Below are 56,087 nucleotides of genomic sequence, written 5' to 3' on the forward strand. Positions count from 1 at the left end.
GTCAAGGAGGCCATCACCGTCGGCATTCCGGTCATCGCGATGTGTGACTCGAACAACACGACGTCGAACGTCGATCTCGTCGTGCCGACGAACAACAAGGGCCGGAAGGCGCTGAGCGTCGTCTACTGGTTGCTCGCCAACGAGACCCTCGATCGCCGCGGCGCGGAGCCGACCTACGCGCTCGAGGACTTCGAAACCGAGCCCTGATTCGGTTCGAGATTTCGATACTCCGTTCGTGTCGGCCCTCACGCTAACAGCGGATGCTCCGCGAGTTCCTCGTACAGTAGCTCTTCGGGCGGCTCGTCGGTCCACCGTACCGAAGCGACGTCCGGTCCCGGCCGTACCGTCCCGGATTCGTACGTGCCCCGAAAGGAGACGTACGGGTTCGGGATCGGATCACGGCCGGTCGGATCGTCGATAAGGAGGAGGTGTATCTGCGCGATGTCGGTGATCGCCGCCTCGATACCCGTCGCTTCTCTGACTCCCCGTCTCGCACACTCCGTGTAGGACTCTCCGGGACGGCGGCTGTCGCCGGGATCGATCCAGCCATCGGCGGCCTCGTAGCTGACCAACAGGACCTTTTCGCCTTCTGTCACGCGTATTCCGGCCCCGCCGACGACGCCAAACGTCTCGAAGGTCTCGGATAGCCGCTCGTGGGTTTCGGCCGAACAGTCGATCCGGCGGCCGATCAGATCGATCTCCCCGTACTCGGCCGCGAAATCCGAGACCAGTCCGCTGACGTGTCGGCGCAGTTCGACGGACACACCGGACGTGGGTGTCCCAGCCGCTTGGGTATTACTGTGCCGTCCGGGCCGTTCGGTTCGGATATCCTTTTTATCCGGCCGCCCGACTCCCGGGTATGGCCACTTCGAGTGCGCCGGCGAAGGTGTATCTCTTCGGCGAGCACGCCGTCGTCTACGGCGAGCCGGCGGTCCCGTGTGCGATCGAACGCCGGGCGACCGTCACCGTCGAACAGCGTGCTGACACCCAGATCTGTGTGCAGGCAAACGATCTAACGCTCGATGGCTTTACCGTCAGGTGGGGCGGTCGAACCGATAGCCGCCCGGACGTAAACGTCCCAACGCCGCTCGTCGAGGCGGCGATGGGATACATCGATGGCGCGATCGAACAGGCGCTCGAGGCCGCCGGCGAGTCGGGGGTCGGGTTCGATGTCACTGTCGAAAGCGACATTCCGCTCGGGGCGGGGCTCGGTTCCTCGGCGGCGGTCGTCGTCGCCTGTATCGACGCGGCAACCCGCGAACTGGGGGCCGACCTCGCTCCGGAAACCGTCGCCGACCGTGCCTACCGGGTCGAACACGAGGTACAGGACGGCGAGGCGTCCCGAGCCGATACGTTCTGTTCGGCGATGGGCGGGGCCGTCAGAGTGCAGGGCGAGGACTGTCGGCGTCTGCCCGACGCCCCCGAACTTCCCGTCGTCATCGGCTACGACGGCGACGCCGGCGATACGGGCGAGCTGGTGGCCGGCGTCAGGGCACTCAAAGAGGAGTACGGGTTCGCCGCCGAAACCGTCGAATCCATCGGCGATATCGTCCGCTCGGGCGAGCGGGCGCTGGAAGACGACGACGTCGAAGAGATCGGCCGATTGATGGATTTCAACCACGGACTGCTTTCGGCGCTCGGCGTTTCGGCTCGCACTCTGGACTCGATGGTCTGGGCGGCACGGGAGGCGGGGGCCGCGGGCGCGAAGCTGACCGGCGCCGGCGGCGGCGGCTGTATCGTCGCGCTCGATCGGTCCGAGCGGACGCGGACCGCCCTCGAATACACACCCGGCTGTGAGACGGCCTTCCGGGCCGAGCTCGACACGAAAGGCGTCCGGAGGGAAACATGACGACAGTCCTCAAACTCGGCGGCAGCGTCATCACCGAAAAGGAGACGCCGGAGACCGTCGACGACGCGGCGCTACAACGGGCTTCCGCTGCGCTCGGGGGATCGTCCGGCCGCCTCGCGGTCGTCCACGGCGGCGGCAGTTTCGGCCACCACTACGCGGCCAGTCACGGCGTTTCGACGACGGCTGGAACGCGCGACGACGTCGCAATCAGGGAGATACACGGCGCGATGAAACGGCTCAACGCGGCGGTGATCGACGCGCTCGTCGAAACCGGCGTCCCGGCGGTGCCGGTCCATCCGTTCTCCGGCGCATACAGACGGAGTGACGGAACGTTACGGTTCCCGGAGGGGGCCGTCGCGACGACCCTCGAGGAGGGGTTCGTGCCGGTGCTTCACGGCGATGTTGTCGCCCACGCGACGGAGGGGGCGACGATCCTCTCGGGTGACGAACTCGTGGTCGCGCTGGCGGAGGCGCTGTCGGCCGACCGCGTCGGCGTCTGCTCGGCCGTTTCGGGCGTATACGACGCCGACGGCGAGGTGATCGCCCACATCGATTCCTTCGACGACGTTGCGGCGGCTGTCGGAGCAAGCGACGAAACGGACGTTACGGGCGGGATGGCCGGGAAAGTTCGGACACTGCTGTCGCTCGATGCCCCGGCGTCTGTCTTCGGAGTCGACGGGCTCGGTGCGTTTCTCGACGGGGACGATCCCGGAACACGGATCGGTTGATCCATACTGCCGGATATAATTCCGGAGAGATTTCGCGAAGGACGGGAATATCTCGAAATCGCGATATTCCGGAGTATTAGCGCGCTCGGCTCGTTCCGTACTGGACCGCCCGCCCTGACCAGCGACTGCAACCCACGTGCTTTTTAAACCGTGAGGTTTAATCAGTCTGTAACCGAGCTACGGTCGCCCCGGACTCGAAAGGGCGACCGGCAGTCGCCGGCGGGAGACGGTCGGCGGGGCAGCGCCGTGGTGGTCGTATCACCGCGGCTGCCTCGCCGGTACCGACCGCGGGCCCACCGACGCAGTCGGTGTCGCGTCCGTCACAGACGGCCGTGTACATGGCCGGTCGCCCAGCCTTCCGTCCGGCTGGCGGTCTCTCGGAGGTAAACTATGGAAATCGAAATCGCAACAATCGGTGGCTACGAGGAAGTCGGCCGGCAGATGACCGCCGTCCGCGCCGGAGACAACGTTGTCATCTTCGATATGGGGCTGAACCTGTCGAAGGTCCTCATTCACGACAACGTCGAGACGGAACGGATGCACAGTTTGGATCTGATCGATATGGGTGCGATCCCGGACGACCGCGTCATGTCCGACATCGAGGGAGACGTCCAGGCGATCGTGCCGACACACGGTCACCTCGATCACATCGGCGCCATCTCGAAGCTCGCACACCGGTACAACGCGCCGATCGTCGCGACGCCGTTTACGATCGAGTTGGTCAAACAGGAGATCGAGAGCGAAGAGAAGTTCGGCGTCGAGAACGATCTGGTCAAGATGGATCCGGGCGGGACGATGGCCATCGGCGATGACTGTGAACTCGAGTTCGTCAACGTCACTCACTCGGTCATCGACGCGATCAACCCCGTTTTGCACACGCCCGAAGGTGCCGTCGTCTACGGACTCGACAAGCGGATGGACCACAACCCGGTCATCGGCGACCCGATCGACATGGATCGGTTCCGCGAGATCGGACGCGATGGAGTCCTCTGTTACATCGAGGACTGTACCAACGCCGGTCGGAAGGGGAAGACGCCCTCGGAATCCGTCGCCCGGTCACAGCTGAAGGACGTAATGTACTCGCTGGAGGACTACGACGGCGGCATCGTCGCTACGACGTTCTCGAGTCACATCGCCCGCGTGAAATCGCTCGTCGAATTCGCCGACGACATCGGCCGCCAGCCGGTGCTACTCGGACGGTCGATGGAGAAGTACTCCGGAACCGCCGAGCGACTCGATTTCATCGATTTCCCCAGCGATCTGGGGATGTACGGCCACCGCAAATCCGTCGACCGGACGTTCAAACGGATCATGAACGAGGGCAAGGAGGATTATCTGCCCGTCGTCACCGGCCATCAGGGCGAGCCGCGCGCGATGTTGACGAGGATGGCCCGCGGCGAGACGCCGTACGAACTCGATCAGGGTGACAAGGTCATTTTCTCGGCGCGGGTCATCCCCGAACCGACCAACGAGGGACAGCGATACCAGGCCGAGAAACTGCTCGGCATGCAGGGCGCCCGGATCTACGACGACATCCACGTCTCCGGGCACCTCAGCACCGAAGGTCACTACCAGATGCTCGAAGCACTCCAGCCGGAGAACGTTATTCCGGCCCACCAGAGCATGGAGGGGTACTCCCCGTACGTCGATTTGGTGACAGGCGAGGGCTACCGGCTCGGGGACGACCTCCACGTGACACAGAACGGGAACATCATCCAGCTCACGGAATGACAACCCCAGAACGTGTAGAATCGGCCATCGCGGAGCGACGAGCGATCGTCAACGACGCGGTCGAAGAGCAACTGCCGATCAAAAAACCCGAACGGCTCTACTCGGCGTCGCGGTATCTGCTCGATGCAGGGGGCAAGCGGCTGCGCCCGACCGTTCTGCTCTTGATAGCCGAGGCAGTCTCCGATGTCGACCCGCTCTCTGCCGACTACCGGACCTTCCCGGCACCGGACGGCGAAGAGATCGACCTCCTCTCGGCGGCCGTCTCGATCGAGGTAATCCAGTCGTTTACCCTGATCCACGACGATATCATGGACGACGACGACCTCCGCCGCGGCGTCCCGTCTGTCCACCGAGAGTACGACACCGAAACCGCTATTCTGGCGGGCGATACGCTCTACTCGAAGGCCTTCGAGTACATGCTCGAGACGGGCGCGCCGGCGGGTAGGAGCGTCGAGGCGATCGGGGAACTCGCGACGACCTGTACGGAGATCTGTGAAGGACAGGCCCTCGACATCGACTTCGAGGGACGATCCGAGGTCACAACTGAAGAGTACCTCGAGATGATCGAGTTCAAGACAGCCGTCCTCTATGCGGCGGCCGCGTCGATCCCCGCGATGCTTCTGGGCTGTGATAGAGAGACCATCGACTCGCTGCACGGCTACGGGCTCGATATCGGCCGTGCCTTCCAGATACAGGACGACCTCCTCGATTTGACCGTCCCGAGCGACGAACTCGGAAAACAGCGCGGCTCCGATCTCGTCGAAGGCAAACGGACAGTTATCACGCTCCACGCCAGAAATCAGGGGATCGATGTCGACGATCTCGTCTCCGATTCCCCGACCGACGCCGAGATTGAGGCCGCCGTCGACCGTCTTCGGACTGCCGGAAGCATCGATTTCGCCCGGGAGATGGCAAACGAACTCGTCGGAAGCGGAAAGGATCGGCTGGAGGTACTCCCGGAGGGCGAACCGCGGGCGCTACTCGAAGGGATCGCCGATTACCTCGTCGAACGCAAGTACTGAAACCGTCCCGTCGATCCCGATACTTTATATACCGGCGGGCGACCAGACGCCCCGTGAGCTAACTACCGGCCGACAGTCGGTCGAGGCGGAGGCGCGGATAGCCGCTGTCGGTACAGTACACATCCGCCTGTTCGCTACCGTCGCAGTTCACGACGAATCCGTGGGGTTTTGCCACTGCCCCCAGTAGTCGTCGCTAATGGACGAGGACCTCCGGGCGCGGATCGAACGCGAGGCCGAAGTGGCCGCGCTGTTCAACGCGCTCAAACACGATAGCGACGCACAGGTCGGCGCGATTATGGGGCCGCTGATGGGTGAAAATCCCGATTTCAGGCCGTATGGCGACGATATTCCCGATATCGTCGCGCCCGTGATTGCGGACGTAAACGACCGCTCGACCGCCGAAAAGCGCGAACGACTCGAAGAGCTGGCCCCGAAACGCCTCGAAGAACTCGACGCCGAGGACGAATCGGACGACCGGGCGCTTCCGGAGTTGCCGAACGTCGAGGAATACGAGGAGATCCGGATGCGGGTCGCGCCGAACCCGAACGGGCCCTGGCACATCGGACACGTTCGCATGCCGGCCGTCATCGGGGAGTACAAACAGCGACACCACGGGTGGATGCTGTGTCGCTTCGACGATACCGATCCCGAAACGAAGCGGCCGGACCTCGACGCCTACGAGGAGATACTCGATTCGATCGCGTATCTCGGGTTCGATCCGGACGAGGTCGTCAGAGCCTCTGACCGCCTCGAGACGTACTACGAGCACGCCCGGGAGCTCATCGAGTTGGGCGGCGCCTACACCTGCAGTTGTAACGGCGAGACGTTCTCCGGGCTGAAAAACGACGGCGAGGCCTGCCCCCACCGCGAGAAGGACACAGAAACGACGCTCTCGGAGTTCGAAGCGATGGTCGACGGCGAGTATAACTCCGGAGAGATGGTACTCCGGATCCGGACGGACATCGAGCACAAGAACCCTGCGCTGCGCGACTGGGTCGCCTTCAGGATGGTCGATACGCCCCACCCGCGCCCCGAGGCCGCCGGGTACCGGTGCTGGCCGATGCTCGATTTCCAGTCGGGCATCGACGACCACGCCTTCGGGATTACGCATATCGTCCGCGGGATCGACCTGCAGGACTCGGCGAAACGACAGGCGTTCGTCTACGAGTACTTCGGTTGGGAGTATCCCGAGATCGTCCACTGGGGGCACGTCCAGATCGACGCCTACGACGTTGCGATGTCGACCTCGACGATCAAGGAACTCATCGCCGAGGGCGAACTCGACGGCTGGGACGATCCGCGGGCGCCGACGATCGCGAGCCTCCGGCGACGAGGGATCCGGGGCGAGGCGATCGTCGACGCGATGGTCGAGTTGGGGACCTCGACGTCGAACGTCGAACTGGCGATGTCGTCGGTATACGCGAAGAACCGGGATCTGATCGACGACGAAGCCGACAGACTGTTCTTCGTCCGCGACGGCGTCGAAAAGCCGCTTATCGGCGGTCCCGATGCCGCCGAGCCGCCGGTCCATCCCGATCACGAGAACCGGGGGACCCGTGATATCCCGGTCGGCGGCGCGATACTCGTCGAACCCGACGACGTTCCGCCGAACGGTAAGCGGATCTGGCTGAAGGGCTACGGTCCGGTTCGCCACACCCGAGACGCACTCGAATTCACGGGCGAGGGTATCGATATCGTCCGGAACGGGGACGTCGACGTCGTCCACTGGGTTCCCGCCGACGAGAGCGTTCCGGTTCGACTTCGGACGATGGACGGCGATCTAAAGGGCCATGCCGAACCCGGTATCGCCGGGTATAACACCGACGATGTCGTCCAGTTCGAACGTATCGGGTTCGCCCGGATAGACAGACACGGAGCCGAGGAAACCGTCGCGTATTTCGCTCATCCCTGAGTATCGGCCAGGGCCCGCGGCGAACGTTTAACACTCAGGGAACACGTTACTAACTATTAATGGCTATCGATCCGCAATTCGAGCAAAACCGCGAGCTAGAGGGACAGGAACACGGGGTCGACGTGTGGGGACCGACCGACCCGCCCGAAGAACTCGGCATCCGCGGCACCCACGTCGCCGTCGATTTCGATATCTGTATCGCCGACGGCGCGTGTCTCGAGGACTGTCCCGTAGACGTGTTCGAGTGGGTCGACACGCCCGACCACCCCGAAAGCGAGATCAAGGTGAACCCGACCAACGAGGACCAGTGTATCGACTGTATGCTCTGTGTCGACGTCTGTCCGGTCGATGCGATCGACGTCGACCCCGGCCGGGCCGGTCGTACGTGAATCGCTCGCGTCTCCGGGATCTCCGATCTTCCGGGAACGGACTCCCGTGTCGTGCCTTTCTTCGGGCGTATGCTTTTGTGTGGCTTTTCTGCGTTCGCCGTCCGTTCCAGTAACCCCATTCCGTAGGAAAGATTATTAATAAGTGGGCAGATCCATACGGTGAGAGGTTAGTTACCGATGAACACGATCGTACTGACCAAGGGTGTCCCCGATTTCAGGGAGGGTCAGGTCTCCTTCGACGAGGACGGACACCTCGAACGGGGAAAGACACCGACGGTGATGAATCCCAACGACAAACACGCGCTCCGTGCGGCGCTACAGACGAAGGTCCGCCACGGCGGGACCGTTTCGCTGATGAGCATGGGCCCGCCGGGGTACGCGGAGATCCTCCGGGAGGGCATGGAGGACGTCTACGCGGAGGAGCTCTACCTGCTTTCGGACCGCGAGATGGGCGCGGCCGATACGTGGGCCACCTCGATGACGATCTCGACAGGTATCGAGCACCTCGAAGAGCCGCCCGACCTGATTTTCGCGGGATTCAAGACGGCCGATGGAGAGACGGGCCACACCGGTCCACAGACGGAGTGGTGTCTGAGCATCAGCGATTCGCTTCCGGACTATCCACTCATCAGCCACGTCGTCGCGATCGATATCGACGAGGACGAGCGCGTCGTCAGAACAAAGCGTCTCGTCGAGGGTGACGTCTCCGAAATCGAGACCGTCGAGACGGAGCTACCGGCCTTCATCGTGGCGGACCCCGAGTTCGAACCGACCTATCGAAGAGCCGAGTACCGGCTCCGTCACAAGGAGCTCCGGGAGGAAACCCGAACCAGGGCCGCGGAGTTCGGCGAGTACCTCGACGACGACACCGACAGCGATCCCACCGATTGGGAGAATTTCCACATGTGGGGCCACGAGTATCTGAACCTGGATCCCGATTTCATCGGGCTCGACGGCTCACCGACCATCGTTGCTGGCGTCGATCCCATCCCGAAGGCCCCGTCTGAACGGGAGGCCACGGTCGTCGAAGCCGACGACGGAGAAGGCATGGAGAACGTGTTCGAGGAACTCGCGCCCTATGCGGGGGGTGATTAGATGCCAGAGATGGATCCGACCGATCACGATATCGCCGAACTCGGTCCGAAAATAAAGGACATCGACGACGAGGCGGAACTCGAGGAAATGCTGGCCCTGGAGGAAGGCGGCGAGGGTCGCGACCCGGTCGTGACGCTCATCGAGGACCGGCTACAGAAGGTAAGCGGTGACGACGAAGGATCCGACCCCGCCAGCATCGACCTGACGGAGTCGACCATCGCGGACATCGCCAACATGATCCGCGGTATCGACGACGTCGAAGTGCTCCAGGACGTCCTCGAACGTGAAAAAGAGGGGAAAAACCGGAAGGGCGCCAAATCACGGATAGAGAAGAAAATAGACGACCTCCAGGAAAACGACGAGGAGGCCGAAATCGAGTACGCTCCGCCCGAAGAGAGGTATCCGGAGCTGGATCACCCCACCAACGACAAACAGTACGTCGAGGGAACGGTCGACGGCGAGTACCGTGACATGTGGGTCTACTGTGAGACCCAGCAGGGAGCGCTCATCGACGTCTCCCGGGAGATGCTCGGCAAAGCCCGCGAGCTGATGGACGGGTACAACGAAGCATACGACGAATCGGAGACGGTCGTCGCGGTTCTCGTCGGGGACGAAGTGGCCGATCTGGCCGAAGAGTGTCTCGCTTACGGCGCCGACCGCGTCGTCTACCACGAGGACGAACGGTTGGATCGGTTCCGACACAAACCGTACACAGAGATCTTCTGTCATATGTGCCGGGACTGGGGACCCGGGTGGCGCGACTACCACGAGCCCCGTTATACGCTGTTCCCGGCCACGAACAACGGTCGGGACCTCTCGGCGCTCGTTCAGGGCGAACTCGACTCGGGACTGGCTTCGGACTGTTCGGGACTATATATCGAGGCTGCGGACATCTCGAACCCGGCGAAGACGGGCACGCCGGGCGAGTCAAGGACATTCGAGAGGGTCCTTCACATGAAACGGCCCGATTTTTCAGGGTTCGAGTACTCGACGATCCTCTGTATCGACAAACCCCACCGGGACTTCCATCCGCAGGGCGCTTCGGTCATCCCGGGCAGTTTCGAGATACCGGAAGCCGACGCCGAAGCCGAGGGTGAAGTCTTCGAGCACGATACCGACCTGCCGGAGGAGTGGTTCCACATCGAGGTGACCGACTACGACCAACTCGAGGACGGCGTCGACCTCGCCGGAAACGAGGTCGTCGTCGCGCTCGGTCGGGGGATCGGCGAACAGCCGACGAAGGGGATGGAACTCGGCCTCGAACTCGTCGACGTCTTCGAGGAGGCCGATCTCGGCCTCTCGAGGGGGGTCATCACTGCCTCCTACGAATTCGACACTCACGTCGAAGAGTACGTCACGGAGGAGCGTCAGGTCGGCGAGTCGGGACAGGTCGTAGAGCCGGAACTATACATCGCGGCCGGTATCTCCGGCGCTATCCAGCACAAGGTCGGCATGGACGAATCGGACACGATCGTCGCGATCAACACCGATCCGGACGCCGAAATCAGGGACTTCTCGGATTACTACATCGAGGGCGACCTCTTCGAGGTGCTGCCCCGGCTGACGGAGGCGCTAAAGGAGGGCGAACTCTCCCGTGTGGTCGCGGGGGTGGACGATGACTGACGAGTACGAACACTTCGAGGCGGTCGTGGTCGGTGCCGGTCCAGGCGGAGCCGCGGCGGCGGCGACGCTGGCCGAACAGGGCGTCGAAACGCTCGTGTTGGAACGCGGCGTCGATGCCGGCTCGAAGAACGTTTCCGGCGGCCTGATCTACGCCGAGAAATCCGCATCCTACACGATCGACAGCGTCTTCGATGGGTTCCGCGAGGAAGCGTCCGAACGCCCCGTCTCGGAGTACTACATCCACAATCTCGCCGGCGGTAAGGTCAAAACGCTCGATCTTTCGACGATTCATCACCACGACACGGAGTGGTGTGACGCGGTGCTTCGTCGGAAAATGGACTCGTGGCTTGCCGAGCGCGTCCACGAGAAGTGCAGCGAGACGGGCGGCGGCCTGTTGACGGACGTCCGCGTCAACGGCCTCCTACGGGAGGACGGGGATATCGTCGGCGTCACCTGCGACGAGATCGATCCAATCCGGGCCGACGTGATCCTCGCGGCTGACGGCGTCAACTCCGAGCTGGCCCGCGAGGCCGGTTTGATGGACTGGGACGACCCCGACGAGTGGTTTCAGGGCGTCAAGGCGGTCGTCGATATGGACCCGGACGCGATCGACGAGCGGTTCGGCGTCGACCCGGACGACGGCGTCGCCCACCTGTTTTCAGGGGATCTCTTCGAGGGGGTCCGCGGCGGCGGGTTCCTCTATACAAACGAGGACTCGCTGTCAATCGGGACCGTCTTCCATCTGGATTCCCTGGCCGAACGGCGCGCCGAGCCCCACGAACTGCTCGATGCCTTGCTCACCCATCCGTTGTTGGATCGATGGCTCGACGGCGAATACGAGGAACGGGAGTACGCCGCGAAGTTGGTGCCGGACTCGAAGAAAGCGGCCAACCCTTCGCCACATCGGGGTCGGCTGTTGCTCGTCGGTGACGCTGCCGGTCAGATGCAGGCCCAGGGGCCGATCATCAAGGGAATGAACCACGCGGTCACCGCCGGCGGGCTGGCGGCGGAAGCGTTCATCGAAGCCAGAACGCGCGGTGACACCGACGTAGCCGGCGATCTCTACGAGCGGAAACTCGTCGACGAGGGCGTCATGGCCAAACTCCGGCCCCGCCGCTATCGGATGACCCGGCGGCTCTCCGAGAACCGGCTGGCAACGAAGGTCGCCGGCTGCCTCGTCGATTCACTCCTCGGCCGCACCGGGATGAAACTGCTCGACGGCGTCGTAGAACGCGCCTTCAACTCGCCGTTCCTCCTCGGGATGGTCCCGGACACCCGGACGTCGTACGTGACTGTCCCGCGAGTCCTCGGGGAGACTCTGGGCGAACGTATCGAAGCCGAAAACGACATCGAGCCGCCGGATCTCGCCGACCGAATCGGCGGGCTCACCTACGATGTGGGCGATCCCCACATCGAGTTGCTGGATGAAAGCCACGAGGCCAGCGGAACCGCCGTTACCGCCTGTCCGGTCAGTGCGGAGGACTTCGGCGGCGGCTGTTACCGAAGCGAGACCGTCGAGCGAAACGGCGACACCCGGCAGGTGGTGAGCCTCGATACCCAACCCTGCGTCGAGTGTGGTACCTGTGCCGTTGTCGCCGATACCCACTGGGAGCACCCCGCCGGCGGGAACGGCGTCGAGTTCCGGGACGGATAGCGTATGCCCGACGTCTCCGAACGTATCGCAGGGCTGTCGGAACGCGCCCGCCGCGACTACGAGGAGTTCGAGCCGCCACCAGACCCACCGGACGAAGAGCGGGCCATGGAATACCTCGTCGAGGGGGTCGGGGATGCCGTCTCGCTGTACATCGAGGTCCGGACCGGAGAGGGGATCCGGCTCGACGACGCCGAATTCGCCCTCCTGGAACGGGCGTTCAACGACTGGCTCGAACTGTACGCCGCCTGTTACGGTGTCGACCTCGAAGGATCATTTACAGTCCGTGAGGCGGCTGAACTCGTCGTCGAGACACACAGCATCCGGGAAGCCGCGTTGCTATTGACTCATGTCCCCGACCGGGACCGTGGCCGACAGCGATCGGTACTCGATTGATATTATTTAACCCGTCCGTATCGGCAACAAATTTATATACTGATTAATAATATGAATTATCATGCAATTTTCTGACGAGCTCGAGTTCAGCCACCGGGGGCGGAAGGACATCTACGACCACATCGAGCAGCACGGGACCGTCGACTACGAGGACGCACGCCGGGCGTTGAACATGAGTTCCGAGCAGTTCGGCCACCACGTTTCGGTTTTACGGCGTGACGGGATCGTCTCCCAGACGGACGAGGAGCTCCGGATCATCTTCGAGGACGAACGCAGCGAGACGTACGTAGAGGAGGGGCTGGAAGTAACGATACGGCAGGCCAGGGAGGACGACTTGACGGGGCTTGTCGGTGCGATCCGGGAGGCGCTGTCCGACAGGACGTACATCGAAGGCGAGACGCTCGCGGACGTCGTCGAAAGCGAGAACGTCCTGTTGCGGCACAACGAACTGATGAAGCGGGTCTTTTTCGTCGCGACAATCCACGGCGACGTGGTCGGATGGGTCCACATCAACGCTCCTGAGCTCAAAAAGCTCGAACACACCGCCGAGTTGACCCTCGGTGTCATCGACGAGTACCGGGGCCACGGTATCGGATCGAAACTGCTTGATCACGGCGTCGACTGGGCGCTCGATCACGACTTCGAGAAGCTCTACAACAGCGTCCCGGCGACGAACGATCGGGCCATCGAATTCCTGGAGTCGCGCGGGTGGGAGACCGAAGCCGTCCGGGAAGACCACTACCGGATCGACGACGAGTACGTCGACGAGGTGATGATGGCCAAACGGTTAGATTAGGGCCACTCCGAGTCGGCGTCCTCGAGCGGTCTCGGAACGATCCCGTCCGTCTGTGCCAGTCCCCTGGCGTGAGCCGTACAGACGTCCCTGTTTTCGTCCCACGGGATACACAGCCGGACGGCCGCCGGCCTCTCACAGCCCGGCTCGGAACACTCCATACAGACCCTACGGACGTACGCGTATCAGATCTTGGGGTCGGCCGGTCCGGCGGGCACACGTCCTACCGATCGACGTTACTCGCCCGCGTAGCCGACCGTTATCTCGCCGGCGTCGAGTCCGGACTCGACCTCGCGGGCAGCCTGCACCATGTTCTCCATCTTCCGATAGGCGGCATCGCGGGGCAGAAGCTTCAGCCCACAGTCCGGGGAGACGGTGAGACGCTCCGGCGGCACGACCTCGAATCCTCTCTCGATGTTCGCTTTGATCTCCTCGACCGTCTCGACCTCGGCGGTATGGACGTCGACGACGCCCAACGCCAGGTCCTTGTCGAACTCCGGTTCGGTGAATACTTCGAGCTGTTCGTAGCCATCGTTCGCGAGTTCGAGATCGTACTCGTGGACGGGCATATCGAGAATTTCCGGATAGATCCGCGAGTAGTCGCCGTAACAGACGTGCAGTCCGAGCCGGACGTCCTCGGGGATCCCCTCGGCGATGTGTTCGAGACACTCCCCGACGATCGCGTGGTCGTCCGGCGTCGTCGCCAGCGCCGGTTCGTCGATCTGGATGTACCTCGCCCCGGATTCGACGAGGGCATCGATCTCGGTGTTAACGAGATCAGCCAGTTCGTAGGCGAGTTCCGCCTCGCTGTCGTAGTGCTCGTTGAACGACCACGACGCCAGCGTGTAGGGGCCGGTGATCGGCACCTTCACCGGACGGTCGGTGACGCCCGTGGTGAACTCGAACTCGTCGACGAGCCAGGGCTCGTCGTAGCCGACCTCGTCGGCGACGGAGGGCTTATCGAAGTAGTTGTGCCCCCAGACCTTGACGGGGCCGTTGAACTCGTAGCCCTCGATGCGGTCGGCGAAGTATTCGACCATCTCGTTGCGCCGCATCTCCCCGTCGACGACCGCGTCGATCCCTGCCCGGACGTGTTCGTCCGTGATGAGACGGGCGGCGTCGTCGAGCGCCTCGTTTAGATTCTCCTCGTCGAAGGCCCTCTCTTCGTCCTCGGCGAGTTCCTTCGCGCGGTTGAGCCACTTCGGCTTCGGGTACGAGCCGACCACGGTCGTCAGAAGGAAGTGATCGGTCGGGTGGTCCCCGGGACGGAACTGCGAACGGGTATCGGCGTAGCCGTCGGAACTCATAGCGACACCTCCTCGGCGCCTTCCGCGAGCGCACCGAGTTTCGTTCGGGCCTTGTTCGCCGGCAGGTAGAACAGTTCGGTGTTGGAACTCACGTACACCGTATCGAAGGACTCGACGGGGACCTGATCTCGGACCCACTCGACGCGGTCGGCGATCTCACCGGGCGTCTCGACGAGCGTGTTCTGTCCGTCGACGACGCCGAGTGCGATGTCGTCTTTCGTTCCGTACTCCTGAATGTTGTAGACGCTCCCCTCGTGGTCCGTTACGAAATCGAAGCCGATCGCGTCCACGTCGGCGTCCATCAGGTGGGCGTACGGTTTCTCCGGGATCGATCCCCAGTAAGTGTGGACGACTACCTCGGCATCGGTCGCGGCGGCGACCGTATCGATCGCCTCGCTCGCCCGTTCGTCCTCGCCGTCGCCGGGCGCGTCGGTGACGAGCGACGGTTCCAGAAGAAAGAGCGTCTCGACGGGGGGGAACGAATCGACCGCCGCCGCGAGGAACTCCGTGATCGCCTCGAGAAACGCCGCGTCGTCGCCGTAGTGTTCGTCAGTCGCGAGTTCGGAAAGCGAGTACGGCCCCGGGAGGATCGCCTGTGTCGCGTCGGAGGCCGAGAGCTCTGTTGCAACGTCGCCGTTCGGCGACAGCTCTCCCCGGACAACCGGCTCCCGGTAGAAATTGTTGTTGTCGTAGTACCGCACGATCCCCCGAGTTTCGACGTTCTCGTGGACGGAAAGCGGGTGAGCCAGCATGTCGTCCCACCGGGCCTGTCCTTCGACGATCCGATCGAGACCGGCCTCGATTTGCCAGTCGACGAGTTCGTCCCGGACGCGGTCGTACGTCCCGGTTATCTCCGCCGACTCGTCGCCGGAGATCAGGTCGTCCTTCTGGTGGCCTTTGAGTTCCGCCAGCTCCTCTTTCGCCCAGTCGGGCAACGGATACAGACCGGGTGTCGTCGCGAGTACCTCTGTCATTAGGCGCGGCTACGAGATGACGGTGTTTAATATTTCCTACTCAGGAATTCTTGTGAGTAATTTTTAGGACGACGAGACGCTCGAAGGGGAACCGCTCGGCGGCGATCTCCCGCGCTGTAAGCCCGGCATCGGCAGCGAGTCCGGCGACCGCATCGATATCGGTCAGCGACGACACGAGCAGATAGCTCCGGCCGTCCGGCTTCAGGACGCGGCCGACGTCGGCGACGAACGGGCGGACGACGCGCCGTCCGTCCGGCCCCCCCGACAGCGCGTACTCGAGAGGGTCGTCCCACTCCGCGTCCGGTGGGGTCGGCAGGTACGGCGGGTTGAAAACGACGACGTCGAAGCTATCGGCGCGAAACGGTCGGGTCAGGTCTCCCCGTATCGTTTCGATCCCCTCTGCGCGTGCCCGCGCACACGCTTCGGGGCTGATATCGGAGCCGACGACGGTCGCGTTCGTCTCGGTTGCGATACGGCTCGCAACGTAGCCGGATCCGACCCCGACTTCGAGGGCGTACCCGCCGTCGATACGCTCGATCGCCGTCTCCGCGAGGAGGTGAGAATCCTCCGCCGGTTCGTACACCGTCGGGACGTCCCGCTGTTCGGTGAGCTTCATTATTTCGCGTCCTCGTCGGCGGGCGGGTCGGTAACCGAACCGGTGGCGGGCGTCGAGACGCTTCCGTTCTCCGATCCCGTCCCGGCCGGGTCGGCCGAGTCACGGTCAAGCCGCTTCGAGCGGTCCGTCTCCTCGGCCCGTCCGGTGAGTTCGCGTTGCGGGAACGGGATCTTGATCCCGTTGGCCTCGAACTCCGCTTTGACCGACTCGATCACGGCGTTTTGTGCGCGCCACTTCTCTTGGACCCGCGGCGTCGTGATCCAGTACCGGAGCCGGAGGATCACCGCGGAGTCGGCGAACTCGTGTCTGATGACGTCCGGCGGCGGCTGTTCGGCGACCGCCTCGACGCGCTCCATCGCCTCGACGGCGATCCGGGCGGCCGTGCCGATGTCCGTCTCGTAATCGATACCGACGTCCGTCTCCAGTCTAAGCCGGTCGGTTTTGGAGTAGTTGACGATCTCGTTTTCGGTCACTGCGTCGTTCGGTACCAGGACGTGTTCCTCGTTGAACGTCCGTATCTGGGTGTTGTACACGGTAATGTCCGTGACGATCCCCTCCCGGTCGGCGACGCGGATCCAGTCGCCGACCTCGAAGGGCCGGGCAAAGAGGATCACGAACCCCGAGAGGATCCCGGATAAGGTCTTCCGGGCGGCAAAGCCGAAGACGATGCCGAGCACACCGGCCCCGAGAAAGAGGTTGGTGACCGGGATGCCCCAAAGCGCCACGACGAACGCCACGAACGGGATGAAGACGACGATCTGGATGGCGTGGTGGGCCACCGCACGCTGGTGTGGCGTGATGGCGACTCGTCCGGCACCGTACTTGATCGAGCGTTTTGTCAGCCGCGTGACTGTAACGCCCCCTGCGAAGACGATGAACGTCACGAGCGCTTTGACGCCCTGCTCCGGCGATATCGACAGGAACTCGAGAGCGTTGAGCACGTCGTCGGGGATCCGCCAGACCGCGACCAGGAATCCGGTTAGCAGTACCGCCGTCGTCGTCACGAGAAGCGACTGGACGACCTCGACGGTGTCGGCGTCGTGTCTGTCCTTCAGACGGGAGCCGAGGTAGTACAGGACCGCGACGACGAGAGCGAACACGACCGCCGAGGCCGCCGTCGCGGCGTACCTGGTCGCCACGGTATCGAACGTCCCCTGGATGCGATAGATCGCCTGCCAGTACCACTGCGACGAGAGGGGAAGCGACATACGCTCAGATCACCCCCGAACCGGGTCCCGGCTCATTCGGTTCCCACCTCCGCGGCGATCCGGGCCAGTCTGGCGAACGACTCCGGAGACACGTTCCCGGCCCGCTTGCGGGCCAGCTCCTCGCCGGCCGCCTCGATCACCGCTTCGGGATCGTCGATCCCCGAGATGTGTGTCGTGTTCCGGATCGCGTTCCGCATCGTCTTCCGGCGCTGGGTGAACACCGCCCGCACGATCGCCATGAACGTCTCGTCGTCCGGCACGGCGTATTCGGGCTCTTTCGGCGTCGCACGTACGACGGCACTTTCGACGGCCGGCGGCGGCGAAAACGCTTCCCTCGGGACCGTCTCGACGATCTCGATGTCGGCGTAGTGGCCCGCCGTCACCGACAGCCGTCCGTACTCGTCGCTCCCCGGCTCGGCGACCATCCGCTCGGCGAACTCCCGCTGGAAGGTCAACACGAGCGGCCGCCCCGCCGGCAACAGCCGGAAGGCGATCTCCGAGGAGATCCCGTACGGGAGGTTTGAAACCGAGGCGGTAAAGGCCGGCAGATCGATCTCGAGTGCGTCACCCCCGATGACCTCCAGCCGGCCAGCCTCGATCGCGTCCGCGAACTCCTCGGTGAGAAACGCCGCGAGCGTTTGGTCGCGTTCGACGACCGTAACGCGGTCGGCAGTACCGAGCAGGCGGTCGGTGAGCGCGCCAGTACCGCCGCCGATCTCCAGAACGTGGGTCCTATCGGCCCTGTCCGGGAGATGTCCCGGGAGCCGATCGAGGACCCGATCGTCGACGAGAAAGTGCTGGTCGCGCTCTGGATCGCCGCGGACGCCGGCGCGGGCGATGAGCGCGTCGGGATCGCGCATATCTGGCCGGTAATGGGCGGCGTCGTATAGCCTTCGCGCTTTCGAGGCCGACAGCGAGGATATCAGGAATCCTCGTGACGCGCGAAGATCCGGTACTTGAGGTCCTCCTCGCGGAGTTCTTCGAGGATCCGCTCTATGAGCACGTCCTTCGGGTTGTGGAGCCCGGAAACGCGGCTCTCGATGTCTTCGAAGCTCTCGAAGGTCTTTCGTTTCCGGGTGTCGAGGACATTGTTTCGGAGCTTCTTCCCGATCCCCGGCAGGAGGTTCAACACGTGCAGCCGGGTCGTGATCGGCTGGGCGTCGTTGTAGAACTCGACGAACCGCTGTTCGTCGCTATCGATGATCTCCTCGACGGCGTACTCGAGTTCCGATTCGGCCGTACTCGAGAGGTCGGCGTACTCGACCGTCCGGAGCGTTTTGGCGTTCTCGCCCGGCGGCTCGATCTCGATCCGGTCGCCGATGTTGATCCCGGCGTCGTCGGTCAGGGCGACCTCGACGAGCCTGAAATCGGTCTCTCCGACGGCGAAAGCGACCGGCGACCGTTCGTACTGTGGCCGGTCGTCGTTCGGGCTCCCCCGTGGCAGGAAATCCAGCACAACCGCGGTCCGTGGTGTATCCTCGTCACCGTCGTCGGTCATACTCCCGTCTACGGGGAGACGATATTTAAAATAGGGGCAGAGTTCCTATCGCGGATCGCGGCCGTTCTACGGACGAATCAGGCCGAGGCAGTTCACGCGTACTGCGCGACGATATCGAGAACGTCGTCGAGTTCCTCACCCGAGAGGGTGTACCGACCCTGCGCGAAGAGCGTCCGGAGTTCGTCCCGATCCTCCGGAAGGACGTCGGTGATCTTGTAGGCGGTCGCTTCGTCGACCTTCTCCAACTCGAGCAGTTCCCCGACCAGCTCGCGGGATTCCTCGCTCTCGAGGACGGCGAACCTGTTCACGTGTTCGATGGCGCGAGCCAGTTCGTACCGCATCTCGCGGTCCTCATCGAGGGCGCGTTCGGTCTCGACCTCTTCGAGGAGTTCCTTCGCTTCGGGAGTCGTGATATACTCCTCGTCGAGTACCTCCTTGAATATCGTCATGCCTGCTGGAGCCGGAGGTGGGCGGGGGCCGCGATGAGCGTCTTCGTGACGCTGCCGTCCTCGATTTCGACCTTGAAAGCGCTTCCCTGTTCGCCGACGACCGTTCCGGTCCGGCCGTTAAAACGCGGGTGGAACTGTCCTTTCGGCACGGAGGGATCCAGTTTGAGGTGGACCTTCTCGCCTTCGTCGAACTGCTGGACGGCACGTTGCGGCGGCGACGTGCCGCGGGATCGGGCGTCGTTCTTCAGTTTGTTGCGGGTTCCTTCCCGCGGACCGTTAGAGCTAGGCATTCCTGTCGCGGTCTAAACGGGTCCGACACATAAAACGTGCGTTCCGGCGTCGTCGCGGCTGTTTATATGCGGCCGACCTCGTCGACCGAGACGCTCTCGACGCCGTCGACGTCGGCGAAGGCGTCCTCGACGGCGTCGGTGCCGCCGGCCTCGTCGGGGATGAGGACGGTCGGGAACAACGCGATGAGGCCGAACGCGACGTCCTCGCGGTCGACGCGGCTGATCTTCGCGCCCTCGGGCAGGGCGTTCTCCAGCCGTTCCTGGAGGTCGTCGAGGTCGATTTCGGGGCTCTGCGGCATGACTTTCATTTTGGCGGCTACCTTCCCCATGGTTACGGCCCCATGAACCCACAGTCGGGGCACTCATAGAGGTTGCTCTGTTTGCGACACTTCGCACAGCGGTAGATCAGGGCGCCACACTCCGGGCAGTCGAACTTCGCCGCGCTCGTCCCTGAGATGTTGATCCCACAGGAGATACACGTGTGTTCCCTGCGTTCGTCGCTTGCGGAACTCATATCGAAAAGTCGGTCGGCGTGCCATTTAACCCTTGTCAACCGCCGCGAACGCCCCGCTTCGGCGCCGGTCGTTACGCTCTGTCGACACGAACGAGCTGTTTGCCGATGTTCGTCCCCTCGAAGAGCCCGAAGAACGCCTCGGGCGCGTTCTTGAGTCCCTCGACGACGTTTTCTTCGTACTCGAGATCGCCGCTCTCGATCCACCCGGAGAGCCGATCGAGCGCCTCGTCCCACCTGGATTCGTAGTCCCTGACGAGGAACCCCTCGACGCGCGCGCGGCTCTGGATGAGCTGCATCAGCTTCCGCGGGCCGGTCGGCGTCTCCGTCGCGTTGTACGTCGAGATCTGTCCACAGACCGCAACGCGGGAACGGACGTTCAAAAGCGGCCAGACCGCGTCGGTTATCGGCCCGCCGACGTTGTCGAAGTACACGTCGACGCCGTCAGGACAGGTCTCACGGAGCCGTTCGCGGACGTCGGCCGTCTCGTAGTTGATCCCCGCGTCGAAGCCGATCGATTCGATCCACTCGATCTTTTCGTCGGCACCCGCGATCCCGACGACCCGGCAACCCGACAGCGCCGCGATCTGACCGACGACGCTCCCGACGGCGCCCCCGGCGGCGCTCACCACCACCGTATCGCCGGCCGTCGGCTCGGCGACGTCGGTCGTACCGAAATACGCTGTCACGCCCGGCATGCCGAGGACGCCCAACGCAGTCGAGATCGGCCCACGGTCGGGGTCGACCGGCCTCAGATCGTCCCCGTCGGCGACGGCGTAGTCAGCCCAAAGCAAGTTCCCGGTGACGGTGTCACCGGCCTCGAAATCGGGGTGTTCGGACTCGACGACGGACCCGACGACGCCGGCTTTCATCGGATCGCCGACCGCCCACGGCTCGGCGTAGGATTCGGCGTCACGCATCCGCCCTCGCATGTACGGATCGACCGACAGGTACTCGGTTCGGACGAGTACCTCGCGGGTGCCGGCCGTCGGCGCGTCGGTCTCGACCAGTTCGAAGTTTTCGGCGGTCGGTTCGCCGGTCGGTCGGCTCGAAAGCAGCCACTGACGGTTCTTTGCCATATCCACCCCTCACCGGACCCGAATAAAACGTTCGGCCAACCGGTGGAGCCTTCCGGTTTCATCGCGAACGCCCGGTATGGATCCCGACCGGCGTTCGGAAACCGTTCGGGGAACGGTCCGACGGCTCCGAGCGGAGGCGAAGGCGACGAACGAGCGGCGGCTCCTCGTCCTCAGCGGCGCGAGCGAGCGCTGCCGGCGCGCCGCACGGACCGCCGTCGAAGCCGGCGGGCTCGACGGATCGATCGTCTCCGTCTCCGATCGGGAGCTCGTCGGCGAGCGTCTCGGGCCGCGATCGACCGGCGAACTCCTCGGGGAGACACACGACTGTCTCGTCGTCGATTGCCACGACGCCTGTCTCCCGAACACGCTCGGGCAGGCCGTCGGCGCAGTCGACGGCGGCGGGCTGGTGATCCTGCTTGCCCCCCCGCTGGAGACGTGGCCCGACACCGCCTGCGATCTCGAAGCGATCCTCGCCGCCCCGCCGTTTTCGCCCGACGACGTCGGCGATCGGTTCAAACGACGACTGGTCCGGACGCTTCGCGCCCACCGGGGTATCGCGATCGTCGACGTCGATTCGGATCGGCTCCTGAAACGCGGCTGTACCGATCCCGCCCCGCGTCTCGCCTCGGCGGACGGGACGCCCCCCGAGCGTCACGCCTTTCCGACGGCCGTCTACGCGGCGTGTCGGACGGCCGACCAGACCGAGGCCGTTCACAGCTGTGAACGGCTCCGCGATCCGGGAACGGCAGTCGTCCTCGAGGCCGACCGCGGCCGGGGGAAATCCAGCGCAGCCGGGCTTGCGGCGGCAGCGCTTGCGGCCGGCGGCGCCGACGTCCTCGTGACCGCTCCCGGCTACCGGAACGCCGCCGAACTCTTCGAACGGGCGGCCGAAACGCTCCGGACGCTCGGGTCGCTCGCGGGCGACGACCGGGATGGATCGACCCGTCCCGCACTACACGCCGGAACCGGCGGCACGGTTCGGTTCGAGAAACCACAGGCGGCGGCCGAGGCGTCGGCCGACGTCTGTATCGTCGACGAGGCGGCCGCCCTCCCGGTTCGGACGCTCGAGACGCTTCTTTCGGTCGCTCCGGCGAGTTGTTTCACGACGACTGTCAGGGGCTATGAAGGATCCGGGCGGGGGTTCGACGTCCGGTTCCGCGGCCAACTCGAGGACGAACGGACGGTCACGGCGATGACGCTTTCGGAGCCGATCCGATACGCTCCCGGTGACCCGATCGAGGTGTGGCTGTTTCACGCGCTGTTGCTCGGCGCGACGCCGCCGCCGGCCGAACTCATCGCCGGGTCGGAGCCGACCGAGGCGACTTACCGGCGGCTCGATCGGGAGGAACTCGCCGCCGACGGGACGCGGCTCCGGGAGGCGTTCGGGCTGCTCGTAGCCGCCCACTACCGGACGGAACCGACCGATCTCGCCCGGTTGCTCGACGCGCCCAACGTCGCGGTCCGGGCGCTCACCATCGGTGGCCACGTCGTATCGGTCGCACTCCTGGGGCTCGAGGGCGGCCTCGACGAAGCGACCCGAGAGCGTGCCTACGGGGGCGACCGGATCGACGGGAACCTCGTCCCGGATCTGTTGACGAGTCAGCTGCGGGATCCCGAGGCCGGCGTTCCGACCGGGCTCCGCGTGATGCGGATCGCAACCCACCACGCCGTCCGGTCGAACGGGTTCGGTTCGGCGCTTCTGGACGCGATCGAATCGGAGTTCGGATCGGAAGAAAGACCCGACGACGGACGGTTCGGGGTCGTCGATTACCTCGCTACCAGCTACGGGGCGACTCCCGAACTACTTGGCTTTTGGCGGGACAACGGCTACCGGACGATCCATCTGTCCTCGACGCGCAACGAAACGAGCGGGGAACACTCCGCAGTTATGCTCCGGCCGCTCTCCTCGGCCGGCCGGGACCTCGCCGACAGACACGCCGACTGGTTCCGCCGCCGGTTTCCGGACGTCCTCGCCGGGCCGCTCGATTCGGTCGATCCGGACGTCGTTCGTGGTGTCCTCGACGCGACGGCCGGCACCGTCCCGGTCTCGCTGTCGGCGTTCGAACGGCGGCTTGTCGTCAGCACAGCGGACGGCCCGGGACGGTACGGAACCGCCCCTCGCCCGTTCCGGCGGCTGGCGTTCCGTGCGCTTCTGGACGGCGCTATCGACGACGCCGACATGGAGCGGCTACTCGTCGTGAAAGCTCTCCAGAACCGCCCGTGGGCGGCGACGGCCGAAACGCTCGGGTACGTCTCCGAGCGGGCCTGCATGCGGGCCCTCGGGGAGGCGTTCGAACCGATCGTCGAGGCGTACGGTACCGAGATCCTCCGCGACGAGGGCGACCGGTGTTGATCTCCGGAGTAGCGGGCGGCATAAATTTATTGCCGGTATTCTACATGGTGTGTGTATGATTCGCAAACTCCTCGTCGCGTTCGGAGTCGTCGAACTGATCGCTCCGGGGCCGATCATCGACGTCTGCGAGCGGATCGGGCTCGAAAACCCCGAGACGGCGAAGCTCCGACCGAGGGCGAACCTCCTCGCCCGACTCGAGGGCGCGGCGTTCGTCTGGGTGCTCGTCCGTGGAAGGGATCGATCGCCCGCCGTGAGCGTGCTTCTCGTCGCCGCCGGGGTTCTGGCGGCGGTCTATCCGGACCCGCTGATCAGAGTCAGCCAGTCGTTCGCCTACGAGAACACCTCGGAACTCGAACTCCGACCGTGGGTAAAGCCTGCGGCCCGGCTGCTCGGGACGCTGTATCTTCTCGTCGTCGTTCTGTCCGAGTCGGGGAGTGCCCCCGATCGACCGACGGAATAGAAACCGACGGTTGGCTACTCGTACAGCCAGGTCTCGTCGATCCGCTCGTAGTCGTGTAGTTCCGCCTCGTCGAAAAAGAGCCCGATCTCGCGCTCGGCGGAGCCTTCCTCGGTGTCGGAACCGTGGATGACGTTCCGGCCTAAATCGAGCCCGAAGTCGCCACGGATCGTCCCGGGCGCGGACTCGGCAGGGTCGGTCTCACCCATCATCGTTCGGACCTGTGCGATCGCGTCCTGGCCCTCCCAGACCATCGCAAAGACCGGCCCCGACGTGATGAACGACGAGAGGTCATCGAAGAAGGGCTTGTCGACGTGTTCGGCGTAGTGTTCGCGTGCGAGTTCGTCGTCGATCCGCATGAACTTGCCCGCGATAAGTTTCAGACCGCGGTCCTCGAACCGCGAGACGATCTCGCCGATGAGACCGCGCTGGACGCCGTCGGGTTTGACCATGACGAAGGTGCGCTCGGCCTCGGCCATCTACGCTTCGACCTCCTCTTCGTCTTCGCTTTCGTTTCCGTCTTCCTCTTCTGATTCGGACTCAGACTCGGATGCGTCGTCTTCCTCGTCTTCGTCGCCACCTTCGGCTTCGGTTTCGGCCTCGACCTCCTCGGATTCCGATTCGGTCGGGTCTGCCCCGGCCTCGTCCTCGCTGTCGGCCTCGAGGTCGTCTCCGCTTTCGTCCTCGAGGGATTCTTCACTTTCGGGTTCGTCGTCTTCCTCGGCCGATGCTTCCGATCCGTCGGCGTCGGCTTCTTCGGTGTCCTCGATGTCGGCGTCTCCTTGCTCTTCGTCGCCGATCCACTCGAGGTCGCGGGGTTCCCGCCCCATGAAGTAGTTCTTCTCGCACTTCGCGTCGGCGAACCAAAGCACCGTGCCGTCGCTCTTGACGTACATCGTGCCGGTGCCGGGTTCGATCTCCTGGCCGCTGTAGTCGCAGGTGTGTTTCTGAACCATTATTGTCCTCCGATGGAATCGGCTTCCCGGGCCGTCTCCCGGAGCTGTAACACGTCGCCGACCCGGACTGGCCCGAGGACGTTCCGGGCGATGATCCGCCCTTGGTTTTCGCCCTCCTGAATCCGGCATTTGACCTGCATGGCTTCACCGTGCATGCCGGTCTTGCCGACGATCTCGATCACTTCGGCGGGGGTTGCGCCGCCCCCGTCGTTTTCAGTACTCATCGTCTCTCACCTACCGGAGTTCCTCGACCTTCTCGGCGATATCATCGACGTCGTCGCTCGCGTCGCCCGGATCGACGATGGCCGCAGCAGCACTGCCGACCTGGAGACCGGCGGCGTGGCCGATGTCGTCCTGCGTGCCGACGAAGACGTACGGGATCTCCTTTTCGGCCGCGATCTCGGGGAGGTGCATGACGACCTCCTCGGGGCTTACGTCCTCGGCGACGAAGACGAGCTCGGCGTTGCCTCGCTCGACGGCTTTGGTCGTCTCGTTGGTACCTTTCTTTACCGAACCTGTGTCCCGGGCCACCTCGAGGGCCTCGATGGCGTCGTCCTCGAGATCGGCCGGCACGTCGAAATCCACGTATACTGACATTATTGACTCCTCCTACGCGCGGGCTCGCGCTCCCCCGCCGTCGAATCCGGAGTCGTCCGATCGGTCGGACGGCCGCCGGTTCTCACACCCCGACGGTGCGTCTGAGTCCTGTCCGGCTAGGAGCATCACAACCCCGCGTAGGCTGTACCCCACCATACTGCACCACTACATAAAAGCGCTTATGAACGGGTCCGGGCGTGTGAACCGGGGGCAGGGACGCTCCGGTCGTGGCTTCCCGCCGCGAGCGATGGATTCACTCGCGCCACTCAGATAGCTTGGTATATGTCCCACAGGAGTCGTTACGGAACCGTCGATTACTCCAAATGTGCGAAGGTATCCTTCGTTTCGGGCGTCGCGTTGCTCCTTCTCGGTGCCGCCGGGGAGTTCGTGCTCGTCGAGATACAGTGGAACGTTCCCGGGTGGGTGCACACGCTTCTCGTCGACGTCGAGATCGTCGGCGTCCTCGTGGCGCTGGTGTTGCCGATCGTCTTCGCGATCGTGTTGCCGCTCACCGAGTAGCCCGTCTCCCGGCTGTCCGCAGGGAGATAATGGCCGGACTCGTATACCGGCTCTGCGGTCGTCAACAGCATCACTCTCGGGGTGCGAACACGATGAAAACGGGTCGGCCACCGGACCGAATATCAGAACTTGGCCGTCCCGCCCTCGACGAGCCCGGCGGCGCCGATATCCTCGCGGGCCTGATCGAGGTCCGCCGGACCCTCACAGACGACCAGCGTCTCCCTGTCGTCGATCGCGTGGAACTGGTATCGGTCCGGATCGGAGAGTTCCCGGAGCGCGTGGTGATACACACGGACCGGGTACCGCTGTGATCCAGGACCCCACAGGCTCATGCTGTGAACCGCCGGGTCGTCCCTGAGGTCCGCCACGATCGAGGCGAAGTCCTCGATGTCGCCGATATCGAGCCCGCGATCGGGAACGACGACGTCCGGTCCGGGATCGGCGTCGATTCGCCCCGTCTCGTAGCCGACCGACTCGTATTCGTCGACGTACCGTTCGAGCAGTTCTTCCGCCGATTCGGATGTTTCCGCGTCCTTGCGGTACTGAACGTAGAGGCTAAAGGCACCCATCCCTGACGGCTACGGGTGAAAGACGCATACGTCTTTGCACCTTCTCCGGACCCGATCAACAGTAGCCATCGGCGACGGCGGAGGCCGGCTACAGCAGAAAGCGTTCCTCGTCCTCGCTCAGGTCGACGACGGAATCGGCGGCGTCCTCAAGTTCCTCGGCCGTCGAGGAACCGAACCCCATCACTTCGGTCCGGACGCCCTCGTGTCGGAGGTGGGTACACAGCCTGGCGAAATCGCCGTCGCCGCTACAGAGGACGACGGTATCGACCTTCGACGCCAGCGTCACCGCGTCCAGCGTCATCCCCAGATCCCAGTTGGCTTTCTGGGAGCCGTCGGCGAACGTCTTGATCTCCTTTATTTTCGTCTCGAAGCCGATCTCCTCTAGGGCTTCGAAGAAGTCCTCCTCGGCGGGCGAGTCCGCCCGGATCACGTACGCGATCGCCCGGACGAGTTCGCGGTCGTCGACCGCCGCAGAGAGCATCTCGGTGTAGTCGATGTTTCGCGAGTAGAGACTGTGTGCCGTGTGATAGAGGTTCTGTGAATCGGCGAGCACCGCGACTCGCTGGGAGGCGTGGATCGGTCGCATACTGTCTCTCCCCTGTCCTCCCTCATATGTTTTGGCGTCCGACGTTGGACCGTTTCGGGCCGATCGAATCCGTCGTTACGTTCCCGAAGCCGGCAGCAACGGTTCGGACCGGATCGGTCGGTAGCGACAGCTATTTTTGGGTCACTCCGGTATGGTCGATCGCGCGCGGGTTGCCGAGCCAGGCCAAAGGCGTAGCGCTTAGGACGCTGTCCCGTAGGGGTCCGCCGGTTCGAATCCGGTCCCGCGCACTACACAAGGCGGTGCAGTCTTGCTTTTTTCGGGCTGACTGATGAGAATGAAAAATGGCCTCGAAACCACGCTGAAGGACTGTGACGTAATTAGTAATAGTCAGTTAGCAAATGATAGGCGCATTAGGATCGTCCCACAATCGCAAGAGGGCTTCCTAACTGACAAGCAAGTAATTGATTATCACGAATATAGAAAGAATCTTTTATCATACCTGTTACAGATAGGTAAAGATCCCGAAAAGGCCAAAGGATACTCTCCGTACACCCTTTACGCCGATTCCTACCGTCAAGGAAATTTCGATTTGTGGCTCTGGGAGCGCGACGGCGAATACAATGTACCACCTACACAACATGACGCCAACGCATACATGGATCACATCGCGTATAGCGACAAGTCTCAAACGGCGAAAGGAAAGGCGCAGGAGGCACTCCGGCGCTACTCAAAGTGGCTCCAGCACAAGTTCGGCCAAAACAAGTGGGAGTTCGAATACTCATTCGACGGGAGTGGACAGAGCTCGGCGCAGCCACAAGACTTCCTCACAGTCGATGAACGGAGAAAGGTGAGACAAGAGGCGCTCAACGCCGGGACAATACCGAGTAGAAGCAATATGAGTCAGGAAGAGAGACGCCAGTGGGACGGATACATCGCTCAGTTGTTGGAGAAACCCCGACATGAAGTCACCGACGAAGACTGGGGGGACATCACCGGCTGGAAGATTACCTCTATCGTGTGGACGAGCCTTGATGCAGGCCTCCGCCCAGTAGAAGTTGGCAACGCCAAAACAACGTGGGTTGATACGGCGAACGGAATCCTGCGTATCCCACGCGAAGAGTCCAGTAAGAACGAAGGAAACTGGACGGTAAGTCTCACCGAGCGGACTGCATCAGCTCTTGACCATTGGCTGAGTGAACGAGAACTCTATGGTCGCTACGATGACACCGACGCATTGTGGTTGACGTACCGGGGAAATCCGTACGGGTCACAGAGTCTGAACAGATGGCTTTGCAAGATCTGTAAGAAGCGGGATATAGATGTGGAGAATCGAAGCATCTCGTGGTACTCGATACGTCACTCAGTTGGGACACTCATGACCAAAGAGCGCGATCTCGCCGCGACGAAGTCTCAGCTTCGTCATAAGAGTGTGAAAACAACAATGAAGTATGATGCTGCACCGGTCGAAGACAGGAAAGATGCACTCGATAAAATGGGCTGATCGTTAGCTATCGACGACCGGCATCACTCTCGTACAGCGCGATGTTCGATTCAATATCACCCATCACGTACTCGTGGATCACCGTCTCGAGCTCGTCGATAGTGGCCGCACGATCCTCTGTGATTGCTTGGATGTACTCGGGAGCAAGCTCTTCACCAAACAGCGTGTTTGTAAGTTCCTCGCCGCGCCACAGTGTCGGTTGAACTGATAGACCGTGTTTGTCAAGCACTTTTTCCAGCGAGGGCCACTTCACACCGGCCTCGTCGGCTGACCTCTTCCGAGGGACAAATAGGTCAACGTGGTTCTTCGCGCAATTGAGCTCGGGTTGCTGACGGAACTGAAGCGACTCGATGCGTTTTGATAGATAGTCCAAATCGAAGGCCTCGCCGTTGTATGTCACGAGTGCGTTGGGATCAAACTCGTTGATGCGCTCAAACGCTCGACGAATCATAGTCCCCTCGTCACCGAGTGCACCTCCAAGAGTTAGCACGTCGATAGACTGTTCTCCAGCCACGGTGTCCTTCAGGCCGATCCCGATTGCAACTGTCCGGCCGCTCGTCGGATCGAGGGAATTGCTCTCAATATCGATGCTGGCGTATCGAGTGGTAATCTCATCCGGACCGAGTGACTGGCGAAAAACGAACTCTTCCATCGTGGAAAGAACACTGAGCGAGATGATCAAACTGTCGACTTTCTTACGGTACGTATTGGCATTGATATGTAATTTCGGGCTCACACTTGCTCGCATTTCAGTCGTGTCTGGTTCTTAGGCTACATCTGCTATAGAAGCCCGACAGACGCCCGTGGTGGCACTTCAGCCTTATTGTGAATGACTATGATCTATGAAAATAAGACCCCCTCACGAAGCCGCTATCAGCGATTACAACATCGATTAGTGACTACTATCTTATAAGAAATAATCCACACTCGACGAGCGGCGGCACCGTCCTACGAACAGCGGAAACACAATATCAATGCAATCAACAAGCAACTACAGCGAGACAGATCTGGCCTACACAATGGGGCTCATAGCCGGGGAGGGGTCGTTCTTCGTCACCTTCAACCGCGATGATCGGTATCGGCATGACATCTACTACGGTCCCAAGTTCTCGATCTCGATGGGAGAGAAAGAAGCAGAAATGCTCCAGAATCAGTGCCGAATCTACAGTCTCGGGACGGTCAATAAGAGTCAGAAAGGCTTCCAGTGGATCATATCGAGCCGCGCAGAGTGCCGCGAACTGATCAAACTCATCGACCAGTACCTCGAGCAAAACCCTTCCACGGAGTTCCAGAGCGCAGCGAAACACAACGCATATCAGAGCTGGCGAGCCGCGCTGGAATTACTCAGACCGGGGCGACAGCTTACGGCTGACGAGGTGATTGAACTGGCTGAATTGCGTGACGAGATAAACTACATACGAGCAACGAACTCGATTGAGAGTGAGGAAATCAAGAGGATCGTCAAATCGACTGATGCCGCATAGAATGTCAGATAACCAGAAGGAATAAACCCGCTACATACCTATATTCACATGAGGCTCACTCAGAGCCTCGCTAACCTGGGGAGGTTAGGTATCCATCCGGGTAGCGGACGCTCCGTCCCTACTGGAGAAACGGCATCCAGAGGCCGGGTTATCAGCCCCGGTCGGAACCGTTTCTGCGAGTTAATTAACAACACTGAGAGCACAGTACACTTGATTTCTCATAGAGACTGGCTGGAGTGCCACTCACAAGCGGTATCAGAGCAAGAAAGTCGTGTTCCGGATTTGCGCCGTACCATCCGTCACTGACGAGTGATTGTCTTCGGCGGTGGCACACTCCCTGATCTACAGTTAGGAGGGCTCTACCGTGTGTTTGTGCTCGTTATGTCAAAAAGTGTATCATTTGTTACATGAGATGATATGACTCATGATAATACGGCGTGGACACAGCTCTGTAATCCGGCAACTCGATCAACCGAATCTTCGCGCGGGTACGTAGTGCCAAGCGGGTACGCAAAGACGATACTTTGACCCCCTTACCGGCGGAGCCCCAAATGGGTGTTATTTCGAGTGGTAATTGTCCTTGACCTACTGTTGCGGGCACACCGTTTTAGATCGGGGGACATGCCAAAATCAAGTTATAGTCTCAACGGTATCCCCAGAATCGTTTCCATAAGCCGCCAATATCACTCCGCCAATAAAAAATACGACTCCAAGAGGTATCCCAACAAGCGTGATGATCAACAAAAATCCGGTAACAATACTCAAGTAACCGATCAGATTCACGAACAGTACTACACCTGAGTTTCCTTCTGAAAACCCCGGTTCTCTAATTTCTACACCGTCTTGGCTATTATTTTTCACCGCAGAATCCGTTGAGTCATCACCATTTTCTGATTTGGTGACATCCGCTCTTCCCACAGTATCATTATCCTCGAATTGAGCGCCGCAGCTGTCACACTGAAGGCGTCCGTTGAATCCGTCAGGCCAACCCGCCCAGTAAGTTTTCAGGCGAATCGTCTTTTCTTCGCAGTCTGGACACGGATTCCATTGCTTATATTTCACCTCCGAGAAGTTGGTCATTTGTCTCTAATCAGAACCATCGCAACACTGTGTCCACCGTTCATAATCGTATTTCTGAACTCCCATCCATCTGACTCAAGCTTTTCCAGAATCTCTTTCGCTCGAGCGGGGCGGTTTTTTGGAGTTGCATCTAATTTTACTACTTTGTGTTCTACCATTATTATCTGTTAAAACACCGATCAGAAGTCCAGACAAAGCGATGCGATGTATTTTGTCCGCTCTTATCGCTCTCCCGGTCGATCACTATGCGGTCACATCGATTGGCGTCTTGTTGATCAAAGTCTTCGAAATCATAGGGTTCCAATAGCTCCACCGACAGAACCGTCTCAGCGTAATGCTATAAACATACGTTCGTATAGCTACAGACATACGTCTGATATGCTACCGATTTTGCTTAGAAGGGCTATTGATATGATCGCCGGAATCGCCGTTCAATGCGGCCTCGAGTACCGTGGATGACCAGTGCCGATAATCACATCCTTGAGTTCCTCGATGAGAAGAACATCGTTGCGACTCCTCAGGTGATTGCTGCGAACATCGACTACAATCGGCTGTACGTGAATGAGCGGATTCGAGTCCTCGCTCAAAACAAGCTCGTTGAGAAGGATGACAAGCCGCTGTACCAGATCACGGAGCGTGGACGTCAGTACCTGGAGGGGGAACTCGATGTCGACGATCTACCAGCGAGGCACGAAGAAGATCGTTAGATTAGCGGTTCTCTCAGGTCTTTAATTCTGCTTGTGGTGGCATGAATTTTTAAGGTCGTCTCACTTGGTCCAATAGATCGGAGCGATAATTTTCGATTCGGTTCGTGCTTGTCATTCATTGGCACGCCTTGGTAGCCTTCCGTGATAAAGTGTCATGCCACCGTATCAATATTATTGACATATACACATTGATCGCGGGTGTGTGTTTCTAATATATTCACACTCGAAAATCAACACATCGTTTATTTCTGGAGCCAATGTATATTATTAGTTTAAATCCATTTGTCCCCAGTACGGGGCGTCTTCAAGGCCGTCATCAATCCAGAACGAAGACCTCCCCTCTGCTATCTTCTCAAGATAACCATCGGCCGCCAGGTTATCCAGGTGACGCATCGTCGTGCTGCGAGTGTGATCCACGTGTTCGTCCACCGTTGCCGTATCTGCTGCTTCGAGCTCTATCATCGCACGGATAGTTTGATGCTCCAGGGGTGTCCGATTTCGAATCCGAGAGGCAACATTCTCTACTGGAACCCAGTCGGGGATGCAGCTCGAGTGAACGTAGATGTCCGAGGACATGATTTCCTCTCCGCGGCCCGCACGGAAGATCGCCTGTGCGATCTCGTTGTGTACGTTGTGCTGGAAGTATCTGTATCCGTGCTCGCCGAAGTCTTTGTTATCTCCGCGCCCCGTGATCTTCACGTCGAACCCGTCGTGGGCCGCGAGCCTTTCGACCTCGGAGTGGCCAGTCGAGGGACTACCGATAACCGCGAGGAGATTGTGGTCTTTGAGGTCGTTCTTCGACCGGAGATTGTTGAAGTACAGATCGTAGTTGTCAGAGTGCTGATCGAGGACGTTGTGCTTATCCTGTACTTTATTTCGAGCCTTCTTGCTGGTGATAACCGCCGTCTTTCTACCGTGCTTCCGGTGGATGGACTCGATCAGCGTAAACACTTCCTTCGGGTCACAGTATTCTCCACTCCCGTACGGCTTCCGCGAGTTGGACGTCTGGTAGATGTTATAACCGAGTATTTCGGTGATGTAGTGCTCACGTTCGTCGTCGTCCATGAACCGGATGTGCTCCAGGTCAGTGCCGAGACGATTTTCCCACATCTCGTGAGTGGGGGTACCGTCGAGGGCGATCACACAGGAAGTCATACTGAAGTCAGCCGACCGTCGGATGGAGAAGTGGCCCTTCTTGTTGAAGTCGGAGACGATCGTTGCCCCATCTTCAAACTCCGTCCGTCGGATTCTACTTTTATCCAGCCGGTCGTAGTCCAAGAGGTGGAGCAGTAGCATCACAGCGTCGGCCCGACCTCCCTGGCGGGAGAGAGCGAGTTGTGAGTCGTAGAGATCGAACTTCTTGAGATCCTCAATGAGCTCAACCTGGTCGACGGGACCCAAGTCATAGATCTCACTCTTGTTCTCGAAGTCGATTACGCCATCCATCATATCGTGGGCGGCCAGGTTGGTGATCGCACTCTCGGCGGCCCCCGACGAAATAACTTGCTCGTAGGCCGCAGCCGCATCCTCATCGATCAGAACCACACGGCCCTTCTTGTACGATTCTACGTATGCGTGCGAGGGGTGGCCGATGATCAGTTTGATGTCGTCGGCATCGAAGTCGCACATCTGAGTGTACGTACAGGGGGCCTCCTCATTCTGGCACTCAATCGAGAACTGAAGGTTCTCGTGAATATCCTTCGCGGTCGCACCATTGCTCTGGAGCGTCTCGATCAGTTCCTTGTGACGGGCACGCTCTTGCATCGATTCACAGTGCTTGTTCATCGACGGGAGGATCTTAACCTCGTCCTCAGAGAGGCCCGTATTCTCGACCGCCTCTTTCATTATCTGTTCGCGGGTGTCCCACAGACGAGTGAAGACTGTAACCTTTCGACCAGTCCGGGACGCGACGTGGGCGGCTGCGTGCGTCTTGCCCAGCGACATCAGGGCGTCGATTAGCGCGTCGACTCCATCTTCAACACAGCGGTCGACGAGATCGCCGAGCTGCTGCTGACGCTGGCGTTGGGGGGAGACATCGGACTCGTAGTCGATCGGCTCAGCCTCACTCATCTATTCGTCTATCTCTTGGAGTTTGCGCTCTCTCTCGAGACGATCCTCCAGAATTTTGTGGACGAAGATTGTGAAAGAGAAATCGGCCTGACCAACGAACTCGTTCTGCTCCGGGGTCAGACTAATCGACGTCCGTTGGAACTCATAGTTGAACGTATCCCGCTGGTTCTCTTCTGGAGGGTCGAGATCACCAGACATGACATCGTTAAGTGCGTTCTGAACGACACTCGATAGCGACAGGGAGTTGTCTTTGATATACTGGTAGTGATCAGTCCGAATCTTGTATGGTCTGTTGGGCATTGTCTGTATAAAAATATACGCTACAAGTGTATAAGTATTCCCACAAAATGATAAATACACTCATAAGAATACTGATATAATATGCCACCAAAGACATCAGTACGAGAGGCCATGAAACTCTCGTTTAGAGCAATATCCCCTGAGAGTGCCGAAATCGGATGGTAGAGCGAAATACCAACCCAAATCACGTACTTTAACCCTATACGTATATTGGGTTGCCAGCTGACTCAGTATTATACAAACAAACAATTTTGGAATTAATTTCTTGCGATTTACAGACATTTAAACAGTATTGGTGTTCGCCCAAATATAAAGTTCAATGTCCCTAATAGGGTCGTACTGCTCGGTGACGCGGAGGTACGCCTCGACCAGTTGCTCACCTGGCTGCGTTATGCCTGATCGCCCTCCAACTCACCGCTCCGCTCTGTGCCAGTCGCCTCACTACTGCGAAGATGGCTAAGCGTTCGGTCGTCGAACTTCGGATGGCACCAGTACTTGTAGCCGTTGAGGGCTTCGTCCCGATCGCGCCCGACGAGCTCGTGGAGTACCTCTTTCGTTAGGCCGGTGAACGAGTAAACTTCTCCATCGTGCTCCCACTGGACATTGTCGCTCTGGCCCGTGTCCCCTGTCACAGTCGCCCACCAGAAATCGTCGTCTTCGTCCCACGTTCGGTTTGCGTCCGCAGGAACACGCTCAGGATCGTATTTGACCCGCTCTCCGGGTCGGAGGACGCCTCGTTCCAGTAGGACGTTGATCGCAGCTGGACGGCGCGATCGCTGCTGTTGTTTCTCCTGCTTTTCTCGACGCTTGGTCATGTACTCCTCCGCCTCAGCGACCGGAATTACTTGCTGACTATTGAGCAGCACTCGGCCCTGATGTTCGTACGCCTCGATACGACGGCATGTGATGTCCATGCCGTATTCCTCGATGAGCCACATCACTGGGGCGGTGATCTCCGTACCGAAGCTTCCTGCGGCGAGGACGATCCGCGGTTTCTGGTCGAGCTCGAACTCGGCCCAGCCATCACTCGACGTTGTCAGACTGTCGGACTCCCCGATGAAGTCGACAAATGTCTGTCCAACACTCTCCGGCGTCAGTTCTGTCTCGTCTCGGGAGGACCAAAATTCGCGGTAGTCTTTCTGAACATCCTCCGCAGTCAGCGTCGCACAGTAACTCGCGTACTTGATCGCCTGGAGGTCAGTCGTCCGGTCTGCACGATCCCGTTTGAGCTCGACGACGACGAGTTTTCCCGTCTGATCGAGAGCGAGTATGTCCAGCCGGTCGCGAGTATCCTCGAAATTCGCATATTCGGAAGTGATTACGAGCAGATCCTCACCGAGTATTCGCGGCTGCTCGATCGTCCATTCTTGTAGATCCTGTCGCTCAAGCAAGCCGAGGTCAGCGAGATCCTGCTCCTTGAGTCCCTCAAGCGTGCCTTCCTCCTCGACACTAAATAGCATACATCAGTGTGTTTCACACTGGGCTAAACAACTTCGCTCCATCACCGGGTTCAGAAGCCATCTATACTCTTCGACGGATAGGTGATGTAAATGGTTACACGGGACGGGGTGCCGCACGATAGACGGCTGTCTGGGTCGATTACAGTGACGGTAGACAAAGTGCGGGTGAATCCCAAACCACGGCGCGACGCTGAGCTCACCGTGCGAGACGAAGACGGGGCGGAACTGACAGTCATCATCTGGGAGACTCACGAGATCGATCAGTCGTGGGAAGAGGGGGCTACCTACGAGCTTAGCGGTGCACGTGGAAAGCGGTATTCGACAGGAAGAGGTACCAACGTCGAAGTTCAGAGCACGAAGGCGTTCGCGGCAAAGCGAGTCAGCACGAGCGACGAGACTTGTGTCCTCGTACTCGGTGACACTCATGTTGGGTATCGTCACCGACCTCGTTCCGCGAAGCCGGCGTGGGCAAGAGAAGTTAACGCTCGTGATGTATTCGCCCGCTGTTTTGAACGCGCACGCGACCTTGGCGTCGACGCCGTCATCCACGCAGGTGACGTATTCGACCATGAGAATACACAGGGGGATCGAAACGCAGCCCGACAGGCAATCTCGCAAACCGTTGGTGCGGGAATCCCGTTCTACTACGTGTTCGGGAACCACGATGACGAAAACGGCCGGACGCTGTTAGCGTCGACTCCAGGTACTCATCTCGGGGCGAAGACATCGACCGTAACTGAGTCGCTGGTGACGCTACTGGGCGTCGACCACTGTGGCAAGTCGTTCCCGACAACTGTGCCGAACCTCTCACTGGCTGGATCTTCCGGTGTCAATGTGCTGGTCATCCACGAGTCTCCGCATCCGGTCGTCGACGAAACGGGTACCCTCTTGTACCAGACCGACGGGAACAAGGCGGACATCTCCACGTTTCTCGGTAGCACCGCCTTCGATGTCGACCTCATCGTCACGGGGCACATCCACGTCGCCGCACACAACAGCGTCCAGGGTCACGACATCCCCGTGCTCGTCACTGGGCCCACGGTTCCGATCAGTTCCTATGAGAAGGATAGCAACCCCTCGACATGGCTATTGACTGCTACGAGCTCAGGGCTCGATCTCGACCGACAGCCGATGTAGTGTCTTGCTTGAACAGCGGCTAAAAATCATCTCGAACCGAGACCCAGCATTCTGGACAGTATCGATCCTGTAATTCCCCCGAGTAGGGAGTCACGATCTTAGTTCCAGAAACTTCCGAGCCACATTCAGTGCACGTGACTGGCGATGGAGGGTTTTCAGGCGCAGGAAACCAATCTGGGAGTTCATCGAGATCGGTTGAGAGTGACCATCCAGGAATATCATCTTGATCGTCGAGGAGGTTCTGTTTCAGTTCACCAACGCCGTCACGAGTGACCCACAGACCCCCAGCCAGATACCCCCAGTACTCCACGTAGAATCGATTAGTTGACTCACAGGTGACACTGATGCCATCGACTCCGTCTACGATCATCGTCGGATCGGCCTGATTTCGGACGATTCTGACCTGTGGCTGACCCTCATTTTCGAATCCGCCCCAAGTCTCGTCCTGCTCGATGATATCTGACTCCGAGATATTGAACACACTCGTAGCGTATCCGGTCGACTACAAGAATCTACCCAGGCGAACATTCTGAACGGGATACTATCAGGATATTACTGATGATCACCTGATAGTGAAAGACAGACATATCTCGCAGTCGGGTCGGTACAGCAGACAGATTGAAGTGTAATGTTTGTGTGAATTAGTTGTGCGACCTTCTATCGGGAAAACAAGCGTAGTTGAAATAACCTGTATCAGCCAAACAGGGAACGCCCACGTTAAAATTTCAGATAAAAAACACTTAAACATCGGATGTATAGATTGTAGCGTTGGTGATTCGGTGGAAGTTCGACGTCTTGACAAAAAGTACTGTATATGTCTTGACTCAACGCTACGGCCAGATAATTACTTATTTCGGTTAAGTAGGATGAGACAACATGATGATGAAGTTAATTCCGATAAATATAAAATTGAAAACAATACTGATGAGATTGTAACTGAAACACACAGATCGAAAAAAGACAAAAATCCATTCGGTGGTAGTGGAGAAAATAAAAATAGCCTAATTAATGGTTCATTATAGTTTTGTGATAACCTATTTTCGATGCTCGGTTCCATGTGCTCAAGTAACCCATTGTCATTCCCAAGAGGTAGACTGGGAGTATCTAACATACCACAAATGGCGAGAGGGGACACCGCACTCACACGGAAACCTATCTGTACAATGCTCAATAGCCGAAATACACAGATCCTTACCCCGCAAAGCGTGTACTATGGATCGCATTGAGAAGTGTAGACGATGTTGATGGAGCAGCATACCTCAGCCACCTGTCCGGACTGCGACGAGCCTCTGCTCTTTGGAACAAAAAAGAGGTAAACAGGTGGAAAGTCTACTACGAGTGCAACGACGGGTGTGGCTTCGATCAGATGGCGGGTCGAGTGAAACTGACCGACGTAGAGCATCAAGACGAGGTACACGATCGTGCCCGCGAGATGGGCGAACAGTGGACCAACCGTAACGAACAGAAGTGAGGTCTGAGAATCTCTGCTTATGAGACGCTTCGAGGTCGGTGATAATGTCCGCGTCGACATCCCCAATCGAGATGATGCTGACTTCGACCGCTATCACGGACAAACCGGAAAAGTCGTCGAAGTGATTGAGGACGACGCTGGCCAAGCGACGGGGGACGAACGTGATTCGTATCTGTTCGGCGTTGAGTTCAAGGGCGGCAACACCGATCACTTCCGCTGGCGAGATCTACGGCCAAATCCAAAAGAGGAGTAGAAGTATACACTGTTCTCTGCGTATTCCGGATACTCCGAGTAGACGTTCTATCGATCTCGTCTGAGGCGATATGAGAGACTCAAATCCCTCCCCTTTCGACCCGGAACCATTGCTCCGAGAGAGGAATCCATGCCACCACCAACACCTGCTTGCACGCGATGACAGGCTACTGTGCCGCGGCACGAATGCTTGCGAAAATGCCCAACATTAGCATCACCAGAACGAACAAGACGATGAATCCCTCCAGAAATCCCACAAGAGCAACTGGACCTTCTCGTGCCGCCTCGAATCCAGCGTCCATTATTCCCGTTATAGAACCAAGCAGAACGATGAGCACACCAAGACCGGTCGGGAGGAGCAACTGTCCGATCTGTTTCATGTGTAATAATAGCAACTCTGATCAGTTATATTCTCACATGAGCGACTCCGCGCGTCAATCTGACTAAGGAGGCGACGGATCAATCGGTCGATTTCTGCTCCTGACTCTCACCCAACAATATATGAGGCCGGTCGCCGTGGCACAGATCATGCCCTCAGACTTCCTCCAGTCTCGATCCGGTCGCCCGTGGAACTACGACCGAGATGGCGATGAGTTCGAGTTCTATCAAGGAAACGGCTCAAGCGCACTTGAGATCGTAGTCGTTGACCACGGCGAGCGCCCGACCAAAGAGTACCTCCAGAAGACGTATTCAGACCGTCGGGGCGGTCGAGTTAATCCAATCCTCATCGTCGCCCTCTATGGTGATCACGCGGGACTCTGTGGCCCAAGCGGTGAGGAGCCGCTCGTGTATCGAGATATTGATCGTGGCCAAGCAGACCGCGTCTGTGATACCGCGCTTGACGAACCGGACAGACATACAGCACAGCGATTCCTCACTGAGACGCTTCCACAGCTCGAAGAAGAGCTAACTGGGCTCCGTAATCAGGGCCTCCTCTCGACGCACGAGCTCAAAGTCGGTGTCCCAGACCGTGACGACTGGGCGGATGCGACCGAACAGGCTCAACAAGCGTTCGACGATGATCCACGAGAACTAATCAAGGGCCTCAACTACGAAATCGACCAGCTCACCGACCAGAGCTACGTGTTAAAAGACACGAGCGACGGCCACGAGCGCGCTGTAGCGATGTTTCTTCAGGAGGATGAATCGTTCGACCACGCTCAGGAACGCTTCGTGGGCCAGTCTCCGGTCGCCTACGCCCTCAACGAGGCTGACAAGCGCAACCTCGAATACGTTATCGGGAGCAGTGGCGACACACTGCGGCTGTACACGACGAACCCGGACGCCGGGTTTGGTTCGCGTGGCCGGACGGACACGTACGTTGAGGTGAACACCAGCCTCCTTGCGGACGAGAAAGCGGCGTATCTGTGGCTGCTGTTCTCTGCGAACGCGCTCCGTGACGACGGTACGCTCCACGGCATTATGGAGCGGTCAAAGGACTACGCGGCCGCCCTGGGAGAGCGACTCCGCGAGCGCATCTACGACGATGTCGTCCCGGACCTCGCCGAGGCGATTGCCCGCGCGCGGAATCTGGATGACCCCACGAAGGAGCAGCTGGACGAGACGTATGAGATGACAATCGTGCTGCTCTATCGGCTCCTATTCATCGCCTATGCCGAGGATGAGGAGTTCCTTCCAAGGCGACGCAACGAGCGGTACGATCGGAACTCGCTCAAGCAGAAGGCCCACGATCTCCACGACTTTATCGAGGGCGACAGCGAGTTCGACGCTGCGTTCTATGACCACTGGGACGACGTGATGCACCTCTCGCGCGCGGTCCATTATGGCCACGACGAGCTGGGGCTTCCAGCCTACGACGGCCGCTTGCTTTCCGAAGACGAGGACATCTCCGAGGCGGGCGCAAAGCTGGCTGACATCCGGCTCAACAACGCCGAGTTTGGCCCGGTACTGGCGAAGCTGCTGATCGACGAGACCGGCGACGGGTATCAGGGTCCAGTCGACTTCCGGAACATCGGTGTGAGGGAGTTCGGTGTGATCTACGAGGGGCTGTTGGAGTCCGAACTGTCGCTGGCGGAACAGCCGCTCACCACCGACGACGAGGGACACTACGTCCCGGTCGACTCGGACGGACAGCAGACGATTGGAGACGAGGAAGTCATCGTCGACGAAGGCGAAGTCTACCTCCACGGTCAGTCTGGTGAACGGAAGGCGACGGGGACGTACTACACCAAATCACGTTTCGTCGAGCATCTTCTCGACCACTCGCTTGAACCCGCGCTGGACGACCACCTCGACCGGATTGATCGGCTTCGCGAAGAGGAGGGCGAGCACGCAGCCGCAGACGCATTCTTCGACCTTCGCGTCTCGGACATCGCGATGGGATCTGGACACTTCCTTGTCGGGGCTGTCGACCGGATTGAGTCACGCTTGTACGCGTACTTGACCGAGAACCCGTTGTCACCAGTCGAGGACGAACTCGATAATCTGGAGGATGCTGCGTTGGAGGCGTTCGAGGATGAGGAATACGCGCCGCCGGTTGAGCGCGGTCAGCTTCTTCGGCGTCAGGTCGCCCGACGTTGTATCTATGGGGTCGATCTTAATCCGCTGTCAACTGAGCTCGCTCGGTTATCAATTTGGGTCCACACGTTTGTTCCTGGCCTACCGTTGACTTTCCTCGACTACAATCTCGTAACCGGAGATTCACTGGCTGGGATTGGTACTTTGGACGAAGTCACCGAGATCCTCGATGTCGAGCAGTCATCCCTGGGGATGTTTGCTGGCGGTCAGAGCGTGATGAAGGAGATCCGTGACGACATCGATCAACTGGGTAACTTTGCCGATGCCAGCGCCGAACAGGTGCAGGAAGCCCGTGAGACGCGTGCAAAAATCGAAGAAAAGATCGAACAAGTTAGAGCGCGATTTGATGTTCTCGCTGCATCACGGATCAACGATGATATTGACACCGATCCTGTTTCGGATACGGAGGTCGATATAACCGAAGAAAGCTGCTACGACAAAGCACAAGAGGTTTTGAAATCGACTCGTCCCCTTCACTTCCCGACGGCGTTTCCTGAAGTATTCGATGGGGACAAATCCGGATTTGATGTTATCGTAGGAAACCCCCCGTGGGAAAAAGCGAAAATCGAACGACACGCCTTTTGGTCTCGATATTACCCTGGTCTCCAGCGTGGGATGACTTCACAACAACGTGAAGAAAAGATAGAAGAACTCGAAACCAAGCGTCCTGATTTGTTGACTGAGCTTGAGCAACGGCAAGAAGAACAGCAAAAGAGAAGCAAGTTCTTAATCGAAGGAGATTATCCCGGTATCGGGTCGGGCGACCCCGATCTATATCAAGCGTTTTGCTGGCGTTTTTGGAACTTACTTTCGTCAGATGGGCGAGTGGGCGTTGTCTTGCCACGAGGCGCATTTATGCAGAAAGGTTCTGAAGAATTTCGTCATCGGGTTCTCAAAGAAGGTGATTTCGAAGATGTAACATTTATAAAAAATAAGGGACAGTGGGCTTTCCAGATTGGTGTCCGAGTTACAATCGGATTAGCGGCATTTACCAAGCAACGTTCTGACGGTATGGTTCCTATCCGAGGTCCATTTAATAGTCCAGAAAGCTTTGAAGAGGGAGTTTCCAGTGATCCATATCTATTCAGTGTAGAGGATGTTGAGTCTTGGACGGATGTAGCAGCTTTCCCACTCCTCCCCCCAGATAGACGGTCAACAGACGCCTTTAGACAGATTCAGAGATCACCTCGCGTCGATAAGAGCCAGGATGTTGACTGGAGAATCCGACCATACCGTACAGGGATCACGCGATCCGATTGTTTAGACTTAGAGGACCCCTCATCTGTAGATTATGATGTATGGCCAGTTTACAAAGGTAGCTCATTCGACATTTGGGAGCCAGAGACGGGCATCTATTACGGTTATGGAAAAGTGAATGACCTTTGCGAGTATTTGCAGAACAAGAGGGTTAACAGCAAAAATCACCCTCGCTCAGCTTTCTATGAAATGGACAATGACTGGATAGAAGATCCAGATACTTTACCGTGCTACTCACCACGTATTGCGTTCCGGCGGGTAACTCAGAGGACTAATAGTAGAACCGTCTTGGCTGCGTTAATCCCGCCGAGGGTGTTTATGAGAGATGCTGACCCGTTCTTATTGTGGCCCCAAGGTGATGAGAAGGATGAAGCATACTTGATTGGTGTGCTATCAAGTATCCCGTTAGATTGGTATTCGCGCCTCTTTGTAGAAGAACACCTTGACTACTACATCTTCAATGGATTACCAGTCCCTCGTCCGGGCCGTAATGATCGACTCCGAGAACGAGCTGTCGAACTCTCCGGGCGACTCGCAGCAGTTGACGATCGCTACGCGGGCTGGGCTGATGAGGTCGGCGTCGAATACGGCCCACTTGATGATGAGGAGATGCAGGACAAAATCTACGAGTTGGATGCCATCGTCGCCCACCTTTACGGCCTCTCTCGAGAACATATCGAAATCATCTTCGAGACGTTTCACGATGGATGGAACTACGAAGAACGCTTAGACCGCGTCCTCGACTACTACGCGAGCTGGGCCGATAAACTTGATCTCGACCACGCAAACCGCGAGGAGGAACGACAGGCGGGTACACGAAACGATGACTGAGCAACCGCAGTTCGTCGACAACCGCGACGGCAATACCCTGTCGACAGCGATCAACGCCTATCTCTCGGATCTTGACGACACGCTCGCCAACGACCCCGACCTGGACGTCGTTACGGGCTATTTCAACCCACGCGGGTACTTCTCGGTCTCCGACGGCCTCGAACACGTTGACCAGGTACGGCTCCTTGTCGGTGCACAGCCGAGTAACGAGGGCACGGAACGATGGCGACAGCCCGGAGATCCTCGAGACGAGGAGTACAACCAGAAACGAATCAACGAGTCGCTCCAGACGCTCGACCACAACCTCAAGCGTGACCGCGACCTGCTTGGATTCTCTCGCCAAGTCGACGACAATCTTCAGGAGCTGGTCGATTTCCTCCGCAGCGATCGTGTCGAGGTCCGTCGTCACGAGGATCGGTTCATCCACGGGAAGGCGTACCTGTTCTCGGACAATCAGGGCGTTCTCGCGGGGTCGTCTAACTTCACGGGCGCGGGGCTAAATTCGAATCTGGAGCTGAACATCGGTGCGTACAATCCTCACGTCACGGGTCAGGTTCAGGAGTGGTTCGACGACCTCTGGGCCGAAAGCGAGGAGTTCGATCTCGCCGCGCTGTACGAAGAACGGTTCGAACCCTACGACCCGTACCTCATCTATCTGCGCGTCCTGTACGAGCGATACGGCGAAGAACTGGAAGAGGAGAAGGAAGAGGAGGACGGCATCAACCTCACGAACTTCCAGCAGGACGCAGTGCGCCGCGCTAACGGGTTCCTCGAGAAACACGGCGGCGTCATCGTCGCTGATGAGGTCGGCCTCGGTAAGACATACATCGCTGGCGAGCTCCTCCGCCAGTACGTCAACAAGAATCGCCAGCGGGCGCTGGTTGTGGCACCAGCCTACCTTCGGGATGGGATGTGGACCCAGAAGGGTTCGGAGTGGGGTGTTCAGTTCGAAACGGTATCCTACGCTGAGCTCCGACGCGATCGGCAACTCGGCGGCGATCTGAACGTACTGAATCTTGACGTCGACGAGTACCAACTGGTCGTTATCGACGAAGCTCACGCATTCCGAAATCCCGGCACTCAGCAGTCACACGCGCTCAGGACGCTCCTGCGTGGCAACCCACCAAAGGATGTCGTGATGCTCACGGCAACACCTGTTAACAACTCCCTGTGGGATCTCTACTATCTCCTTTACTACTTCATCAAAAACGACGCGGCGTTTGCTAACGAGGGCATCCGATCACTTCGCGAGCGATTCAAGGCCGCCCAGTCGGAGGACCCGTCCGATCTGAGTCCGGACATGCTGTTCGACGTCCTTGACGAGACGACGGTTCGGAGAACTCGGCGGTTCATCAAGAACTACTATGAAAACGCCACGATGCCCGACGGGGAGGGTGGCTCTGTTCGGATTAACTTCCCCGATCCGAACCCGAAACGGGTTGATTACACGTTCTCTGATACCTTCGGCGACGCATACTTCGAGGACGTGTCCCGGGGACTGGCCGCTGGCGACCACGATGAAGCTGATCTGTCGCTGGCCCGGTATCGCCCGTCGTTTTACCTCGAAGGCGAAGAGGACGCATCAGAGCTCTCTCTCGTCGGACTGCTCCGCACGGGACTGCTCAAGCGGTTCGAATCGTCGAGCCGCGCCTTCGCCAATACGCTCCAGCGAATGGTGACACAGAACCGCGCTGCGGTTCAGCTTATGGAAGAAGGGTACTTCCCCGACCCTGATGCCATCGATGAGTGGGTAGAGATGGACAGCGATGCGGCATTTGATGAGACATTGGGTGACGCCTCCGATGGCCACATCCCTCTCGGTGCTGTCGAAGCTGACCCAGACCGGTTGCGTGCAGATTTAGAAAACGATATCGCCATTCTCGAACGATGGCGGGAGGGCGCGGCCGCAGTTGAGCGCGAAGACGACGAGAAGCTCCACGCTCTACGAGATGCGCTTCAGGATGTTGTCTCAGAGGCGCGTAATGATGCGCAGTCGGGGGAAGTGGATGAAGAGAATGTTGAGTCGAGCTTCCGACGCAACCGGAAAGTGCTGCTGTTCTCGTACTACGAGGACACCGTCGATTGGATCTACGAGTACCTGGAAGATGTCGTTGCCGAAGACGACGAGCTCTCGTGTTACGAGGGGCGGATCGCGGCGGTCAGCGGCGATGGGTCGAAGTACGAGGTAACACGTGAGCAGGCGGTTCATGGTTTCGCACCGAACTCTGGTGACGCGCCGCCAGATGCGACGGACGAGTTCGATATCCTGATCTCGACTGACGTGCTCGCGCAGGGTGTCAATCTCCAAGAGGCCCGGACAGTGATCAACTACGATCTCCCATGGAATCCGATGCGAGTCGTCCAGCGGAACGGGCGTATCGATCGGGTCAACTCGCCGCACTCGAAGATATTCCCGATCACGTTCTTCCCAGAAGATCGGCTCGACGATCTCCTTGAGCTCGAACATCGTGTTCGACAGAAGCTCACGCAGGCCGCCCGATCAATCGGTGTTAGTGGCGGCGTCATCCCGGAGATGGAGACGCTGAACCAGAACTTCGCGGAGCGTGTCGAAGACATCGGGGCGATCCAAGAGGAAGACACGGAGTTCTACGAGGAAGGTGGTGGGACTGCGGCCGCCTACTCCGGAGAGGAGTACCGTCAAGAACTCCGGAAAGGGCTCGAGACACGGGAAGATCAGGTTACCTCGCTTCCGTGGGCGGCGGGCTCGGGCTTCGTTGGCGACAACCCAGGTTACTTTTTCTGCGCACGGATTGGTGATGAGGTATTCATGCGGTTCCTCCCTGAAGGGATGGAGGAGGAGGACGAGATCGTTCAGGACACGCTCACGTGCTTGAAGCGAATCGAGTGTACCGAGGAGACAGAACGAACGCTCCCGGACACAATGCGCGATCGCGTGTACGATGCGTGGGAGACAGCCCGCTCAGATATCTACTCCCAGTGGCAAGAGCAGACTGACCCGCTGAACGTCCAGCCTGACATCCGGAAGCTGTTTCGTGAAGTCGGCGAGCACTTGCGGGAGAACTGGCCGGACGACATGACACAAGACAGGCTTCAGGAGACGGTTGAAGCCGTTGAGGCTCCGTGGGGCCGGCGGTATGAACGCGAGCTCCGCGAAATATACGAGAACGAGGGCCTCGGTCCGGTTGAGAAGTCCCGACAGTTGGTCGAGAAAGTCGATGATCTCGGTCTTCAGCCGTTTGAAGCCCCAGACCCACTTTCGCCGATTCAGGAAGACGAGGTCAAGCTCATTTGCTGGATGGTTGTCACTCCCGAAGAAAACGAGAGTGAGGATGACCGACCGCAGCTGATGAGTCAGGTGACGTTCGGAACGTAGACCTTGGGTGCTACTCGAATTAGGCGGGAGAATTATTTCCTTTCCTGGTGAATGGTAGCGTATGCCATCAGATCTGATCGAGTACGATGAGGATCATCGACGAGATGACCCGGGGCCTGACCGGCAAGGAGCATTCAAACGTGGGTGGGGTGCCGCAGTGAAAGGCGATGATGAGTCCTCACGATACAACGATGATCCAGAGTTAACCAATCTTACATGGGACAACTTGGGGTATCGGCTCGGACGCCTATTCGGCCCTACCTCAAAGGAACGGCAACAAGAGCTATTCGAGTGGTGTGTTGCCCAGCAGGAGGAAGATACCGAGTAGAGCGGAAATCGATCCGGCTCTATGAGTAGTGAAACCGATAAACGGAAGACCGAACCCATGCCACCACGGATGCCGGCCCGGGCTGCGATCAGTTCAAGAAACTTCCTCTACCATTTTGATCCCCCGACTACCATCAGCCGGTATCACGTCCAGCGGAGTCCGGTATCCTTTCTCAATTCTCTTCGACGTACTCACGCGCATTGCTGAAGAACGTCGACGGCATATAGAGGTCAGCAGGTTCTGCGGCTTGTTCGCGTTTGCTCCCCGTACAACTTACGGGCCCGATCTCCACACCTGATGGTTCGAATATAAAATAACTAATCAGTGAGATGTTGGTTAACATCAACTATTTAACCCGAGTGAGCATCAGGTTCATTAATGAGTCGCTGGGTTCCTTGGAGTAATCGCAACTCCGAAGTTGAGCAACGTATCCATCAAGAGTTTACTGATACAGCGGCGAATCGCATCTCTTTCTCATTGAATCAGATTGCAACAAGAGCAGAGATTGCTGATGCATATACCGAGTACAGAACCGAAGTTGGAAAACACGCCAACTACTTTGAAACGGCAAACACGAGCCCTGCAAAACAATCACTTGATAAGTTTATTTCAACAGAAGGCCACGATGATGTTCTTACTCTGATAGAAATATTAATCAATGAGCTGTGGGAGGAGTCTACGTTATCTGGCGAAAACCATCCCATTGAAGAACTTCTTGATATTGATCACAAATTAAGACGTATTCTTGTTGAAGAAGGTATCTTACTACGGATACGCCCAGAAAAGAACGAAATAGAAACCTTTGCTGAGGCCCTCGGTAAGTATCGAGAAGCAAAGAACAGTAGCGGTTACAGTTCACGACATAGCAGCACTCCGTCTCGACCTGAGAAGCCATTTAATATCCATTTTGAAACGTTAGCTGATAAATCCGTAATCGAATCAGATCAGCAGCTTCGGGCGTTAGGAAAAAAAGGGAGGTGGGAAGAGGAAGTCAGCCCATATAATGAAGCATGGACTCAGTATCAAGATGAGCAGTTCTCGTATCTTATAGCTGAAAAGCTATACAATAGTCTTGAAGCAGTTTTGATCAAAATCTGCGTTGAAGAGCGTGGCTGGAATAACGAAGGTGATGGTGTGAGTGCTTATCTAAATTCCATTAAGGACAACGGGTTGTTTGACCCTAATGAGGCAATGTTTGCTGAGTGGGAACAAGTCATCAACGGGCTCCAAATTGGTGTCCAGCGAACAGGTGGAGATAGAAAGCGACACGAAACCTTTGACCAAGATTATTCTATACTCTTGCTCCATCAGGTGGGAGCATTCCTTACCTTCGTTATAAACAGATACGAAGATCAGTATCCCAACTAAATCACTTAGTTCGTTCTGTTTCACATTCCAATAGTAGAGGAGGTTCTATTAATCGGACAGATGTATGCCAACCAAGTCGGCAACCTGAGTTTCTACCGCTTCGAGAGGTGTATCTCGGTTTTATTTCCCATCAATATATTATTATTTATGGCCTCCAGCGTGAGTTGGCATACGCTCCTGCATAAACTCGATGTCCTCCTCAAAGAACCGACACTAATCACGCCCCTTGTCGCACAAGTGGTTTCGGATCAACGACGCAGGCTCAGAGTAGTATTATCGGAAGACCGAGGAGGTGCCACTCACAAACGGTTGGCCGGCACTCACAGTCTGTGTCTGAACTACCCCCTCTATTATCTCGCACGTACGTACCTATTTGCCAGTACGTACGGCCGCAGTCTCTTGATTTTCAAGATCATTTATATGCTCCAAAGAGACGACTATATTGATGATTAAGAGCAACCGACAGTTACCCCTCGCATCGACTCTAAGTATGTGGTAGTGTCGCAGATAGTATCGATCCCACCTCGACAAGTAAGATGGGCGAGACGCCACGCAGAGGCGCGTAACGAGTTCTACGAGGATGAAACGGATTGGAATGATACCCGAGAGGGGAATCCGATAGAAGACAACTTCGTCGGGATCATGGGTGAACTCGGATTCGCCATCTACTATGATTTACAGGTAGACGCGAACATCTTTGAAATCTCGGATGGGGGTTCAGATTTCACTGTGCAGGTCAACAATGAAGTACGTGAGGTGGACGTGAAGACTCGACGAAAGTATCCTGATCGGCTCTGGGTCAAAGAACACGCGCTTGATGCGGACTATTATGTCTTGGCGTATATCGACCGTCCGGACGATCCGGAGACACTTGTGGGATGGCGCGTTGAATTATTCGGCGGTGCATCAAGAGATAAATTGCAGGATGCGACACGCGTTGAGTCTGACTACGGGTTTTGGAACCGCTCTATTTTTATTGAGGATCTTGACGCACTTCCTGATCCAGAGTCGATCACCTTGGGTTAGTATCGCGTAGTCCTGTTCGGTAGGTAGTTATATAAAGAAAGCCGCTGAAATACGGATGTTAGCTACGATTAAGAAGCAAGAATAGCCGCTAACCGGCTCAAACGCCGGTTTAGGTGCGTTTGTGCTTAGGACGCTATCCCGTAGGGGTCCGCCGGTTCGAATCCGGTCCCGCGCACTGAACGGAAGACGACGAGCGTAGCGAATCGTCTGAAGCGAGAGAGCAGAACCGATTCGAACCCTGCAAGGAACGCGCAGCGAACGGCTGTGAGCGAGCATTTCTTGTTTCGGTTCGAATCCGGTCCCGCGCATGAGCGACCGAAGAGATCGTAACCGTTAGCGAACGAGTAGGTTCAAAACGCCCGGAGCGTCCGGGCAGTCAGTCGTCGTCGGGTGCGGCTTCCTCGGGGACGGATCCCTCGAGCAGCGACTCGTCGGTGTACTCTTTGCGAATGTCTTTCTTGGAGAACTTCCCGGTCGCGGTCTTCGGGATCTCGTCGATGTACTCGATGGCGTCCGGCAGCCACCACTTGGGGTAGTCCTCTCGCAACAGGTCCATGATTTCCTCGTCGAGCCGTCCGGTGTCAGTTCCCCCGGTCGGGACGACGAACGCGACCGGCCGTTCCTGCCACCGTTCGTGGGGAACGCCGACGACGGCGGCCTCCGAGACGTCCTCGTGGGCCATGATCGCGTTCTCTAGCTCGACCGAGGAGATCCACTCGCCGCCGGATTTGATAACGTCCTTCGCGCGGTCGACGATCTTGATGTAGCCCTCCTCGTCGACGGTGACGACGTCGCCGGTCTTCAGCCAGCCGTCCTCGAAGTCCTCCTCGTTGGCGTCGGGGCGCTTGAAGTACTCCTGGGTGACCGACGGCCCCCTGACCCAGAGTTCGCCGAAGTCTTCGCCGTTCCATTCGACCTCCTCGCCGCTCTCGTCGATGACCCGCATCTCGAGGCTGGGGATGAGCATCCCCTGTTTGGCCCGGTGATCGAGCTGTGTCTCGTAGTCTTCGTCATCGAGGGTGTACTTGAGCTGTGCGGTCGTGCCGAGCGGCGACATCTCGGTCATTCCCCACGCGTGGAGGAGTTCGACGCCGCGGTCGTCGAACCACTCGATCATCGATCTCGGGGCCGCCGAGCCGCCGACGACGACCGTATCGAGCGCCGAGAGGTCGAGTTCGTTGTCCTCGGCGTACTCCATCAGTCCGAGCCAGACGGTGGGGACGCCGGCGGTGATCGTCACGCCCTCGTTCTCGATGAGTCCCGCGAGGTCCTCCGGATCCGGAGAGGGACCGGGATAGACGTGTTTCGCGGCCGCGGCCGTCGCGGTGAATGGAAACCCCCAGGCGTTGACGTGGAACATCGGCACGACGGGCATGATGACGTCGTCGTCCTCCATCGGGATCCCCTGTGGCGTCAGCGTCATCATCGTGTGGCTCCACAGCATCTGCTGGGTGTACTCGACGCCCTTCGGGTTGCCGGTCGTTCCCGAGGTGTAACACATCCCCGCGGGCTGGTCCTCGTCGAGATCCGGCCACTCGTAGTCCGCCGAGTGCCCCTCGAGGAACGTCTCGTAGGGCGTCGCCTCGAGTTCCTCCGACCCCTCCTCGCCCATGACGACGAAGTCGACACCCTCGAACTCGGGGGCTTCGGCGGCCGCACCGGCGAGTTTCGGCGCCAGCGACTGGTCGACGAAGATCAACTCGTCGTCGGCGTTGTCGACGATGTACTGGATGTGTTCGTCGGGGAGAAGCGGATTGATCGTATGCAGTTGAGCGCCCATCGAAGGGACAGAAAAGTACGTCTCGAAGTGGCGGTGGTGGTTCCAGCAGAACGTCCCGACGCGGTCGCCCTCATCGATGCCGTACTCCTCTAAGGCGTTTGCCAGCATCGCCGTCCTGTCGTCGTACTCGCTGTACGTGTAGCGCTCTATCCCACGGTGGGTCCGGGAGACGATCTCCCGATCAGGATAGAGGTTCGATGCACGCCACAGAAACGGTCGCAACGTCTGGTCGGTTCCGCCTGACATATCGCTCCTCTACGATTGGTCGTAACTTCATTCTTTACAATGCGAAATAAGTAGCGCCCGGGTCGGCCGATTCCATGCGATGTCAGGGAATCCGAGCCGAACCGACGGGAAACGCCCTTCGGCGAGTGAGAGACAGTCCGGCCGGTCAATCGAAGCTCACTTCGTGCTCGTCGCGTGCGTCGGGATCGATCCGGTAGCCGTGGCCGGGACGATCGGGGAGTTTGACAGTACCGTCCTCCACCGTCGGTGGGTTCTCGAGCATGGGAGCGATATCGTACTCCGGTATGTACTCGACGATCATCCCGTTGGAGGCGGCGCTGACGACGTGGGCGCTTACCGAGTAATAGAAATGCGACGCCATCGGGACCCCGTGGTCCGCGGCGAGTTTCGCGGCGTGTAGCTGGCCGGTCACTCCGCCGCTCCGGATCAGATCGGGCTGGGCCACCTCCATGCCGCCCCTCTCGAGTAGACGGGTGAACTGTTCGGGTCGGTTCAGCATCTCGCCGGTCGCAAGCGGCGGCCCGATAGCCTCGGCGACTTTCCCGTGGCCGTCGAGGTCGAACTCCGAGATCGGTTCTTCGACCCACGAGATATCGTGCTCGTTCATCGCCCGGCTGGTTTCGATCGCCTCTTTGACCGTCCAGGCCTGGTTGGCGTCGACGAAGAGCTCGGCGTCGTCCCCCACGGCGGCTCGGATCTCACGGATCCGCTCGGCCTCCCGATCGGGGGATCGGCTACCGACCTTGGTCTTGAACGCGGTGAACCCCTCTTCGGCGTATCCGCCGTGGAGGTCCGCAAGCTCCGAGAGATCGTGGTGGGAATCCATCGATGAGACGTACGCCGGGAGCTCGGTGTCCGAGCCTCCCAGCAGCCGGTAGAGGGGCTGTCCGCTGGCCTGTGCCTTGATGTCCCAGAGCGCGACGTCGATCGCACCCCTCGGCCACGCTGAGAGCCCGAGTTCTCCATAGTAGACCGACCGCGACCGGAGCCGCTCTCGGATCGTCTCGGTAGCGAAGGGGTCGGCCCCGATCAGCGGATCGAGGAACTGTGATTCCGTCAGATGGAGCATCGTTTCCGGGGCAAACCCGAGCGATCCCATCCATCCGGTTCCGGTGTATCCCTCGTCGGTGTCGATCTCGACGACGATCCAGTACACGTCGGTCACCTCGAGCCGCTGGTCGCCGACAGTCCGATCGATCGGCTGGTGAAGCGCGTACGCGTCGGTCGCTGTGATCTCCATGCACCTTGGAGTCGCCCGATCGATTGTTAAACATGTCGCTCACGCACGCGGTCCCGTCAATCACGCGATGACACTCAAACCACCCTTCCGTCCGTCAGAGACACAACCGTTTTATTCGAAGTACGTATCTCCGCTATCATGACAACAGGTAGCGATACGATCGACGAGAGCGTTGTCGAGCGGTTCGAGCATGTCTCGTCTGGTGAAGTGGCGGATACGAAACTCGATGCTGTGAGCGTTTTAGGGCCGGATATCGATCCTGTTCATACCGACTGTGAGGTCGTCGGAACAGCACGGACCGTGACGCTCGATCCGTCGGCGCTCTGTGCGCCTGTAACGACCCTCGAAAAAGCCCACGAAGGGGAGGTAATCGTCGTTGACGCCGACGACCGCATCGACGAGGCGGTTTGGGGAGAGCTTCTTTCGCGTTACGCCGCCGCCACTGGAGTGAGAGGAGTAATAACAAACGGCGCGATCCGGGACGTTACCGGAATCCGTGATCTCGGGTTCCCGACGTTCGCGAAAGGGCGGACACCGAGGGGTCCGAGCGGATCCGAGCCGGCCGAACGTGCCGTCCCGGTGACTGTCGGTGGTAGCTCGATCGAACCGGGCGATATTCTCGTCGGTGACGAGACTGGCATCGCTGCCATCAAACGGGACGACGCAACCGATGTTATTGAAGCCGCCGAGGAAGTCGCCGAGATGGAGCAGGGCGTGAGACAAAAGCTCGATGAGGGGGAAACGCTGGAGAACGCTCTCTAGACATTCGGCTCCGAAAGCGGACGCAATACCTATCGTTTACCGGGGAAACAACACGAGCTATGGAAGCCGTCTTGTTCGATGACTTCGGCGAATTCGAGGTCGCTACAGTACCAAATCCTGAGATCGACGACGACGAGGTCCTCGTCGATATCAGCCGCGTTCAACTCAGTGTCACCGAGTGTGCGATCTACCAGGGCGAGGAGTCGGCCTATTTCGAGGCGATCCGAGACCGGCTCGACGAGGGGCCGGCACAGCTTTTCGGTCACGAATTCAGTGGTCGGGTCGTCGAGGTCGGCGACGCGGTAACCGATCTCTCGGTTGGCGATCGGGTGTATCCGCCGGGAAAGATCTCCTGTTACGAGTGTGAGTACTGTCGGCGGGGATATACGCACCTCTGTGAGAGCAAAAAGACGCTGGGCTTTCACCGTCCCGGCGGGCTGGCCGAACAGGTCGCAGCCCCGGCGTCGATGCTCGCGAAGCTCCCCAGCACGGTGTCGGATGCCGAAGGAGCGGCCATGCAACCGTTCGTGAGTTCGATGCTCTGTGTAGAGGACTCCGGGCTCGAAACCGGTGACGTGGCCGCCGTGATCGGCGGGGGCGTCATGGGCAACCAGTGTGCCCAGGTCGCCCAGTGTCTCGGGGCTTCGGACGTCCTCGTCACTGATATCGACCCGAACCGGGTCGAACTCGCCGAGGAGATGGGGATGACTGGTATCAATGCCGGGGAGGAATCAGTCGTCGAACGGGTCAAAGCCGAAACCGATTCGATCGGAGCGGACGTCGTCTTCGAGGCTGTCGGGGCTGGCCAATCGCACGCTACCGAGGGGAACGATCCCCTCGCGCAGGCGTTCCGGATGGCCAGACGGAACGGCACCATCGTACAGGTCGGGATCCTCACCGAGGAGATGACCCTCGATCCGCGCCCGTACCGTGGAAAGATGATCGACTGGATCAACCCAGTCGACATGGCGGGGACGGTCCCCCTCGGACCGAACTCCGATGCCGGCGAGATGGCCGCCCGGCTCGTCGCCGACGGGCGCGTCTCGATCGAACCGTACGTCACCCACGAACTCTCGGGGCTGGATAGCGTCGGGGACGCGATCGAGATCACGCTAAACAAGAATGACTACGACGCGATGGGTCCCGCCCAGCTCGTCCTGGACTGACCGCCGCTGGCGGTTTCGGAACGCCGGCGATCGAACGGAAGCTCCGGCGCGACAGCGTTGCAAGGGATTAATACATCGGGTGGCGTGTACCGGGATGACCACATATGTCACAGATCACGGATATTCAAACCGGGCTCTATCGTATCCCCAACGAGACGGCGCTGGAAGACGCGACCCAGTCGTTCGACGTTCTAGAGCTCGTCACCGTGGAGTTAACGACCTCGACCGGCGGCCGCGGGGTCGGGTTCACCTACACGATCGGAAGCGGCGGGGCCGCGATCGAGACGTTTCTCGAATCCGTCTGTGCGCCGATTGTCCTCGACGAGCCGGCTGTACCCCGGGAGATCAGAAGCACGCTTACCGCCGAAACGACGTTTGTGGGCCGTGAAGGTATCTCCGAACTCGCCCTGTCGGCCGTCGATATCGCCGCCTGGGACCTGCTTGGGCGAGAGACCGGGACGCCCCTTTATAGGCTGTTCGGCGGCGATAGACAGCCCGTTCCAGCCTACGAAACTCATGGTGGGTGGCTCCACTACGATGAGGAGACGCTCGTCGATAACGCCGAGCGCGCGGCTGAAGACGGGTTCGCGGGCGTGAAAATGAAGGTCGGCCGGGGACACGCCGAGGACGCCCGACGCGTTACGGCGGTCGCCGAGGCGCTTCCCCCGGACGTCGATCTGATGATCGATGCGAACTGCGCGTACACCGTCGACGAGGCCAGACGGCTCGCCAGCCAACTGTCGAATGTCGACCTCGCGTGGCTCGAGGAACCGCTCGAAAAGGGGGATTACGCGGCCTATGGGGACCTGCGGAGCCACGTCGATACCCCGATCGCGACCGGTGAGAACTACTACAATCCCACCCAGTTCAAACAGGTGATCGAAGCCGACGGCGTCGACGTCGTACAGCCGGACGTGGCACGTGTGGGCGGGATCACACCCTGGATCGAGGTGGCCGAACTCGCCGACGCGTGGGGGCTCTCCCTCTCGCCCCATTATATCGAACCGATCCACGTCCATCTGGCGACAGGGTACGACAACATCCCGTATATCGAGCACCACTCGACGGTGCTCGATTCGGTGATGGATTCCCCACCGACGCCCGATGATGGGCTCCTGTATCCGCCCGAATCGCCGGGACACGGTATCGAATTCGAGGGACTGGAGCGATACGCGGCCGAGTAGTCCACGTTGGCGATTTCACCGAGGGCAACGCGATCGAATCGATCTCTCTTACGCATAAGGAACGGTCAATTAATGAGTCCGTCGGTGAGGAGAGTAACCGGACCCGAAAGACAACGGCTGCCGGGACGATCAACGGCGATATGTGAACGGCGGAACGTTCCGGTAAAACCACTTGAGAAACCAAACTCAACGCCGCCGGCTGACCGCGAGTCCCTCCCCGAGCGGCAGAAGCGTCGTCTCGAAGTCGTCGGTCGATCTAACGTGTTCGAGATACGCCGCGATCCCGGCTGCCGCGTCGGCGTCGGGGGCGTCCAGATCCTCGGCGTCCGCCCCGTCGATGACGAGTCGGCGGATCGTCTCGAACGCGAAGGGGCCTTCCATCGCGTTGTCGGCGACGACGACCCCGCCAGCGGGGACCTTCGATC

General features: G+C 59.4%; 59 protein-coding genes and 1 tRNA gene (1 of these 60 running past the window's edge). 31 read left to right on the forward strand and 29 right to left on the reverse strand.

Translation table 11 applies throughout. The features are described 5' to 3' along the window. The coding region (locus tag KM295_RS08970; RefSeq protein ID WP_256029607.1) for a 30S ribosomal protein S2 at window positions 1-207 on the forward strand (207 nt) is incomplete at its 5' end. 38 nt (window positions 208-245) lie between these two features. Here the strand turns inward: KM295_RS08970 and KM295_RS08975 are convergent. Beyond that, a complete protein-coding gene (locus KM295_RS08975) occupies window positions 246-764 on the reverse strand; it encodes an NUDIX domain-containing protein (protein ID WP_256029608.1) in 519 nt (172 codons plus the stop codon). A 95-nt stretch (window positions 765-859) separates the two neighbouring features. Here KM295_RS08975 and mvk point away from each other — a divergent pair, with 95 nt between their 5' ends. The 11 genes from mvk to KM295_RS09030 all read left to right on the forward strand — a co-directional run bounded on the left by mvk (window position 860) and on the right by KM295_RS09030 (window position 13,192). Beyond that, on the forward strand, window positions 860-1,849 hold the full coding sequence (gene mvk, locus KM295_RS08980; protein ID WP_256029609.1) for a mevalonate kinase: 990 nt from the start codon (window positions 860-862) through the stop codon (window positions 1,847-1,849). Then, a complete protein-coding gene (locus KM295_RS08985) occupies window positions 1,846-2,577 on the forward strand; it encodes an isopentenyl phosphate kinase (RefSeq protein ID WP_256029610.1) in 732 nt (243 codons plus the stop codon). The genes mvk and KM295_RS08985 overlap by 4 nt, the downstream gene beginning before the upstream one ends. A gap of 390 nt (window positions 2,578-2,967) precedes the next feature. Beyond that, on the forward strand, window positions 2,968-4,308 hold the full coding sequence (locus tag KM295_RS08990; RefSeq protein WP_256029611.1) for a ribonuclease J: 1,341 nt from the start codon (window positions 2,968-2,970) through the stop codon (window positions 4,306-4,308). Further along, entirely contained in the window at window positions 4,305-5,330 is a 1,026-nt protein-coding gene (gene idsA3 / locus KM295_RS08995) for a geranylfarnesyl diphosphate synthase (protein ID WP_256029612.1), read from the forward strand. Before KM295_RS08990 ends, idsA3 begins: the two co-directional genes overlap by 4 nt. 196 nt (window positions 5,331-5,526) lie before the next feature. Beyond that, complete coding sequence (locus KM295_RS09000; RefSeq protein WP_256029613.1) at window positions 5,527-7,242, forward strand: glutamate--tRNA ligase; 1,716 nt, start codon at window positions 5,527-5,529, stop codon at window positions 7,240-7,242. Between the two features lie 59 nt (window positions 7,243-7,301). Then, window positions 7,302-7,631 carry a 4Fe-4S dicluster domain-containing protein gene (locus tag KM295_RS09005; protein WP_256029614.1) on the forward strand — a complete coding sequence of 110 codons (330 nt, stop codon included), beginning with the start codon at window positions 7,302-7,304 and terminating at the stop codon, window positions 7,629-7,631. A gap of 177 nt (window positions 7,632-7,808) precedes the next feature. Continuing rightward, complete coding sequence (locus tag KM295_RS09010) at window positions 7,809-8,726, forward strand: electron transfer flavoprotein subunit beta/FixA family protein (protein ID WP_256029615.1); 918 nt, start codon at window positions 7,809-7,811, stop codon at window positions 8,724-8,726. After that, entirely contained in the window at window positions 8,727-10,349 is a 1,623-nt protein-coding gene (locus tag KM295_RS09015; RefSeq protein WP_256029616.1) for an electron transfer flavoprotein subunit alpha/FixB family protein, read from the forward strand. Next, a complete protein-coding gene (locus KM295_RS09020) occupies window positions 10,342-12,003 on the forward strand; it encodes an FAD-dependent monooxygenase (RefSeq protein WP_256029617.1) in 1,662 nt (553 codons plus the stop codon). The genes KM295_RS09015 and KM295_RS09020 overlap by 8 nt, the downstream gene beginning before the upstream one ends. A 3-nt stretch (window positions 12,004-12,006) precedes the next feature. Then, window positions 12,007-12,396 (forward strand): DUF8055 family protein, encoded by a 390-nt coding sequence (locus KM295_RS09025; RefSeq protein WP_256029618.1) that lies wholly within the window; start codon window positions 12,007-12,009, stop codon window positions 12,394-12,396. Window positions 12,397-12,457: 61 nt separating this feature from the next. After that, window positions 12,458-13,192 (forward strand): GNAT family N-acetyltransferase, encoded by a 735-nt coding sequence (locus KM295_RS09030; protein WP_256029619.1) that lies wholly within the window; start codon window positions 12,458-12,460, stop codon window positions 13,190-13,192. Here the strand turns inward: KM295_RS09030 and KM295_RS09035 are convergent. From KM295_RS09035 to KM295_RS09090, 12 genes are all read right to left on the reverse strand, one after another. Beyond that, window positions 13,189-13,350, reverse strand: coding sequence for a DUF8014 family protein (locus tag KM295_RS09035; protein WP_256029620.1), 162 nt, complete (start codon window positions 13,348-13,350; stop codon window positions 13,189-13,191). The genes KM295_RS09030 and KM295_RS09035 overlap by 4 nt on opposite strands. Before the next feature lie 75 nt (window positions 13,351-13,425). Continuing rightward, window positions 13,426-14,496 carry a methionine synthase gene (locus KM295_RS09040; protein WP_256029621.1) on the reverse strand — a complete coding sequence of 357 codons (1,071 nt, stop codon included), beginning with the start codon at window positions 14,494-14,496 and terminating at the stop codon, window positions 13,426-13,428. Then, the gene (locus KM295_RS09045; RefSeq protein WP_256029622.1) at window positions 14,493-15,470 is read right to left on the reverse strand and encodes a methionine synthase; all 978 of its coding nucleotides are present in this window, start codon (window positions 15,468-15,470) and stop codon (window positions 14,493-14,495) included. Before KM295_RS09045 ends, KM295_RS09040 begins: the two co-directional genes overlap by 4 nt. A gap of 40 nt (window positions 15,471-15,510) precedes the next feature. After that, a complete protein-coding gene (locus KM295_RS09050) occupies window positions 15,511-16,086 on the reverse strand; it encodes a HemK2/MTQ2 family protein methyltransferase (protein WP_256029623.1) in 576 nt (191 codons plus the stop codon). Then, complete coding sequence (locus KM295_RS09055; RefSeq protein WP_256029624.1) at window positions 16,086-17,294, reverse strand: mechanosensitive ion channel family protein; 1,209 nt, start codon at window positions 17,292-17,294, stop codon at window positions 16,086-16,088. The genes KM295_RS09050 and KM295_RS09055 overlap by 1 nt, the downstream gene beginning before the upstream one ends. 32 nt (window positions 17,295-17,326) lie before the next feature. After that, on the reverse strand, window positions 17,327-18,154 hold the full coding sequence (locus tag KM295_RS09060) for a 16S ribosomal RNA methyltransferase A (protein WP_256029625.1): 828 nt from the start codon (window positions 18,152-18,154) through the stop codon (window positions 17,327-17,329). Window positions 18,155-18,216: 62 nt separating this feature from the next. Further along, window positions 18,217-18,792, reverse strand: a complete 576-nt coding sequence (locus KM295_RS09065) for a DUF655 domain-containing protein (RefSeq protein ID WP_256029626.1) — start codon at window positions 18,790-18,792, stop codon at window positions 18,217-18,219. Between the two features lie 92 nt (window positions 18,793-18,884). Then, window positions 18,885-19,241: an RNA polymerase Rpb4 family protein gene (locus tag KM295_RS09070; protein ID WP_256029627.1), complete on the reverse strand. Its 357-nt coding sequence runs from the start codon at window positions 19,239-19,241 to the stop codon at window positions 18,885-18,887. Then, window positions 19,238-19,531, reverse strand: a complete 294-nt coding sequence (locus tag KM295_RS09075; RefSeq protein ID WP_256029628.1) for a 50S ribosomal protein L21e — start codon at window positions 19,529-19,531, stop codon at window positions 19,238-19,240. Before KM295_RS09075 ends, KM295_RS09070 begins: the two co-directional genes overlap by 4 nt. A gap of 62 nt (window positions 19,532-19,593) precedes the next feature. Continuing rightward, entirely contained in the window at window positions 19,594-19,860 is a 267-nt protein-coding gene (locus KM295_RS09080; RefSeq protein WP_256029629.1) for an elongation factor 1-beta, read from the reverse strand. A gap of 2 nt (window positions 19,861-19,862) precedes the next feature. Further along, window positions 19,863-20,045, reverse strand: coding sequence for an HVO_2753 family zinc finger protein (locus tag KM295_RS09085; RefSeq protein ID WP_256029630.1), 183 nt, complete (start codon window positions 20,043-20,045; stop codon window positions 19,863-19,865). Between the two features lie 71 nt (window positions 20,046-20,116). Next, window positions 20,117-21,121, reverse strand: coding sequence for an NADP-dependent oxidoreductase (locus KM295_RS09090; RefSeq protein ID WP_256029631.1), 1,005 nt, complete (start codon window positions 21,119-21,121; stop codon window positions 20,117-20,119). 76 nt (window positions 21,122-21,197) lie between these two features. Between KM295_RS09090 and tmcA the strand changes: the two genes are divergently transcribed. Together tmcA and KM295_RS09100 are read left to right on the forward strand one after the other, a co-directional pair. Continuing rightward, window positions 21,198-23,474 (forward strand): tRNA(Met) cytidine acetyltransferase TmcA, encoded by a 2,277-nt coding sequence (tmcA, locus tag KM295_RS09095; RefSeq protein WP_256029632.1) that lies wholly within the window; start codon window positions 21,198-21,200, stop codon window positions 23,472-23,474. Between the two features lie 55 nt (window positions 23,475-23,529). Then, on the forward strand, window positions 23,530-23,934 hold the full coding sequence (locus KM295_RS09100) for a hypothetical protein (protein WP_256029633.1): 405 nt from the start codon (window positions 23,530-23,532) through the stop codon (window positions 23,932-23,934). Window positions 23,935-23,948: 14 nt separating this feature from the next. Here KM295_RS09100 and ndk read toward each other — a convergent pair whose 3' ends face one another. The 4 genes from ndk to rpl7ae are packed head-to-tail and all read right to left on the reverse strand — an operon-like array spanning window position 23,949 to window position 25,484. Beyond that, window positions 23,949-24,410 carry a nucleoside-diphosphate kinase gene (gene ndk, locus KM295_RS09105; protein WP_256029634.1) on the reverse strand — a complete coding sequence of 154 codons (462 nt, stop codon included), beginning with the start codon at window positions 24,408-24,410 and terminating at the stop codon, window positions 23,949-23,951. After that, window positions 24,411-24,887, reverse strand: coding sequence for a 50S ribosomal protein L24e (locus KM295_RS09110; protein ID WP_256029635.1), 477 nt, complete (start codon window positions 24,885-24,887; stop codon window positions 24,411-24,413). Further along, window positions 24,887-25,111, reverse strand: coding sequence for a 30S ribosomal protein S28e (locus tag KM295_RS09115; protein WP_256029636.1), 225 nt, complete (start codon window positions 25,109-25,111; stop codon window positions 24,887-24,889). Before KM295_RS09115 ends, KM295_RS09110 begins: the two co-directional genes overlap by 1 nt. Before the next feature lie 10 nt (window positions 25,112-25,121). Further along, the gene (rpl7ae, locus tag KM295_RS09120) at window positions 25,122-25,484 is read right to left on the reverse strand and encodes a 50S ribosomal protein L7Ae (protein WP_256029637.1); all 363 of its coding nucleotides are present in this window, start codon (window positions 25,482-25,484) and stop codon (window positions 25,122-25,124) included. Between the two features lie 282 nt (window positions 25,485-25,766). Here rpl7ae and KM295_RS09125 point away from each other — a divergent pair, with 282 nt between their 5' ends. Then, window positions 25,767-26,003 carry a DUF7860 family protein gene (locus tag KM295_RS09125; RefSeq protein ID WP_256029638.1) on the forward strand — a complete coding sequence of 79 codons (237 nt, stop codon included), beginning with the start codon at window positions 25,767-25,769 and terminating at the stop codon, window positions 26,001-26,003. Window positions 26,004-26,125: 122 nt separating this feature from the next. Here the strand turns inward: KM295_RS09125 and KM295_RS09130 are convergent, their stop codons facing one another. Continuing rightward, the gene (locus tag KM295_RS09130) at window positions 26,126-26,572 is read right to left on the reverse strand and encodes a hypothetical protein (RefSeq protein WP_256029639.1); all 447 of its coding nucleotides are present in this window, start codon (window positions 26,570-26,572) and stop codon (window positions 26,126-26,128) included. Between the two features lie 88 nt (window positions 26,573-26,660). Continuing rightward, window positions 26,661-27,158, reverse strand: coding sequence for a LabA-like NYN domain-containing protein (locus KM295_RS09135; RefSeq protein WP_256029640.1), 498 nt, complete (start codon window positions 27,156-27,158; stop codon window positions 26,661-26,663). A 163-nt stretch (window positions 27,159-27,321) separates the two neighbouring features. Here KM295_RS09135 and KM295_RS09140 point away from each other — a divergent pair. Both KM295_RS09140 and KM295_RS09145 read left to right on the forward strand, forming a co-directional pair. Next, a tRNA-Leu gene (locus tag KM295_RS09140) sits at window positions 27,322-27,406 on the forward strand. Window positions 27,407-27,453: 47 nt separating this feature from the next. Then, window positions 27,454-28,620 carry a tyrosine-type recombinase/integrase gene (locus KM295_RS09145; RefSeq protein WP_256029641.1) on the forward strand — a complete coding sequence of 389 codons (1,167 nt, stop codon included), beginning with the start codon at window positions 27,454-27,456 and terminating at the stop codon, window positions 28,618-28,620. 7 nt (window positions 28,621-28,627) lie between these two features. Here KM295_RS09145 and KM295_RS09150 read toward each other — a convergent pair whose 3' ends face one another. After that, a complete protein-coding gene (locus tag KM295_RS09150) occupies window positions 28,628-29,272 on the reverse strand; it encodes a 3'-5' exonuclease (protein WP_256029642.1) in 645 nt (214 codons plus the stop codon). A 322-nt stretch (window positions 29,273-29,594) separates the two neighbouring features. Between KM295_RS09150 and KM295_RS09155 the strand changes: the two genes are divergently transcribed. Further along, window positions 29,595-30,104 (forward strand): LAGLIDADG family homing endonuclease, encoded by a 510-nt coding sequence (locus tag KM295_RS09155; protein ID WP_256029643.1) that lies wholly within the window; start codon window positions 29,595-29,597, stop codon window positions 30,102-30,104. Between the two features lie 630 nt (window positions 30,105-30,734). Here the strand turns inward: KM295_RS09155 and KM295_RS09160 are convergent. After that, window positions 30,735-31,184 carry a hypothetical protein gene (locus KM295_RS09160; RefSeq protein ID WP_256029644.1) on the reverse strand — a complete coding sequence of 150 codons (450 nt, stop codon included), beginning with the start codon at window positions 31,182-31,184 and terminating at the stop codon, window positions 30,735-30,737. A gap of 455 nt (window positions 31,185-31,639) precedes the next feature. Between KM295_RS09160 and KM295_RS09165 the strand changes: the two genes are divergently transcribed. Continuing rightward, on the forward strand, window positions 31,640-31,891 hold the full coding sequence (locus tag KM295_RS09165) for a winged helix-turn-helix domain-containing protein (RefSeq protein ID WP_256029645.1): 252 nt from the start codon (window positions 31,640-31,642) through the stop codon (window positions 31,889-31,891). A gap of 267 nt (window positions 31,892-32,158) precedes the next feature. On the opposite strand, the gene KM295_RS09170 is transcribed toward KM295_RS09165, so the two are convergent. The 3 genes from KM295_RS09170 to KM295_RS09180 all read right to left on the reverse strand — a co-directional run bounded on the left by KM295_RS09170 (window position 32,159) and on the right by KM295_RS09180 (window position 35,721). Further along, complete coding sequence (locus KM295_RS09170) at window positions 32,159-33,961, reverse strand: hypothetical protein (protein ID WP_256029646.1); 1,803 nt, start codon at window positions 33,959-33,961, stop codon at window positions 32,159-32,161. Next, window positions 33,962-34,261: a hypothetical protein gene (locus tag KM295_RS09175; RefSeq protein ID WP_256029647.1), complete on the reverse strand. Its 300-nt coding sequence runs from the start codon at window positions 34,259-34,261 to the stop codon at window positions 33,962-33,964. Between the two features lie 389 nt (window positions 34,262-34,650). Then, window positions 34,651-35,721 (reverse strand): endonuclease NucS domain-containing protein, encoded by a 1,071-nt coding sequence (locus KM295_RS09180; RefSeq protein ID WP_256029648.1) that lies wholly within the window; start codon window positions 35,719-35,721, stop codon window positions 34,651-34,653. 201 nt (window positions 35,722-35,922) lie between these two features. On the opposite strand from KM295_RS09180, the gene KM295_RS09185 reads away from it, so the two are divergent. Next, window positions 35,923-36,858: a metallophosphoesterase family protein gene (locus tag KM295_RS09185; RefSeq protein WP_256029649.1), complete on the forward strand. Its 936-nt coding sequence runs from the start codon at window positions 35,923-35,925 to the stop codon at window positions 36,856-36,858. Between the two features lie 19 nt (window positions 36,859-36,877). Here the strand turns inward: KM295_RS09185 and KM295_RS09190 are convergent, their stop codons facing one another. Next, the gene (locus KM295_RS09190) at window positions 36,878-37,339 is read right to left on the reverse strand and encodes a hypothetical protein (RefSeq protein ID WP_256029650.1); all 462 of its coding nucleotides are present in this window, start codon (window positions 37,337-37,339) and stop codon (window positions 36,878-36,880) included. A gap of 385 nt (window positions 37,340-37,724) precedes the next feature. Between KM295_RS09190 and KM295_RS09195 the strand changes: the two genes are divergently transcribed. The 3 genes from KM295_RS09195 (at window position 37,725) to KM295_RS09205 (ending at window position 38,582) form a co-directional block, all read left to right on the forward strand. Beyond that, on the forward strand, window positions 37,725-37,880 hold the full coding sequence (locus KM295_RS09195; protein WP_256029651.1) for a hypothetical protein: 156 nt from the start codon (window positions 37,725-37,727) through the stop codon (window positions 37,878-37,880). Window positions 37,881-38,080: 200 nt separating this feature from the next. Continuing rightward, window positions 38,081-38,329 (forward strand): hypothetical protein, encoded by a 249-nt coding sequence (locus KM295_RS09200; RefSeq protein WP_256029652.1) that lies wholly within the window; start codon window positions 38,081-38,083, stop codon window positions 38,327-38,329. A gap of 19 nt (window positions 38,330-38,348) precedes the next feature. Beyond that, window positions 38,349-38,582 carry a DUF8139 family protein gene (locus KM295_RS09205; RefSeq protein ID WP_256029653.1) on the forward strand — a complete coding sequence of 78 codons (234 nt, stop codon included), beginning with the start codon at window positions 38,349-38,351 and terminating at the stop codon, window positions 38,580-38,582. Between the two features lie 166 nt (window positions 38,583-38,748). Here KM295_RS09205 and KM295_RS09210 read toward each other — a convergent pair whose 3' ends face one another. Next, on the reverse strand, window positions 38,749-38,961 hold the full coding sequence (locus KM295_RS09210) for a hypothetical protein (protein ID WP_256029654.1): 213 nt from the start codon (window positions 38,959-38,961) through the stop codon (window positions 38,749-38,751). Window positions 38,962-39,082: 121 nt separating this feature from the next. On the opposite strand from KM295_RS09210, the gene KM295_RS09215 reads away from it, so the two are divergent. The 5 genes from KM295_RS09215 (at window position 39,083) to KM295_RS09235 (ending at window position 49,284) form a co-directional block, all read left to right on the forward strand. After that, the gene (locus KM295_RS09215) at window positions 39,083-43,207 is read left to right on the forward strand and encodes an Eco57I restriction-modification methylase domain-containing protein (RefSeq protein ID WP_256029655.1); all 4,125 of its coding nucleotides are present in this window, start codon (window positions 39,083-39,085) and stop codon (window positions 43,205-43,207) included. Continuing rightward, on the forward strand, window positions 43,200-46,562 hold the full coding sequence (locus tag KM295_RS09220; RefSeq protein ID WP_256029656.1) for a helicase-related protein: 3,363 nt from the start codon (window positions 43,200-43,202) through the stop codon (window positions 46,560-46,562). Before KM295_RS09215 ends, KM295_RS09220 begins: the two co-directional genes overlap by 8 nt. A 61-nt stretch (window positions 46,563-46,623) precedes the next feature. Beyond that, window positions 46,624-46,890: a hypothetical protein gene (locus KM295_RS09225; protein WP_256029657.1), complete on the forward strand. Its 267-nt coding sequence runs from the start codon at window positions 46,624-46,626 to the stop codon at window positions 46,888-46,890. Between the two features lie 378 nt (window positions 46,891-47,268). Then, window positions 47,269-48,258, forward strand: coding sequence for a hypothetical protein (locus KM295_RS09230; RefSeq protein WP_256029658.1), 990 nt, complete (start codon window positions 47,269-47,271; stop codon window positions 48,256-48,258). Between the two features lie 492 nt (window positions 48,259-48,750). Further along, on the forward strand, window positions 48,751-49,284 hold the full coding sequence (locus KM295_RS09235; RefSeq protein WP_256029659.1) for a hypothetical protein: 534 nt from the start codon (window positions 48,751-48,753) through the stop codon (window positions 49,282-49,284). A gap of 376 nt (window positions 49,285-49,660) precedes the next feature. Here KM295_RS09235 and KM295_RS09240 read toward each other — a convergent pair whose 3' ends face one another. Then, complete coding sequence (locus tag KM295_RS09240; protein WP_256029660.1) at window positions 49,661-51,310, reverse strand: long-chain fatty acid--CoA ligase; 1,650 nt, start codon at window positions 51,308-51,310, stop codon at window positions 49,661-49,663. A gap of 145 nt (window positions 51,311-51,455) precedes the next feature. Next, window positions 51,456-52,550: a mandelate racemase/muconate lactonizing enzyme family protein gene (locus KM295_RS09245; protein WP_256029661.1), complete on the reverse strand. Its 1,095-nt coding sequence runs from the start codon at window positions 52,548-52,550 to the stop codon at window positions 51,456-51,458. A gap of 138 nt (window positions 52,551-52,688) precedes the next feature. On the opposite strand from KM295_RS09245, the gene KM295_RS09250 reads away from it, so the two are divergent. The 3 genes from KM295_RS09250 (at window position 52,689) to KM295_RS09260 (ending at window position 55,662) form a co-directional block, all read left to right on the forward strand. Further along, complete coding sequence (locus KM295_RS09250; RefSeq protein ID WP_256029662.1) at window positions 52,689-53,312, forward strand: RraA family protein; 624 nt, start codon at window positions 52,689-52,691, stop codon at window positions 53,310-53,312. Window positions 53,313-53,371: 59 nt separating this feature from the next. Continuing rightward, on the forward strand, window positions 53,372-54,478 hold the full coding sequence (locus KM295_RS09255) for a zinc-dependent alcohol dehydrogenase (protein WP_256029663.1): 1,107 nt from the start codon (window positions 53,372-53,374) through the stop codon (window positions 54,476-54,478). Between the two features lie 104 nt (window positions 54,479-54,582). Continuing rightward, window positions 54,583-55,662 (forward strand): mandelate racemase/muconate lactonizing enzyme family protein, encoded by a 1,080-nt coding sequence (locus KM295_RS09260; RefSeq protein WP_256029664.1) that lies wholly within the window; start codon window positions 54,583-54,585, stop codon window positions 55,660-55,662. 186 nt (window positions 55,663-55,848) lie between these two features. Here KM295_RS09260 and KM295_RS09265 read toward each other — a convergent pair whose 3' ends face one another. After that, a protein-coding gene (locus KM295_RS09265; protein ID WP_256029665.1) for an O-methyltransferase crosses the window boundary here: on the reverse strand, window positions 55,849-56,087 show its 3' portion. 433 nt of this gene lie beyond the right edge of the window; 239 of the gene's 672 nt are visible here — the last part of the coding sequence; its start codon lies beyond the right edge, outside the window; it ends in the stop codon at window positions 55,849-55,851.

This window comes from Natronomonas aquatica (genome assembly GCF_024449025.1).
Taxonomy (GTDB): Archaea; Halobacteriota; Halobacteria; order Halobacteriales; family Haloarculaceae; genus Natronomonas; species Natronomonas aquatica.

Excerpts from the sequence above, each read along its gene's own strand:
- KM295_RS09040 (WP_256029621.1), bottom strand. The coding sequence starts at position 14,496 with ATGAGTTCCGACGGCTACGCCGATACCCGTTCGCAGTTCCGTCCCGGG.
- KM295_RS09255 (WP_256029663.1), top strand. The coding sequence starts at position 53,372 with ATGGAAGCCGTCTTGTTCGATGACTTCGGCGAATTCGAGGTCGCTACA.
- KM295_RS09020 (WP_256029617.1), top strand. The coding sequence starts at position 10,342 with ATGACTGACGAGTACGAACACTTCGAGGCGGTCGTGGTCGGTGCCGGT.
- KM295_RS09180 (WP_256029648.1), bottom strand. The coding sequence starts at position 35,721 with ATGCTATTTAGTGTCGAGGAGGAAGGCACGCTTGAGGGACTCAAGGAG.
- KM295_RS09205 (WP_256029653.1), top strand. The coding sequence starts at position 38,349 with ATGAGACGCTTCGAGGTCGGTGATAATGTCCGCGTCGACATCCCCAAT.
- KM295_RS09220 (WP_256029656.1), top strand. The coding sequence starts at position 43,200 with ATGACTGAGCAACCGCAGTTCGTCGACAACCGCGACGGCAATACCCTG.
- KM295_RS09030 (WP_256029619.1), top strand. The coding sequence starts at position 12,458 with ATGCAATTTTCTGACGAGCTCGAGTTCAGCCACCGGGGGCGGAAGGAC.
- KM295_RS09195 (WP_256029651.1), top strand. The coding sequence starts at position 37,725 with ATGAGACAACATGATGATGAAGTTAATTCCGATAAATATAAAATTGAA.
- KM295_RS09050 (WP_256029623.1), bottom strand. The coding sequence starts at position 16,086 with ATGAAGCTCACCGAACAGCGGGACGTCCCGACGGTGTACGAACCGGCG.
- KM295_RS09150 (WP_256029642.1), bottom strand. The coding sequence starts at position 29,272 with ATGGAAGAGTTCGTTTTTCGCCAGTCACTCGGTCCGGATGAGATTACC.
- KM295_RS09005 (WP_256029614.1), top strand. The coding sequence starts at position 7,302 with ATGGCTATCGATCCGCAATTCGAGCAAAACCGCGAGCTAGAGGGACAG.
- KM295_RS09250 (WP_256029662.1), top strand. The coding sequence starts at position 52,689 with ATGACAACAGGTAGCGATACGATCGACGAGAGCGTTGTCGAGCGGTTC.
- KM295_RS09145 (WP_256029641.1), top strand. The coding sequence starts at position 27,454 with ATGAAAAATGGCCTCGAAACCACGCTGAAGGACTGTGACGTAATTAGT.
- KM295_RS09045 (WP_256029622.1), bottom strand. The coding sequence starts at position 15,470 with ATGACAGAGGTACTCGCGACGACACCCGGTCTGTATCCGTTGCCCGAC.
- KM295_RS09215 (WP_256029655.1), top strand. The coding sequence starts at position 39,083 with ATGAGGCCGGTCGCCGTGGCACAGATCATGCCCTCAGACTTCCTCCAG.
- ndk (WP_256029634.1), bottom strand. The coding sequence starts at position 24,410 with ATGGCCGAGGCCGAGCGCACCTTCGTCATGGTCAAACCCGACGGCGTC.
- KM295_RS09125 (WP_256029638.1), top strand. The coding sequence starts at position 25,767 with ATGTCCCACAGGAGTCGTTACGGAACCGTCGATTACTCCAAATGTGCG.
- KM295_RS09080 (WP_256029629.1), bottom strand. The coding sequence starts at position 19,860 with ATGGGGAAGGTAGCCGCCAAAATGAAAGTCATGCCGCAGAGCCCCGAA.
- KM295_RS09135 (WP_256029640.1), bottom strand. The coding sequence starts at position 27,158 with ATGCGACCGATCCACGCCTCCCAGCGAGTCGCGGTGCTCGCCGATTCA.
- KM295_RS09035 (WP_256029620.1), bottom strand. The coding sequence starts at position 13,350 with ATGGAGTGTTCCGAGCCGGGCTGTGAGAGGCCGGCGGCCGTCCGGCTG.
- KM295_RS09260 (WP_256029664.1), top strand. The coding sequence starts at position 54,583 with ATGTCACAGATCACGGATATTCAAACCGGGCTCTATCGTATCCCCAAC.
- KM295_RS09055 (WP_256029624.1), bottom strand. The coding sequence starts at position 17,294 with ATGTCGCTTCCCCTCTCGTCGCAGTGGTACTGGCAGGCGATCTATCGC.
- KM295_RS09155 (WP_256029643.1), top strand. The coding sequence starts at position 29,595 with ATGCAATCAACAAGCAACTACAGCGAGACAGATCTGGCCTACACAATG.
- mvk (WP_256029609.1), top strand. The coding sequence starts at position 860 with ATGGCCACTTCGAGTGCGCCGGCGAAGGTGTATCTCTTCGGCGAGCAC.
- KM295_RS09015 (WP_256029616.1), top strand. The coding sequence starts at position 8,727 with ATGCCAGAGATGGATCCGACCGATCACGATATCGCCGAACTCGGTCCG.
- KM295_RS09000 (WP_256029613.1), top strand. The coding sequence starts at position 5,527 with ATGGACGAGGACCTCCGGGCGCGGATCGAACGCGAGGCCGAAGTGGCC.
- rpl7ae (WP_256029637.1), bottom strand. The coding sequence starts at position 25,484 with ATGTCAGTATACGTGGATTTCGACGTGCCGGCCGATCTCGAGGACGAC.
- KM295_RS09010 (WP_256029615.1), top strand. The coding sequence starts at position 7,809 with ATGAACACGATCGTACTGACCAAGGGTGTCCCCGATTTCAGGGAGGGT.
- KM295_RS09025 (WP_256029618.1), top strand. The coding sequence starts at position 12,007 with ATGCCCGACGTCTCCGAACGTATCGCAGGGCTGTCGGAACGCGCCCGC.
- KM295_RS09230 (WP_256029658.1), top strand. The coding sequence starts at position 47,269 with ATGAGTCGCTGGGTTCCTTGGAGTAATCGCAACTCCGAAGTTGAGCAA.
- KM295_RS09130 (WP_256029639.1), bottom strand. The coding sequence starts at position 26,572 with ATGGGTGCCTTTAGCCTCTACGTTCAGTACCGCAAGGACGCGGAAACA.
- KM295_RS09225 (WP_256029657.1), top strand. The coding sequence starts at position 46,624 with ATGCCATCAGATCTGATCGAGTACGATGAGGATCATCGACGAGATGAC.
- KM295_RS09090 (WP_256029631.1), bottom strand. The coding sequence starts at position 21,121 with ATGGCAAAGAACCGTCAGTGGCTGCTTTCGAGCCGACCGACCGGCGAA.
- KM295_RS09065 (WP_256029626.1), bottom strand. The coding sequence starts at position 18,792 with ATGACCGACGACGGTGACGAGGATACACCACGGACCGCGGTTGTGCTG.
- KM295_RS09240 (WP_256029660.1), bottom strand. The coding sequence starts at position 51,310 with ATGTCAGGCGGAACCGACCAGACGTTGCGACCGTTTCTGTGGCGTGCA.
- KM295_RS09175 (WP_256029647.1), bottom strand. The coding sequence starts at position 34,261 with ATGCCCAACAGACCATACAAGATTCGGACTGATCACTACCAGTATATC.
- idsA3 (WP_256029612.1), top strand. The coding sequence starts at position 4,305 with ATGACAACCCCAGAACGTGTAGAATCGGCCATCGCGGAGCGACGAGCG.
- tmcA (WP_256029632.1), top strand. The coding sequence starts at position 21,198 with ATGGATCCCGACCGGCGTTCGGAAACCGTTCGGGGAACGGTCCGACGG.
- KM295_RS09075 (WP_256029628.1), bottom strand. The coding sequence starts at position 19,531 with ATGCCTAGCTCTAACGGTCCGCGGGAAGGAACCCGCAACAAACTGAAG.
- KM295_RS09245 (WP_256029661.1), bottom strand. The coding sequence starts at position 52,550 with ATGGAGATCACAGCGACCGACGCGTACGCGCTTCACCAGCCGATCGAT.
- KM295_RS09070 (WP_256029627.1), bottom strand. The coding sequence starts at position 19,241 with ATGACGATATTCAAGGAGGTACTCGACGAGGAGTATATCACGACTCCC.
- KM295_RS09115 (WP_256029636.1), bottom strand. The coding sequence starts at position 25,111 with ATGAGTACTGAAAACGACGGGGGCGGCGCAACCCCCGCCGAAGTGATC.
- KM295_RS09160 (WP_256029644.1), bottom strand. The coding sequence starts at position 31,184 with ATGACCAACTTCTCGGAGGTGAAATATAAGCAATGGAATCCGTGTCCA.
- KM295_RS09170 (WP_256029646.1), bottom strand. The coding sequence starts at position 33,961 with ATGAGTGAGGCTGAGCCGATCGACTACGAGTCCGATGTCTCCCCCCAA.
- KM295_RS09060 (WP_256029625.1), bottom strand. The coding sequence starts at position 18,154 with ATGCGCGATCCCGACGCGCTCATCGCCCGCGCCGGCGTCCGCGGCGAT.
- KM295_RS08985 (WP_256029610.1), top strand. The coding sequence starts at position 1,846 with ATGACGACAGTCCTCAAACTCGGCGGCAGCGTCATCACCGAAAAGGAG.
- KM295_RS09110 (WP_256029635.1), bottom strand. The coding sequence starts at position 24,887 with ATGGTTCAGAAACACACCTGCGACTACAGCGGCCAGGAGATCGAACCC.
- KM295_RS09085 (WP_256029630.1), bottom strand. The coding sequence starts at position 20,045 with ATGAGTTCCGCAAGCGACGAACGCAGGGAACACACGTGTATCTCCTGT.
- KM295_RS09165 (WP_256029645.1), top strand. The coding sequence starts at position 31,640 with ATGACCAGTGCCGATAATCACATCCTTGAGTTCCTCGATGAGAAGAAC.
- KM295_RS09210 (WP_256029654.1), bottom strand. The coding sequence starts at position 38,961 with ATGAAACAGATCGGACAGTTGCTCCTCCCGACCGGTCTTGGTGTGCTC.
- KM295_RS09100 (WP_256029633.1), top strand. The coding sequence starts at position 23,530 with ATGATTCGCAAACTCCTCGTCGCGTTCGGAGTCGTCGAACTGATCGCT.
- KM295_RS08990 (WP_256029611.1), top strand. The coding sequence starts at position 2,968 with ATGGAAATCGAAATCGCAACAATCGGTGGCTACGAGGAAGTCGGCCGG.